53 protein-coding genes (2 of these 53 running past the window's edge) are annotated in these 56,811 nt (G+C 68.8%); 12 read left to right on the top strand and 41 right to left on the bottom strand.

What is annotated here, in order from left to right; all coding sequences use genetic code 11:
- The 6 genes in view from carB to pyrR are tightly spaced (each overlapping or abutting the next) and all read right to left on the bottom strand, a layout consistent with a single transcriptional unit that may run on beyond the window.
- A protein-coding gene (carB, locus tag AB0M15_RS31210; RefSeq protein ID WP_363825844.1) for a carbamoyl-phosphate synthase large subunit crosses the window boundary here: on the bottom strand, positions 1-496 show its start. It extends 2,912 nt beyond the left edge of the window; 496 of the gene's 3,408 nt are visible here — the first part of the coding sequence; its start codon is at positions 494-496; its stop codon lies beyond the left edge, outside the window.
- Positions 496-1,650 carry a glutamine-hydrolyzing carbamoyl-phosphate synthase small subunit gene (gene carA, locus AB0M15_RS31205; RefSeq protein WP_363825841.1) on the bottom strand — a complete coding sequence of 385 codons (1,155 nt, stop codon included), beginning with the start codon at positions 1,648-1,650 and terminating at the stop codon, positions 496-498. Before carA ends, carB begins: the two co-directional genes overlap by 1 nt.
- A complete protein-coding gene (locus tag AB0M15_RS31200) occupies positions 1,647-2,135 on the bottom strand; it encodes a hypothetical protein (protein WP_363825838.1) in 489 nt (162 codons plus the stop codon). The genes carA and AB0M15_RS31200 overlap by 4 nt, the downstream gene beginning before the upstream one ends.
- Complete coding sequence (locus tag AB0M15_RS31195; protein WP_363825835.1) at positions 2,132-3,454, bottom strand: dihydroorotase; 1,323 nt, start codon at positions 3,452-3,454, stop codon at positions 2,132-2,134. The genes AB0M15_RS31200 and AB0M15_RS31195 overlap by 4 nt, the downstream gene beginning before the upstream one ends.
- Positions 3,451-4,392, bottom strand: a complete 942-nt coding sequence (locus tag AB0M15_RS31190; RefSeq protein WP_343965831.1) for an aspartate carbamoyltransferase catalytic subunit — start codon at positions 4,390-4,392, stop codon at positions 3,451-3,453. The genes AB0M15_RS31195 and AB0M15_RS31190 overlap by 4 nt, the downstream gene beginning before the upstream one ends.
- Positions 4,389-5,021: a bifunctional pyr operon transcriptional regulator/uracil phosphoribosyltransferase PyrR gene (pyrR, locus tag AB0M15_RS31185; RefSeq protein WP_363825830.1), complete on the bottom strand. Its 633-nt coding sequence runs from the start codon at positions 5,019-5,021 to the stop codon at positions 4,389-4,391. The genes AB0M15_RS31190 and pyrR overlap by 4 nt, the downstream gene beginning before the upstream one ends.
- Positions 5,022-5,228: 207 nt before the next feature.
- Here pyrR and AB0M15_RS31180 point away from each other — a divergent pair, with 207 nt between their 5' ends.
- Positions 5,229-5,741, top strand: coding sequence for a transcriptional regulator (locus AB0M15_RS31180; RefSeq protein ID WP_026163359.1), 513 nt, complete (start codon positions 5,229-5,231; stop codon positions 5,739-5,741).
- A gap of 235 nt (positions 5,742-5,976) precedes the next feature.
- On the opposite strand, the gene nusB is transcribed toward AB0M15_RS31180, so the two are convergent.
- Both nusB and efp read right to left on the bottom strand, forming a co-directional pair.
- Positions 5,977-6,387 (bottom strand): transcription antitermination factor NusB, encoded by a 411-nt coding sequence (gene nusB / locus AB0M15_RS31175; RefSeq protein WP_363825827.1) that lies wholly within the window; start codon positions 6,385-6,387, stop codon positions 5,977-5,979.
- 25 nt (positions 6,388-6,412) lie between these two features.
- Positions 6,413-6,976, bottom strand: coding sequence for an elongation factor P (gene efp / locus AB0M15_RS31170; RefSeq protein ID WP_363825824.1), 564 nt, complete (start codon positions 6,974-6,976; stop codon positions 6,413-6,415).
- Between the two features lie 148 nt (positions 6,977-7,124).
- Between efp and AB0M15_RS31165 the strand changes: the two genes are divergently transcribed.
- Positions 7,125-7,991, top strand: a complete 867-nt coding sequence (locus tag AB0M15_RS31165) for a hypothetical protein (protein WP_363825821.1) — start codon at positions 7,125-7,127, stop codon at positions 7,989-7,991.
- Here AB0M15_RS31165 and fxlM read toward each other — a convergent pair.
- Positions 7,974-9,185 carry a methyltransferase, FxLD system gene (gene fxlM / locus AB0M15_RS31160; protein WP_363825818.1) on the bottom strand — a complete coding sequence of 404 codons (1,212 nt, stop codon included), beginning with the start codon at positions 9,183-9,185 and terminating at the stop codon, positions 7,974-7,976. The genes AB0M15_RS31165 and fxlM overlap by 18 nt on opposite strands.
- Before the next feature lie 4 nt (positions 9,186-9,189).
- Positions 9,190-9,687, bottom strand: coding sequence for a MarR family transcriptional regulator (locus AB0M15_RS31155; protein WP_363825815.1), 498 nt, complete (start codon positions 9,685-9,687; stop codon positions 9,190-9,192).
- A 79-nt stretch (positions 9,688-9,766) separates the two neighbouring features.
- On the opposite strand from AB0M15_RS31155, the gene AB0M15_RS31150 reads away from it, so the two are divergent.
- The 3 genes from AB0M15_RS31150 (at position 9,767) to AB0M15_RS31140 (ending at position 12,698) form a co-directional block, all read left to right on the top strand.
- A complete protein-coding gene (locus tag AB0M15_RS31150) occupies positions 9,767-10,750 on the top strand; it encodes an EamA family transporter (protein ID WP_363825812.1) in 984 nt (327 codons plus the stop codon).
- Positions 10,635-11,267: an NAD(P)H-binding protein gene (locus AB0M15_RS31145; RefSeq protein ID WP_363826019.1), complete on the top strand. Its 633-nt coding sequence runs from the start codon at positions 10,635-10,637 to the stop codon at positions 11,265-11,267. The genes AB0M15_RS31150 and AB0M15_RS31145 overlap by 116 nt, the downstream gene beginning before the upstream one ends.
- Before the next feature lie 75 nt (positions 11,268-11,342).
- Positions 11,343-12,698 (top strand): hypothetical protein, encoded by a 1,356-nt coding sequence (locus AB0M15_RS31140; RefSeq protein ID WP_363825809.1) that lies wholly within the window; start codon positions 11,343-11,345, stop codon positions 12,696-12,698.
- Positions 12,699-12,754: 56 nt separating this feature from the next.
- Here AB0M15_RS31140 and AB0M15_RS31135 read toward each other — a convergent pair whose 3' ends face one another.
- The 7 genes from AB0M15_RS31135 to AB0M15_RS31105 are packed head-to-tail and all read right to left on the bottom strand — an operon-like array spanning position 12,755 to position 19,591.
- The gene (locus tag AB0M15_RS31135) at positions 12,755-13,840 is read right to left on the bottom strand and encodes a zinc ribbon domain-containing protein (RefSeq protein WP_363825806.1); all 1,086 of its coding nucleotides are present in this window, start codon (positions 13,838-13,840) and stop codon (positions 12,755-12,757) included.
- Positions 13,837-14,370: a phage tail protein gene (locus tag AB0M15_RS31130; protein ID WP_363825803.1), complete on the bottom strand. Its 534-nt coding sequence runs from the start codon at positions 14,368-14,370 to the stop codon at positions 13,837-13,839. The genes AB0M15_RS31135 and AB0M15_RS31130 overlap by 4 nt, the downstream gene beginning before the upstream one ends.
- 2 nt (positions 14,371-14,372) lie before the next feature.
- On the bottom strand, positions 14,373-16,319 hold the full coding sequence (locus tag AB0M15_RS31125; protein ID WP_363825800.1) for a putative baseplate assembly protein: 1,947 nt from the start codon (positions 16,317-16,319) through the stop codon (positions 14,373-14,375).
- Complete coding sequence (locus tag AB0M15_RS31120) at positions 16,316-16,738, bottom strand: GPW/gp25 family protein (RefSeq protein WP_343965855.1); 423 nt, start codon at positions 16,736-16,738, stop codon at positions 16,316-16,318. Before AB0M15_RS31120 ends, AB0M15_RS31125 begins: the two co-directional genes overlap by 4 nt.
- Positions 16,739-16,767: 29 nt before the next feature.
- Positions 16,768-17,043, bottom strand: a complete 276-nt coding sequence (locus AB0M15_RS31115) for a PAAR domain-containing protein (protein WP_343965857.1) — start codon at positions 17,041-17,043, stop codon at positions 16,768-16,770.
- Between the two features lie 15 nt (positions 17,044-17,058).
- On the bottom strand, positions 17,059-18,888 hold the full coding sequence (locus AB0M15_RS31110; RefSeq protein ID WP_363825796.1) for a VgrG-related protein: 1,830 nt from the start codon (positions 18,886-18,888) through the stop codon (positions 17,059-17,061).
- 1 nt (position 18,889) lies between these two features.
- Positions 18,890-19,591, bottom strand: coding sequence for a peptidase M23 (locus AB0M15_RS31105; protein ID WP_363825793.1), 702 nt, complete (start codon positions 19,589-19,591; stop codon positions 18,890-18,892).
- A 162-nt stretch (positions 19,592-19,753) separates the two neighbouring features.
- Between AB0M15_RS31105 and AB0M15_RS31100 the strand changes: the two genes are divergently transcribed.
- Positions 19,754-22,465, top strand: a complete 2,712-nt coding sequence (locus AB0M15_RS31100; RefSeq protein WP_363826015.1) for a BTAD domain-containing putative transcriptional regulator — start codon at positions 19,754-19,756, stop codon at positions 22,463-22,465.
- A 12-nt stretch (positions 22,466-22,477) separates the two neighbouring features.
- Here the strand turns inward: AB0M15_RS31100 and AB0M15_RS31095 are convergent, their stop codons facing one another.
- Together AB0M15_RS31095 and AB0M15_RS31090 are read right to left on the bottom strand one after the other, a co-directional pair.
- Positions 22,478-22,921, bottom strand: coding sequence for a phage tail protein (locus tag AB0M15_RS31095; RefSeq protein WP_363825790.1), 444 nt, complete (start codon positions 22,919-22,921; stop codon positions 22,478-22,480).
- Between the two features lie 1,468 nt (positions 22,922-24,389).
- Positions 24,390-24,548: a hypothetical protein gene (locus AB0M15_RS31090; RefSeq protein WP_363825787.1), complete on the bottom strand. Its 159-nt coding sequence runs from the start codon at positions 24,546-24,548 to the stop codon at positions 24,390-24,392.
- Positions 24,549-25,033: 485 nt separating this feature from the next.
- On the opposite strand from AB0M15_RS31090, the gene AB0M15_RS31085 reads away from it, so the two are divergent.
- Positions 25,034-25,375, top strand: coding sequence for a hypothetical protein (locus AB0M15_RS31085; RefSeq protein ID WP_363825782.1), 342 nt, complete (start codon positions 25,034-25,036; stop codon positions 25,373-25,375).
- A 110-nt stretch (positions 25,376-25,485) separates the two neighbouring features.
- Here the strand turns inward: AB0M15_RS31085 and AB0M15_RS31080 are convergent, their stop codons facing one another.
- The 6 genes from AB0M15_RS31080 to AB0M15_RS31055 form a co-directional block, all read right to left on the bottom strand.
- A complete protein-coding gene (locus tag AB0M15_RS31080; protein ID WP_363826011.1) occupies positions 25,486-25,644 on the bottom strand; it encodes a DUF6760 family protein in 159 nt (52 codons plus the stop codon).
- On the bottom strand, positions 25,641-26,093 hold the full coding sequence (locus AB0M15_RS31075; RefSeq protein ID WP_363825779.1) for a hypothetical protein: 453 nt from the start codon (positions 26,091-26,093) through the stop codon (positions 25,641-25,643). The genes AB0M15_RS31080 and AB0M15_RS31075 overlap by 4 nt, the downstream gene beginning before the upstream one ends.
- Positions 26,093-26,542: a phage tail protein gene (locus tag AB0M15_RS31070; RefSeq protein WP_363825776.1), complete on the bottom strand. Its 450-nt coding sequence runs from the start codon at positions 26,540-26,542 to the stop codon at positions 26,093-26,095. Before AB0M15_RS31070 ends, AB0M15_RS31075 begins: the two co-directional genes overlap by 1 nt.
- A 25-nt stretch (positions 26,543-26,567) precedes the next feature.
- Entirely contained in the window at positions 26,568-28,112 is a 1,545-nt protein-coding gene (locus AB0M15_RS31065; RefSeq protein ID WP_363825773.1) for a phage tail sheath family protein, read from the bottom strand.
- Positions 28,113-28,224: 112 nt separating this feature from the next.
- The gene (locus AB0M15_RS31060; RefSeq protein WP_363825770.1) at positions 28,225-30,255 is read right to left on the bottom strand and encodes an ATP-binding protein; all 2,031 of its coding nucleotides are present in this window, start codon (positions 30,253-30,255) and stop codon (positions 28,225-28,227) included.
- A complete protein-coding gene (locus AB0M15_RS31055; RefSeq protein WP_363825767.1) occupies positions 30,252-30,827 on the bottom strand; it encodes a DUF4255 domain-containing protein in 576 nt (191 codons plus the stop codon). Before AB0M15_RS31055 ends, AB0M15_RS31060 begins: the two co-directional genes overlap by 4 nt.
- Positions 30,828-31,030: 203 nt before the next feature.
- Here AB0M15_RS31055 and AB0M15_RS31050 point away from each other — a divergent pair, with 203 nt between their 5' ends.
- Positions 31,031-36,742: a choice-of-anchor D domain-containing protein gene (locus AB0M15_RS31050; RefSeq protein ID WP_363825763.1), complete on the top strand. Its 5,712-nt coding sequence runs from the start codon at positions 31,031-31,033 to the stop codon at positions 36,740-36,742.
- 77 nt (positions 36,743-36,819) lie between these two features.
- Here AB0M15_RS31050 and AB0M15_RS31045 read toward each other — a convergent pair whose 3' ends face one another.
- The 3 genes from AB0M15_RS31045 to AB0M15_RS31035 form a co-directional block, all read right to left on the bottom strand.
- On the bottom strand, positions 36,820-37,500 hold the full coding sequence (locus tag AB0M15_RS31045) for a response regulator transcription factor (protein ID WP_363825759.1): 681 nt from the start codon (positions 37,498-37,500) through the stop codon (positions 36,820-36,822).
- Between the two features lie 264 nt (positions 37,501-37,764).
- Positions 37,765-38,211, bottom strand: coding sequence for a type II 3-dehydroquinate dehydratase (aroQ, locus tag AB0M15_RS31040; RefSeq protein ID WP_363825757.1), 447 nt, complete (start codon positions 38,209-38,211; stop codon positions 37,765-37,767).
- A gap of 58 nt (positions 38,212-38,269) precedes the next feature.
- Positions 38,270-38,857 (bottom strand): TetR/AcrR family transcriptional regulator, encoded by a 588-nt coding sequence (locus tag AB0M15_RS31035; RefSeq protein ID WP_363825754.1) that lies wholly within the window; start codon positions 38,855-38,857, stop codon positions 38,270-38,272.
- Positions 38,858-38,928: 71 nt separating this feature from the next.
- On the opposite strand from AB0M15_RS31035, the gene AB0M15_RS31030 reads away from it, so the two are divergent.
- Genes AB0M15_RS31030 through AB0M15_RS31020 form a run of 3 tightly spaced genes read left to right on the top strand, consistent with a single transcriptional unit; the run spans position 38,929 to position 42,567 of the window.
- Positions 38,929-40,974 (top strand): AAA family ATPase, encoded by a 2,046-nt coding sequence (locus tag AB0M15_RS31030; protein WP_363825751.1) that lies wholly within the window; start codon positions 38,929-38,931, stop codon positions 40,972-40,974.
- A 19-nt stretch (positions 40,975-40,993) separates the two neighbouring features.
- Entirely contained in the window at positions 40,994-41,623 is a 630-nt protein-coding gene (locus tag AB0M15_RS31025) for an RNA polymerase sigma factor (protein WP_363825748.1), read from the top strand.
- Positions 41,623-42,567 carry a hypothetical protein gene (locus AB0M15_RS31020; RefSeq protein WP_363825746.1) on the top strand — a complete coding sequence of 315 codons (945 nt, stop codon included), beginning with the start codon at positions 41,623-41,625 and terminating at the stop codon, positions 42,565-42,567. Before AB0M15_RS31025 ends, AB0M15_RS31020 begins: the two co-directional genes overlap by 1 nt.
- Here the strand turns inward: AB0M15_RS31020 and aroB are convergent.
- The 5 genes from aroB to AB0M15_RS30995 all read right to left on the bottom strand — a co-directional run bounded on the left by aroB (position 42,560) and on the right by AB0M15_RS30995 (position 46,119).
- Positions 42,560-43,660: a 3-dehydroquinate synthase gene (gene aroB / locus AB0M15_RS31015; RefSeq protein WP_363825743.1), complete on the bottom strand. Its 1,101-nt coding sequence runs from the start codon at positions 43,658-43,660 to the stop codon at positions 42,560-42,562. The two genes, AB0M15_RS31020 and aroB, sit on opposite strands and share 8 nt — an antisense overlap.
- Positions 43,657-44,160, bottom strand: a complete 504-nt coding sequence (locus AB0M15_RS31010; protein WP_363825740.1) for a shikimate kinase — start codon at positions 44,158-44,160, stop codon at positions 43,657-43,659. Before AB0M15_RS31010 ends, aroB begins: the two co-directional genes overlap by 4 nt.
- Positions 44,157-45,362: a chorismate synthase gene (aroC, locus tag AB0M15_RS31005; RefSeq protein ID WP_363825737.1), complete on the bottom strand. Its 1,206-nt coding sequence runs from the start codon at positions 45,360-45,362 to the stop codon at positions 44,157-44,159. Before aroC ends, AB0M15_RS31010 begins: the two co-directional genes overlap by 4 nt.
- Positions 45,363-45,435: 73 nt before the next feature.
- Positions 45,436-45,870, bottom strand: a complete 435-nt coding sequence (locus tag AB0M15_RS31000) for a VOC family protein (RefSeq protein ID WP_363825735.1) — start codon at positions 45,868-45,870, stop codon at positions 45,436-45,438.
- 42 nt (positions 45,871-45,912) lie between these two features.
- Positions 45,913-46,119, bottom strand: coding sequence for a hypothetical protein (locus AB0M15_RS30995; protein WP_363825732.1), 207 nt, complete (start codon positions 46,117-46,119; stop codon positions 45,913-45,915).
- Positions 46,120-46,264: 145 nt separating this feature from the next.
- On the opposite strand from AB0M15_RS30995, the gene AB0M15_RS30990 reads away from it, so the two are divergent.
- Positions 46,265-47,380 carry an ADP-ribosylglycohydrolase family protein gene (locus AB0M15_RS30990; protein ID WP_363825729.1) on the top strand — a complete coding sequence of 372 codons (1,116 nt, stop codon included), beginning with the start codon at positions 46,265-46,267 and terminating at the stop codon, positions 47,378-47,380.
- A 103-nt stretch (positions 47,381-47,483) separates the two neighbouring features.
- Here the strand turns inward: AB0M15_RS30990 and AB0M15_RS30985 are convergent, their stop codons facing one another.
- The 8 genes from AB0M15_RS30985 to alaS form a co-directional block, all read right to left on the bottom strand.
- Positions 47,484-48,203, bottom strand: a complete 720-nt coding sequence (locus AB0M15_RS30985) for an A24 family peptidase (RefSeq protein ID WP_363825727.1) — start codon at positions 48,201-48,203, stop codon at positions 47,484-47,486.
- Between the two features lie 70 nt (positions 48,204-48,273).
- Entirely contained in the window at positions 48,274-48,747 is a 474-nt protein-coding gene (locus tag AB0M15_RS30980) for a hypothetical protein (protein WP_363825724.1), read from the bottom strand.
- Between the two features lie 68 nt (positions 48,748-48,815).
- Positions 48,816-49,853, bottom strand: coding sequence for a DUF2330 domain-containing protein (locus AB0M15_RS30975; RefSeq protein WP_363825721.1), 1,038 nt, complete (start codon positions 49,851-49,853; stop codon positions 48,816-48,818).
- Between the two features lie 30 nt (positions 49,854-49,883).
- Complete coding sequence (locus AB0M15_RS30970; protein ID WP_363825718.1) at positions 49,884-51,353, bottom strand: FAD-binding oxidoreductase; 1,470 nt, start codon at positions 51,351-51,353, stop codon at positions 49,884-49,886.
- Positions 51,340-52,164, bottom strand: coding sequence for a shikimate dehydrogenase (locus AB0M15_RS30965; RefSeq protein WP_363825715.1), 825 nt, complete (start codon positions 52,162-52,164; stop codon positions 51,340-51,342). The genes AB0M15_RS30970 and AB0M15_RS30965 overlap by 14 nt, the downstream gene beginning before the upstream one ends.
- A gap of 4 nt (positions 52,165-52,168) precedes the next feature.
- On the bottom strand, positions 52,169-53,377 hold the full coding sequence (mltG, locus tag AB0M15_RS30960) for an endolytic transglycosylase MltG (RefSeq protein ID WP_363825711.1): 1,209 nt from the start codon (positions 53,375-53,377) through the stop codon (positions 52,169-52,171).
- A complete protein-coding gene (gene ruvX / locus AB0M15_RS30955) occupies positions 53,374-53,832 on the bottom strand; it encodes a Holliday junction resolvase RuvX (RefSeq protein WP_363825704.1) in 459 nt (152 codons plus the stop codon). The genes mltG and ruvX overlap by 4 nt, the downstream gene beginning before the upstream one ends.
- 335 nt (positions 53,833-54,167) lie before the next feature.
- Positions 54,168-56,811, bottom strand: the 3' portion of a protein-coding gene (alaS, locus tag AB0M15_RS30950; protein ID WP_363825699.1) for an alanine--tRNA ligase. It continues 26 nt past the right edge of the window; 2,644 of the gene's 2,670 nt are visible here — the last part of the coding sequence; its start codon lies off the right edge, out of view; it ends in the stop codon at positions 54,168-54,170.

The following is a 56,811-nucleotide window of genomic DNA, read 5'->3' as shown; positions in this document are numbered from 1 at the left end:
GCGGGTAGCCGAGCTCGGCGGCCGCGCCGAGCACGTCGTCGATCGAGTGGCAGATCCGCGAGGTCGCCGTCGAGGCGCCCAGCTTCTCGACGATCTGCTTGAACGATTCGCGGTTCTCACCGCGCTGGATCGCGTCCACGGAGGCGCCGATCAGCTCGACGCCGTACTTCTCCAGTACCCCGTTCTCGTGCAGCGAGATGGCCGCGTTCAGCGCGGTCTGGCCGCCCAGGGTGGCGAGCAGGACGTTCGGGCGCTCCTTCTCGATCACCTTCTCGACGAACTCCGGGGTGATCGGCTCGACGTAGGTCGCGTCGGCGAACTCCGGGTCCGTCATGATCGTGGCCGGGTTGGAGTTGACCAGGATGACCCGGAAGCCCTCCTCCTTCAGCACCCGGCAGGCCTGGGTTCCCGAGTAGTCGAACTCGCAGGCCTGGCCGATCACGATCGGGCCGGAGCCGATCACCAGCACCGAGTCGATGTCTGTACGGCGTGGCATCAGTTGCGACCTTCCATCAGCTCTACGAAACGATCGAAGAGGTAGGCGGAGTCGTGTGGACCCGCCGCCGCCTCTGGGTGGTACTGGACCGAGAAGGCCAGCGGTCTGCCGTCCTTGCCGGTCAGCTTGAGCCCCTCGACCACGTTGTCGTTGAGCGAGACGTGACTGACCTCGGCCGTGCCGTACGGCGTCTCGACCGTGCTGTCGAGCGGCGCGTCGACGGCGAAGCCGTGGTTCTGCGCGGTGATCTCGACCTTGCCGGTGGCCCGGTCGAGCACCGGCTGGTTGATCCCGCGATGCCCGTACTTGAGCTTGAAGGTGCCCAGCCCGAGCGCCCGGCCGAAGACCTGGTTGCCGAAGCAGATCCCGAAGTACGGCTTGCCCCGCTGCAGCAGCTCCTTGAGCAGCTCCGTCGGGTGCTCCGTGGTCTCCGGGTCGCCCGGTCCGTTGCTCATGAAGATGCCGTCCGGGTTGACCGCCAGCACCTCCTCGAGCGACGCGTCGGCCGGCAGTACGTGCACCTCGATGCCACGCTCGGCCATCCGCTTCGGCGTCATCGACTTGATCCCGAGGTCGAGCGCGACGACGGTGAACCGCTTCTCACCTTCGGCCGGTACTACGTACGCCTCGGGGGTGGTGACCTGACCGGCCAGGTCGGCACCGGCCATCGGCGGCTGCTCGAGCACCTTCTGCAGCAGCGTCTCGGCGTCCAGGATCTCGGTGGAGATACCGGCTCGCATCGCGCCGCGCTCGCGTAGGTGGCGGGTCAGGGCGCGGGTGTCGATGCCGGAGATGCCGACGATGCCCTGGCCCTTGAGCTGGTCGTCGAGGGAGCGGGTGGCGCGCCAGTTCGACGGGACGCGGGCAGGGTCGCGGACGACGTACCCGGCGACCCAGATCCGCTGCGACTCGTCGTCCTCGTCGTTGACGCCGGTGTTGCCGATGTGCGGCGCGGTCTGGGTGACGATCTGGCGGTGGTACGACGGGTCGGTCAGCGTCTCCTGGTAGCCGGTCATCCCGGTGGTGAACACCGCCTCGCCGAAGGTCTCGCCGGTGGCCCCGTACGACGTACCGGCGAACGCGCGGCCGTCCTCGAGGACCAGCAGCGCGGGCAGCGCCTGGTGCAGCGTGGGCTGGATGGCAGCCTGGCTCATGACTCGGCTCCGATCAGGGTCGAGATGGATTCGGTCAGCGGGGCGGTGTCGGCCTTGCGCCGGGGGCGGAAGCCGGTGTCGAGTTCGTGGCCGTCGTGCGTCCAGGTGACCACGACCAGCCCGGAGGCCTCGGCGGTGACCTTGCCCGCGATGCCGCGGTCGGTCCGGACGCCGGTCAGGTGGTCGACCGGGATGAACACGTCTGCCGCGCCCTGCCGGTGGAAGATCAGGCCGGCCTCACTGACGGCCAGGTCCGCGGTACTGCGGACCCCGAGTTCGTGCACGGCGATCCGGTCCATCCAGTCGCCGGCGGTCGTCGTGGCGACGTACACGCCCTCGACGCCCTTCGCCTTGCTCTCGGGCACGGCCGGCAGCGGGGCCAGGTCGGCCTGCCGCCGCTGGCGGTTGCGCCAGCCGCGGTACATGCCGAACCAGCCCACGCCGATGATCGCCAGCGTGCCCAGAATGCCTAGGACGGCCCTCATTTACTGATACCGGACTTCGTGAGCTTCCCGTCCAGAACGGTCGGCTCGCCTCGGAGGAAGGTCGCGGTCACCTTGCCGGGCAGCTTCATCCCGGCGAACGGCGTGTTCCGCGACAGCGACGCGGTCTCGGTCGGTACCACGGTCCGCTCGGCGGCCGGATCGACCAGCACGAGGTTCGCGGGGGCACCGACCTCGAGCGGCTGCCCGTGCTCGGTGATCTGGCCGATCGCGGCCGGCCGGTAGCTCATCCGGTCGGCCAGGTCGGCCCAGGTCAGCAGCTTGCTGTCGATCATCGTGTGCTGGACGACGCTCAGCGCGGTCTCCAGCCCGGTCATGCCGAACGCGGCCGCGCTCCACTCGCAGTCCTTGTCCTCGACCGGGTGCGGCGCGTGGTCAGTGGCGACGATGTCGATCGTGCCGTCGGCCAGGCCCTCGCGGACCGCCTCGACGTCGGCCTTGGTCCGCAGCGGCGGGTTGACCTTGTAGACCGGGTTGTACGACGCCGCCAGGTCCTCGGTGAGCAGCAGGTGGTGCGGCGTCACCTCGGCGGTGACCTCGAGGCCGCGCCGCTTGGCCGCCCGGACGATCTCGACCGAGCCCTTGGTGGACAGGTGGCAGATGTGCAGCTTCGAGCCGACGTGCGCGTTGAGCAGGATGTCGCGGGCGATGATCGACTCCTCGGCGACACTCGGCCAGCCGGTCAGGCCCAGTACGCCGGAGAGCGCGCCCTCGTTCATCTGGGCGCCCTTGGTCAGCCGCGGCTCCTGCGCGTGCTGGGCGATCGTGCCGCCGAAGGCCTTCACGTACTCGAGGGCGCGGCGCATCAGGGCCGCGTCCCAGACGCAGTCGCCGTCGTCGGAGAACACCCGGACGCGGGCGGCCGAGTCGGCCATCGCGCCGAGCTCCGCGAGCTGGGTGCCCTGGCGGCCGACCGTGACGGCGCCGATCGGGTAGACATCGGCGTACCCGGCTTCGCGGCCGAGGCGCCAGACCTGCTCGACGACGCCGGCGGTGTCGGCGACCGGGTCGGTGTTGGCCATCGCGAACACCGCGGTGAAGCCGCCGAGCGCCGCGGACCGGGTGCCGGTGAGCACGGTCTCCGCGTCCTCGCGGCCGGGCTCACGCAGGTGGGTGTGCAGGTCGACCAGACCGGGCAGCGCGATCAGGCCGGTGGCGTCGATCGTCTCGGCGCCGGCCGGTGCGTCGAGGCCGGTGCCGACAGCAACGATCTCCCCGTTGTCGATCAGCAGGTCCGCCACGGTGTCTTTTTCAGGACCGCCGACCACGACCTTGGCTCCGGTGATCAGGTACGCGGTCATGCGGTCTGCTCCTCTGACGATTCGTTGCTTCCTGACAACAGCAGATAAAGGACGGCCATCCGGACGGCCACGCCGTTCGTGACCTGTTCGACGATCACCGAGCGGGTCGAGTCGGCGACCTCGGCGCTGATCTCCATGCCGCGGTTCATCGGGCCGGGGTGCAGCACGATCGCCTCGTCGGGCAGCTGGGCCATCCGGTGCACGTCCAGGCCGTAGCGGCGGGTGTACTCCCGGGCGCTGGGGAAGAACGCGTCGCCCATCCGCTCGCGCTGCACGCGCAGCATCATCACGGCGTCGCTCTTGCCGAGCGCGCCGTCCAGGTCGTACGACGTGGCGCACGGCCAGGTGCTCATGTCTACCGGCAGCAGCGTCGGCGGCGCGACCACGGTGACCTCGGCGCCGAGCGTCGAGAGCAGCAGCACGTTCGACCGGGCCACCCGGCTGTGCAGGACGTCGCCGACGATGGTGATCCGGCGGCCGTCCAGCGAGCCGAGGTGGCGGCGCATCGTGAAGGCGTCCAGCAGCGCCTGGGTGGGGTGCTCGTGGGTGCCGTCGCCGGCGTTGACCACCGAGCCGTTGAGCCAGCCCGAGGTGGCCAGCAGGTGCGGGGCGCCGGACGAGCCGTGCCGGCAGACGACGCCGTCGGCACCCATCGCCTGCAGGGTCAGCGCGGTGTCCTTGAGGCTCTCGCCCTTGCTCACGCTGGAGCCCTTGGCGGAGAAGTTGATCACGTCGGCGGACAGCCGCTTGGCGGCCGCCTCGAACGAGATCCGGGTCCGGGTGGAGTCCTCGAAGAAGAGATTCACCACCGTGCGGCCGCGCAGGGCGGGCAGCTTCTTGATCGGCCGGTCGGCCAGCGACCGCATCTCCTCGGCGGTGTCGAGGATCAGGTTGGCCTCATCGCTGGACAGATCGCCAGCACTCAGCAGATGCCTCACTTCGCCACGGCTCCCGTCTTGTCGGCCGGCGTCTTGTCGGCAATGAGTACGGCGTCGGTTCCGTCGTACTCGGTCAGGTGGACCGTGACCCGCTCGACCAGCGAGGTGGGCAGGTTCTTGCCGACGTAGTCGGCGCGGATCGGCAGCTCGCGGTGGCCTCGGTCGACCAGGACGGCCAGCTGGACCGCCTTCGGCCGGCCGATGTCGCCGATCGCGTCCAGCGCCGCGCGGATGGTGCGGCCGGAGAACAGCACGTCGTCGATCAGGACGACGACCTTGCCGTCGATCCCGCCGGGCGGGATGTCGGTGTGCTCGAGCGCGCGGGCCGGTTTGAGGCCGATGTCGTCGCGGTACATCGTCACGTCGAGTGATCCCGTCGGCACGCTCCGCCCTTCGACGGCCGCGATCCGCTCCGAGATGCGGGTCGCCAGACCCACCCCTCGGGTGGGAATGCCGAGCAGGACGACCGGGTCGGCACCTCGGTTGCGCTCGAGGATCTCGTGCGCGATCCGGGTCAGTGCCCGGGAAATATCGGAAGCATCCAGCACTGTGCGGGGCACAGCCTTGTCCTGAGGTGCAGAAACTTGTGCACTTCCGGACTCGGACTGCGGTACCGAGGCAGGGCTCATCGCTACCGTTCCTCCTTTCCCGCCTCTCTGGACGGGTCTTTAAAGGACGTTCGGACCACTTGACATGGTATCGGAAGTGACACGCCGTCTTGACGCTGGCCTCGCGACCAGAATATTGTTACTCTGTGTAACCGTGGGGGGTTTCACCAAACGGCCCACTACCGGGCCACCCGGAGTAACGACCAAAAGTCGGAGGGAAGAACCAGCGTGCCTAGCGAATACGCGAAGACACTAGGCGGCAAGTTGCGCGCCATCCGCCAGCAGCAAGGTCTGTCGCTGCACGGCGTGGAAGAGAAGTCCAAGGGTCGCTGGAAGGCGGTCGTCGTCGGCTCTTACGAGCGTGGCGATCGGGCCGTCACCGTCCAGAAACTCGCGGAGCTCGCCGATTTCTACGGCGTGCCGATCCGTGAGCTGCTTCCTGGATCCGCCAGCGCGGCCGCAGCGGCTGCTGCACCGCCTCGGCTGATTCTGGATCTGGAGGCTCTGCAGCACCTCGACGCGAGCGAGGCCGGTCCGCTCACGCGGTACGCGGCCACGATCCAGGCCCAGCGCGGGGACTACAACGGCAAGGTGCTGTCGATCCGTCAGGACGACATGCGCACCCTCGCCGTGATCTACGACGAGTCGCCGACGACTCTGACCGAGCGTTTCATCTCCTGGGGTGTGCTCAACCCGGAGGCGAAGGGTGACGTCGAGGAGTCCGAGGCAGCCGGCGCCTGAGCGGCGTCCGGTAGACGGCGAGACAAGACGGTCGGGGCTCGTAGCAGCTTGCCCGCGGCCGCCTGCCCGCCTCTCCACACGGAGACGGGCCACCAGCAGGTAGTACAGGCTTTTTCAGTATGAGTAGTCGCAATACCAGGCCGGGGCCGTTCCCCCCGAGCCGACGAACGGGGACGCTGAGAAGGCCCGGCACCGCATCATGGCGGTACCGGGCCCGTTGTGCTTTGTGAGACTTCTAGACGCCCAGCGTGGGCTTGAGCTGCAACAGCCGGGCCAGCAGCCCGTTGACGAAGGCCGGCGACTCGTCGGTCGACAGGTCGCGGGCCATCGAGACGGCCTCGCTGACCGCCACCACGTCCGGCACCTGCTCGTCGAAGAGCAGCTCGTACGCGCCGATCCGCAGGATGTTGCGGTCGACGGCCGGCATCCGGTCCAGCGTCCAACCGACCGAATGCGCGCTGAGCAGTTCATCGATCGCGTCGGAGTGATGCCGGACACCTTCGACCAGCGCCACGGTGAACTCGTTCACCGGCGGGTCGTTGTCAGCCACCCGGTCGGCCAGGGTGCCGCCGACAGGCAGCCCCCGGACCTCCGACTCGAAGAGCACGTCGAGGGCGCGCTTGCGGGCCTTGCTACGGGCAGACATGTTCTGTTGTCCAGACTCTCGGGTGTCAGGAAGTGACGCGGCCGAGGTAGTCACCGGTCCGGGTGTCCACCTTGACCTTCTCGCCAGTGGTCAGGAACAGCGGAACGTTGATCGTGTAGCCGGTCTCCAGCTTGGCGGGCTTGGTGCCACCCGTCGAGCGGTCGCCCTGCAGGCCGGGCTCGGTGTACTCCACGGTCAGCTCGACCGAGGCCGGAAGCTCGACGTAGAGCGGCAGCTCCTCGTGCACCGCGACGATGGCTTCCTGGTTCTCCAGCAGGAAGTGCGAGGCGTCGCCGACGACCTCGGGGGTGATGCTGACCTGCTCGTAGGTGGAGGCGTCCATGAAGACGTAGGAACCACCGTCGTTGTACAGGTACGTCATGTCGCGCTTGTCGACGTTGGCCACCTCGACCTTGACGTCGGCGTTGAAGGTCTTGTCGACGACCTTGCCGCTCAGCACGTTCTTGAGCTTGGTGCGCATCACCGCGCCGCCCTTGCCGGGCTTGTGGTGCTGGAACCAGACGACAGACCACAGCTGCCCATCCAGGTTGAGCACCATGCCGTTCTTGAGGTCGTTCGTCGATGCCACGCGGGAAATCCCCTTTGAGATGTCAATGTGAAGTGATCAGCGGTACGCAAGATTGTAGCGGTCACCACCGGGTTGTACCGACCCGTGGTCTCCGGGGGCTCTACGCTGGCCTTCACGCAGTTCCCAGACCGCGCCCTGGAGGCATCCGATGACGGGCTTCATCATCTTCGTGGTCCTGATGATCATCTTCGGATTCGGGCGCAACGCGGCCAAGAAGCAGCAGAAGTCGGGCCAGCCCAGCGCGCGCGTCCAGGCCCTGATGGCGAAGATCCAGGCACAGCAGGCGGCGAACCAGCCGCCGGTGGTCCAAGGGCAGTACACCCAGCCGGCTTCGGGCCAGCCGCTGCCGGCCGCCCCGCCGCCGGGCCGCGCCCAGACCAGCGCCCAACTGGCCGGCATGCTCCAGTCGCTGCTCCAGGCCGGTCAGCAGGCGGGCCAGCAACCTGGGGTGCCGGTTGCTCAGTACGGTCCGCCGGTTCAGTTCCAGCCGGCGCCTTCGCAGTACCAGCAGGCTGCGCCGGGTCAGTACCAGCCGGCACCGGTTCAGCAGTATCAGCCGACGCCCAGTCAGTACGCCGCGCCCGGACAGTTTCAGCCGCAGTGGCAACCGCAGTACCAGCAGCATCACGCCGAGCACAGCCTGCCTGCGCCGAACAGTCCGCTGGAGCGGCGGGTGCGGGAGCTGATGAAGTCGGGCAACGAGGTGCCGGCGATCCGGCTGCTCTGCGATGAGCAGGACCTCGGCATCATCGAGGCGCAGAAGTACGCGCGCAGTCTGATCGCCCCGGCCGGCAAGCCTCAGGCTGCTACTTCGGACAGCGATCGGCCGGAGCGGGACGAGAACCGCTATGTCGGTTCGGCGGCGTTCGCCGAGTCGGTCTTCGATCTCGACCGGGACGAGAACGTCTGGGCCAGCGGCTGGGTGGAGAAGCCCGAGCCTGACGACCGCTCCGACATGGACGAACTTTGGCAAACCGTCCGCAACGCCGGCCGCCCGTCACCAAACCAGAGTTAGGTGGCTGTGCCTCTTGCGGAGGTGGAAGCCGGGCGGTAGTCGATCCGGCGGTTCGCCTGCTGGGTCGATCCGCAGGGTCGGACCTTTGCCGCCGCGGAGATGCTCGTTCCAGTTGCGCACCTGATCTACGAGTAGCTGGGCGAAGTCTTCTGCTGCTGGGCCGTGGGCGTTGGCGCCGAGTTCGACGTAGTCGGGGTCGGGTGCTGATCGGGAGGTCAGGTAGCCGAGTGAGTTGCCGGACGCCATCGCGGATGCTCCCCAGCGCGGGGCCGGGGCGACCAGGCGTTTCTTCAGTGCGCGTGGCTCGGCGCTGAGTACGCAGTACCCGGGGAGCGTGCTGGCGAGCCAGAGATCGAGGTCGGAGAGCGGTTCCTCGCGGTTCATCAGTACGCCGGACCACGCCGACGCCTTCCGCTGGTCCAGCACCCACTCGGGCGGTACCGGCTCGGACTCCTGGTCCTCGTCGAAGCTCAAGCTGACCAGTTCGCCGTGCAGCGGAACCCAGCGCTCGTACGCCGCGCCCGCCCCCTGCATGTTGACGAACCCACAGATGATCATCGACCTGCTCTCCAGGAACCCGTCGACCAGATCGAACGCGATCGACCGGGTCTGCGCCCGGAACCTCAGCGGTACGACGATCCGCCCGCCCGGCGCCAGCTGATCCACCCAGGCCGGCGCGATGTCCCAGGCGGTGACGGTGACGATGATGCGGTCGTAGGGAGCGCTCTCCGGGCGGCCGAACTCGCCATCGGTCCGCAGTACGCGGACGTCCGGATAGCCGGCTGCATCCAGGGACTCCCGCGCCCGGGTCGTCACGTCCTCGTCGATGTCGATCGTGGTCACCTCACCGGCCGGACCGACCAGCTCGGCCAGCAGGGCCGCGTTGTACCCGCCGGAGCCGATCTCGAGCACCCGATGACCGGGCCGGACGTCGGCCTGCTCGAGCATCAGCGCGACCACGGTCGGCTGGGAGACCGAGCTGATGGCGACGCCTGACTCGTCGCGTTTCATCAGGACGACGTCGTCGGTGTAGGCGATCTCCAGTGGCACCAAGGGCACGAAGAGGTGCCGCGGGACCAGCCGGAAGGCGGTCGCGCTCCGGTCGTCGTGGATCGCGCCCTGTTCGATCAGCAGGTCGGTGAGCGCCGCGCGCAACGTTCCGGCGTACGGGGAATCGTTGCTCTCGGCATCCATTGGATCAGTCTGTCGTGTCGCCGAGCGATTCGAGCAGCTTTCGCAGGGTGTCGGCGAGCGTCTCGCGCTCGGTCGCCGACAGGCCGGCCAGCAGCCGGTTCTCGGTGTCGATGTGGGTCGGCAGGACTTTGTCGACCAGCTCCAGGCCGGCCGGGGTGAGCGCGACCTGGACACCACGGCCGTCGGTCTCGCTGGGGGTGCGCTTGACCAGACCGCGCTCCTCCAGTTTGTCGAGCCGTTGGGTGATGGCGCCGGAGGTGACCATCGAGGAGCGCATCAGGCCGGCCGGAGTGAGGCTGTGCTCCGCGTTGCTGCGGCGGAGGGTGGCGAGCACGTCGAAGGACGCCCGGTCGAGGTGGTGGGTGGCGAAGTTGCGGCGCAGCTCGCCGTCGATCAGCAGGGACAGGCGCTTCACCCGGCCCATCACCGCCATCGGGGACGCGTCCAGATCCGGGCGGCGCACGCGCCACTGGTGGAGCACCTGGTCGACGTGGTCTGCCATCTGGTCAGCGTACTGGAAATCTCTTAGTGGTGAGCTAAAAGACTGGCAAAGTAGCTTAGCGGTGAGATACATTGTCTTAGTGCTAAGCAATCGAGTCTCCCTGATCCTCACCACGGCGATCGCGCCGGCGCTGTGGGGAACCACGTACCTGGTCACAACGGAACTGCTGCCCCCGCAGCGCCCGCTCCTCGCCGCCTTCCTCCGCGCGCTGCCCGCAGGCCTCCTACTGGTCGCCATCACCCGGCGGCTGCCGCACGGGATCTGGTGGTGGCGCGCACTGGTCCTCGGCGCCCTCAACATCGGCGCCTTCAACGCCCTCCTCTTCATCGGCGCCTACCGCCTCCCAGGCGGAGTAGCCGCGACCGTGGGCGCCCTCCAGCCGCTACTCGTCGCCCTGCTGTCCACCGGCCTACTCGGCGAACGCCTGACCCTCAAGACCCTCCTCACGGCCACCGCCGGAGTAGCGGGCGTGAGTCTCCTAGTACTACGCGCAGACGCCCGACTAGACGCGTGGGGCGTCATCGCTGCCCTGGGCGGAGCCGCAGTGATGGCCACGGGCGTAGTACTCAGCAAGCGCTGGGTCTCCCCCGCACCACTGCTAGCCACCACCGGTTGGCAGTTGGTAGCCGGTGGCCTCCTCCTGTTGCCGGTCGCCTGGCTGGTCGAAGGCGCGCTCCCTGCGACCTTCACTGCAGCCAACTTGCTCGGCTACTCCTACCTGGCCCTCTTCGGCTCAGCCCTCGCCTACGCCCTCTGGTTCCGAGGCCTCCGAGCCCTCTCCCCCACCAACGTCACCTTCCTCGGCCTACTCAGCCCTCTGGTCGCCACCACCCTCGGCTGGCTAGTGGTGGACCAACGCCTGACTCCCCTCCAACTACTAGGCGGCCTGATCGTCCTGGCCGCCCTGATCACCGCCCAACTGAAAGGCACCACCCATGCGAATCGCCATCTTCGGAGCAACCGGAGCGGTCGGCAGCCGAGCAGGACAGGAAGCGCTCTCCCGGGGCCACGAGGTGACAGCAGTCGGCCGGAGCATGGAACGTCTGGAGACGCTGCCGCCTGACCGCAACCTCCGGCTCGAACGAGGGGATGCGTCGGATGTGGCTGATGTCGCCCGGCTGAGTCGGGGGCAGGATGTCGTGATCAGTGCCACCCGGCCCGTGCCAGGACAGGAACACGAGTTGGCGATCGCTGCCAAGGGATTGACCGCTGGGCTGGCTGGTTCGGCGGTTCGGTTGGTGGTGGTCGGAGGCGCCGCGAGTTTGACCTTGCCGGGAGATCCGGACACGACCGTAGTCGACGGCCCCGGCTTCCCCCGGGAGCTCCGGCCGATCGCGCTGGCCTGCAACGAGCAGTTCGAGGTGGTTCGGGGCAGCGAGGACGTCGACTGGGTCTACCTGAGTCCGCCGGCTGTGCTCGAGCCCGGCGTACGGACGGGGCAGTACAGGGTAGGGCGCGACGAGTTGCTGGTGGGAGCCGACGGAGCGTCGTACATCTCGATGGAGGACTTCGCCGTCGCGCTGGTCGACGAGATCGAGCGGCCGCGGTACCGGCGGAGCAGGTTCACCGTCGGGTACTGAAGGGCAGCGGGGTTGCCCGATCGGCTGTACTCCGGCTCGATGTGCGATCACGGACAGCACCCGATCCTTGATGCTGTGTCTACTTCAGCGCGACTGGATGTCGAAGAACTCGTCATCGTGCCCGGTACGCCGGCCCAGTGTCAGGTCCAGCTGGCCAACCGCGGCTCGATCGTGGAGGCCTACACCCTGACCCCGGTCGGGGACCTGGCCGGCTACGCCGTGATCGAACCCGCCACGCTCTCCCTCTACCCGGACGCGGAGGGCACGGCGACGATCACCATCACCGTGCCGCGCGAGGCCGTGGTCGAGGCCGGTGATGTCGCGTTCGGCGTACTGGTCCAGCCGCACGAGCACCCGGCCGACACCGCCGTACCGGAGGCCGTGGCGCACGTCCAGGCATTCAGCGACATCACCGCGGAGCTGACCCCGCGGACGTCGCACGGCAGCCGGATCGGCCGGCACACGCTCGCGATCGACAACCGCGGCAACCGCCCGGTCACCGTCGAGCTGACCGGCAAGGACCCGGACGCGGTGATGGAGTTCCGGTTCTCGCCGAGCACCGTCGAGATCGCCCCGGGGACGGCCGCGTTCTCGAAGATCAAGGCGCGGCCGCTGGAACGGATCTGGCGCGGTACGTCGAAGACGCGGCAGTTCAGCGTCATCGTCACGCAGGTCATCACCGGTGGCCCGAACGGGACGAAGGCCGTTCTCACCAGCGTCGACGGGATGATGGTCCAGGACCCGATTCTCCCTGCCTGGACAGGCAAAGCCATCGCCGGCGGACTCGCGGCCGCTGCGCTGCTCGTCGGGTTGTGGTTCGTCGCCTTGCGGCCCGCGATCGACTCCAGCGCCGAGAACGCGGTCGAGAAGCCGCTGAAGCAGATGCAGCAGAAGGTCGACGAGGCCAAGACGGAGGCCGGCGCGGCACAGCAGGCGGCCAACACTGCTCAGAACTCCGCGAAGAACACCGCGAAGGGGCAGACCGAGCAGGAGAAGAACATGTCCGACCGGGAGAAGGAGCTCGCCGCCCAGGCCGCGGCGATGGTCGGTACGCCGTTCTCGCAGCGCTGGCCGTTGAAGGCGAAGCCGGGCAAGTCGGTCGAGGAGTCGTTCGAGGTGCCGAAGGACAAGGTCCTGCGGATCACCGACGTCAACTTCGAGTCGCAGGGAAGTACCGGCTGGCTCGACCTGCGCAAGGGCAAGAACTCGCTCGGCGGGGTCGCGCCGCAGTACTTCCGCAACATCCAGGACTATCGGTACATCTCGCCGCTCGCGGTGCTGGAGGCCGGCGAGAAGGTCGTCGTCAGCCTCGACTGCACGACGCCGGCGCCGGGCGCGACCGACTGCGAGAACGCGGTGATGGTCGGCGGCATCCTCACCGACAAGCCTCCCGCGCCGACCACTCCGCCGACGAGCGCGGCGCCCAACTGACGGTAGTACTTGAAAGTCCCGGACCGATGTCGGTCCGGGACTTTCAGTTTGCTGCCTCAGCGGCTGGCGAAGAACTCGAGTTCGGCGATCGCGGTGAGGGTGGAGCGGGTCGGGGCGATCGCGCGGACGACGGCGACCTGGACGGCGCGGGCGTCGTCGACCTTGAGCTTGAACTCCTGCTTGGCCGGTACGTCCTTCAGGGTGAAGCGCTGGATCACCGGCTCGCCGCCGGTGATCACGGTGACCTCGATCTCCGCGGGCCGCGGACCGGCGACGAACTTCGGCGTCTCCGGGGCGACGCCCGCGTAGATGTTGAACGCGATCAGGTTGATCGGCGACCTGAAACCGGCCGTCACCCACGGAACGGGCTTGGCGGTCTTGCCGGTGCGCGGCGCTCCCCAGTACGTGTTCCTGGCCCCGTCGAAGGCGAGCTGAGCGTTCTGCTTGCCGACGATCCCACTCGCCTTGCTCGCCGTCGGCCGCACCTGCAGCGGATCGGCGAACTGGTCCTGCACCTTGTGCACCCCATTCATCACCAACCCGCGCTGCGGCCCCGCCAGCACACCCCCACCCGCAAGCAACGCCAGCACCACACCGACCCGGGTCGCACCACGAAACTTCCTTCGCCCTGTCCCCGGCCGGATCCTCGTCCCTGCCGCGTAAACCCGCTCCCGCCCGGTAACCCGCCGCCACCAAGGCGCCTTCCGAATCACCTGAGCGTCGACCAGGCTGAACCCACACTTCGCACAAAACCGCCGACTGGCCTCGTTGGGCATCCCACACCCACCACAAACCCGAGACCCGGTAGGCACAATCACCGGCGACTTACTCCGCCGCGCCATCTTCCGCTTGACCACCTGCGGCTGCCGCGAAGCCACCGCCTCGGGTCCGCTCGCACCGCCCTCCCCAACCTCTGGGAGCTCGGCCCTGCTCACACCTCCCCGATCCCGCCGCGAAGCGGCGGGATCGGGTGCAGGAAGAGGAAGTAGTTGGCTCTCCGGAGGAGGTGGGACGAGGGCGGCAGGCTTGGTGGTGGTGATTGGGGTGACGTGTTCGCCTTCCCATTCGAGGAAGACGCCGCAGCGGGTGCAGAAGACGGTGCCTTCCTCGTTCTGTTCGCCGCAGTCGTTGCACAGGATCATCGGTCGGCCTCCAGGACTTCTACCCGGGCCGGCAGGTTGGCCGGCCGTAATGCGTCGACGATTCGATGGACGACCGCTTCGTCCGCTTCCCTCGGAACCCGTACGACGAGCTGCGCCCGCGCCTCACCCGGCGGCTCGGCACCCGCCTGCGCGGACCACGCAGTACCGCCGGACTCGGCGATCTCGGCATCGACCCCACACGCCACCCGCAGCGTCTCGCGCAACGCGTGCGCGGCCCCGCGGCTCCGATGCAACTCAGTCGTCGCAGCCACCAGCAATCGCTGCCGCTCGACCGGGATCCGCGGGTCCGAGAACGCCGCGACCCACGAGCCGAGCAACTCCACGAAGTCCTCAGGCGCCAGCGCCGGATCGAGATACGCCCCGAAGTTGTCCAGCGTCGCCACCACCGGCGCCAACGCCTCGTCGAACACCCCGGTCAGCCGCACCGCCAGGTCGTCCTCGGCATACAACCCAGGCAAGATCTCCAGCAACGGATGCGGATTCAGCAGCCCCTCGACAAGTCCACGCATCGCTACCTCCGCACCATGATCTGGTGCTCGAACGAATACACCAGCTCGGTCCGGCTCATCTCGACCCGATCAACCGGCGTATCGCTCCGAGTCCCCAGCACGGGATCAGCCAGGTAAAGCCGGACATCCTCCACCGACTCCACCCCGCGAACTCGTTGCAAACAAGCATGAATGTCACCGGTCTGCACGGTCCGCCCCAACGGCCACCCATCCTCACGCGGCCCACCAAGCAACGGATGCAGGAACCGATAGAGCGCCTCCAGCGCAGCGGGCCGAACCCGCTCCGCCGACGCATCAGCAGCCGCCGTCAACCGCGCCACCACCGTTACCGCCCGATAGAACGGCGGCTCGATCAGCAATCGCGCCCCAAGCATCCGCCGCGGCTCCAGATGATCAGCCAACCGCTGCAAAACCTCATCCGACGGCCGCAACGCGCCGAAGTCCACCGTCACCTGCGGATCCGCAGACAACCTCGGTACGACGAGAAGCCGCACCACATTCGGCTCACTCTCATCCCCAGGCACACAGTGCACCCGCCCGAGCGAAGGTGCGGCTTCCCGCGCAAGCAACTCGTAGTCCTCGGCAGTCACGGCCCGCGACGCAGTACGCAAAGAGAGCGGCCCTCGAAGCATCGCGTCCGGCACCTGCTCGCCGTCCACTCCCCCGGTCGCCGCGCGCCGGTTGTCGACCTCGCCCACGAACGGCAGCGAGGTCTTCAACACCCGCAACGCATGCGCAGCCACATTGCCCGCTGCACCGCCCCCCGTGCGGTACCGCGCCAATCGCAGTACTGCGCCCTTCGGCGGTACGGCCCCATACGACCGCAGCGTCCCATCCGGTTGACGCACCGCTGGCCCAAGCAACACCTGACCGTTCTGCCGGTCGAGCGCAAAATGCTGGTCCGTCGCCAGTGACTCAGCGAAGCTGTCCACCAACGTCCACTCGACCCAGCCGAAGTCCGTACCAACCTGAAGCACCTCTGGCTCCGGGGCCGGCGTCACCGGCCGCCGCTGCAACTCGAATCGTTGCCCTGCGCTCCCATCGCTCCGCCCGACCTCCTCGGCCAGTACCGGCTCGGCGTGCTCAGCAACCGTCGTACCGCCGATCGTGCACGCCTCGAGGTGGCGGATCTTGGGCGACTCGCTGTAGAACGGCTGGTCGGTGTCCGGCGACACCAGCACGCAACGCAGCCAACCAGCGCGCTGCTGGGCGAGTACCGACTGCACGTGTCCGACCGGGACGTGCAACACGATGTCGCCCGGCCGGTTGAGTCCGCCGGTGCCGTCGCGGTCGACCTCGCAGGCGATCCATTCCTCACCGTTCCACGCCTCCCAGCGCAGCGGCGGATCGAGCGGGTCGACGCCGATGCCTTCGACCTGACAGTCGACCCGGAGCAGTACCGCGCAGGACGGCACGGCCGCGGACAGGCCGACGTACAGGGCATTGTCAGGTGCAGGCGGCGCCGCGAAGCAGTCGAAGCCGACCCCGTCCTGCAGCTCAACGGTCCGGTCCAGGACGACCGTGCCACCGTTGCTGGTGGCAACGTTGAGGAGTGAGCAGGCGAGGATCGCGAGTTCGTCGACAGTGCTGAAGCCGGTCGCCTCGTCATGCTCGGTGCGCAGCGTCGCGACCTCGGTCCCACTGTGTACGGTGATCGTCTCGGGCTGTGCGGCCGACAACCAGAAGGTGATGTCGGCGCGAGCCGCCGCGGGAGCGAAGAGCTTGATGCCGACCAGGTCGAGAAACTTCAGGTAGTGCCGTTCGGGCACCCTGTTCAGCCGGTACATCAGCTGGTCGACCATCGTCGCGAACGCCTCGACCAGCGTGACGCCCGGGTCGGAGACGTTGTGATCGGTCCACTCCGGGCAGCGCTGCTGGATCATCCGCTTCGCGTCGTCCACCAACTGCTGGAACCGGCGGTCGTCGAGGTTCGGGGCGGTCAGGGTCATGCCGCTCCTCCGGTCGTCAGCTCGGCGTGCTCGGGGATCAGGTAGAACGGGAAGACCAGGTTGCGCGGGCTGTTGCTGCCGCTGATCGCGTAGTGCAGGTCGATGTAGAGCGCTCCGGCGTCGATCCGGTCGAAGTGCACGCGCACGTCGAGCAGGTCGATCCGCGGCTCCCAGCGGTCCAGCGCGATCCGGACGTCGGCGATGATCTTGCCGGCCGTGGTCGCGTCGGCCGGCGCGAAGATGTGCTCCTGGATGCCGCAGCCGAACTCGGGCCGCATCGGCCGCTCCCCCGGCGACGTACCGAGGATGAGCCGGATGCTCTCCTCGATCTCGCGTTCCTGCCGGACCAGCGCGATCCGGCCGGTCGCGTCCGTGCGCAACGGAAACGCCCACCCGGCTCCGACGAACTCCGAACTCACCGCGTCCTCCGTTCTGTTCCAGCCATCTGTCAGCCGCCAATCAGGACGGTCATGCAGCCGATCGCGATCGGCGCCCCGCACCCGGTCAGGTCGGTCATCCGGGCGGCGGGCAGGCCACCGATCAGCACGGTCATCGATCCGGGCGGTACGACGGCCGAAGGCGGGTGCAACGGGATCGCGCACACGTGCGGAGTACCAACTGTCGCCGCCGGCATCCCGCCGATCAGCACGGTCGGTACGCCGGGTGGTCCGAGTGCTCCGCCGTGGGCGGTCACGTCGCCGACCCGGGCCGCTGGTCCAGGCATCCTGGTTCCCCCGCCTCAGTTGATCTTCACGAGGGCGGCCTGGATCGCGAGCGTCGCGCCGCCGTTGATCTCGGTACTCGCCTGGCCCGCCACATTGACCTTCGCGGCCGACACCGTCGCTTGCGCAGTGCCCTTCACGTCCACGTTGACACCCTTGAGCTGGACGTCGCCGGTGCCGGCGTCGAGCGTGATGCCGGTCTTCGCGGTCAGCTCGATCTTCTGCCCGGCGGTGATCTTGACCCCGCCGGTGCCCGCGTCGATGTCGACGCCGTCCTTGGCCTCGACGACCACCTTGCCGTCGCTGTGCACGGTGATCACCGGGGCGTTCGTACCGTCCATCGCGACGCTGAGCTTGCCGTCGCCGGTGTGCAGCCAGATGCCGTTCTTCTGCGAGCTTTCGAGCAGTTCGAGCGAGTGCCCGGTGCGGCCGACGAAGGCCCGGCGGTTGATGGCGCCGGTGCCGCTGTCGACGCTCGCGGCCTGACCGGCGTACGGCTTGCGGTTGGCGCTGTAGAGACCGCCGAGCACGAAGGGGGCGCCGATATCGCCTTGTTCGAAGGCGACCAGTACCTCGTCGCCGACCTCGGGCAGCAGCATCGAGCCACGGTCGGCGCCCGCGCCCGCCTGCAGGACGCGCGCCCAGAACGTACCGAAGTCGTCGCGCATCCACGGCAACTGGACCTTCACCTGCCCGGTCTTCCCGGGGTCGTTCACGTCGGTGACCACGGCCGTCGCAACCCCCTGCCTGGCGGGCGATCCAGTCGGTCCGGACAGTCCGAGCATCGACCGATCCTGCTGTCCGGTTACCGAGATATGCGTCGTGTAGTCGCCATCAAACACATGCCTCACCCGACTCAGCGTGTACTTGCCGTCGAAGGGCGCGCCAAGGTTGCCGATAGCAACCGGTACGCCGGCATGCAACTGCGGGTTGCCCCGGCAGACCCCTTCCAGCTCGGCGAACGTACCGGCCACCCGCTCGGCCAACGCCTTCGCCGCAGCCTCCGCGGTTGCCTGAGTCCGATGCGGCACATGCGTCACGACCCACGGCGGAGCGGAGAACTTGTCAGCCAACTCGCTCGGCTGCAGCCCGATCTGCGCACTGGTCGTTGCCGCAGGCACCTTCGCGACGACCGCCCGCTGCTGCGTGTCATCCCACCCGCGTACTTCGACCGACGGCACCTGCCCGGCCGCCGTCACCGCCGATCGGAGTCGCAGCAAGTCCAACCCAAGCTCAAGAGCATGAGCCTGTGTCGCATCGGAACCATCCGGAGCGCCGGCCGCCTTCGTCGGCTTCGTGAATTGGAGCTTCCCCGCCTCGACCCCGAGGTTGTAGCCGACGGCATCGGCCAGCGTGCGGAGGAAGTCCCAGTCGGTCTGGTTCGCCTGGCAGAGGAACTCATGCACGGTGTTGGTCGAGTCCACCTGGCCGAGCGGCAATCCGTTGCGCTGAGCAACCTTCTTGACGACGTCGTCGAAGGTGACCTGCTGGTAGGTCTCACTGCGCGTACCACGCAGGAGCCGGTGCGCAGCGTCGTACCCGCGAACGATCGTGAAGGTGCCACTTCCCTCGACCTCGACCTCCAGCGCTGTCACCTCGCCGGTCATCAGGTCCTGCGGAGCGCCCTCCTGGGCGACGTGGACGGACAGCTTGAGCTTGCTGCCGATGGTGATCCCGGACTTCGCCAGGACCAGCCGGTCGGGGTCGCGGAAACGCAGGCTGAACAGGTCCGGCAGGTGCAGGTTGTCATCCACCCAGGCCCCGGCCAGCAGCGCGATCAGGTCGTCCGGAAGCGCTGCCCCGTCGACTGAGACGGCCAGAGTGCTGGAGAAGCTCGCATTGGCCATCTCAGCCGGCCAGCAGTTCTTCGGCGGACGGCAACAGGACCGTTCGTCCTGGCGTCAGGCGTTGCGGGTCGTCGATGTCGTTGGCCTCGGCCAGTGGTCGCCACATCGCCGGATCGCCGTACTCCGCGTACGCGACGGCGGCCAGCGTCTCGCCCTCGAGCAACACGTGGGTACGCCGGGCGGTCAGGCTGCCCGATGTCGGGTTCTGCTTGGCCGTCAGCGACGGCATCTCCTGCAGGTCGACGGTGCAGGTCGCGCGGACCGGCGTACCTTCCGGCGTGAACAGCGAGTACTTCGCGCTGACCGAGGTGATGAAGCTCGGGAAGAAGTCGAGCGCACCCCAGTGGAAGACCACCAGCGGTGGTACCGGCTTGCTCTTGCCGACGCTCTGGTCGGTCGGGACACAGCACGCGAACAGCGCCTTGACCGCCTTCACGACGCTGTCGTCCATCTTGTCGGTGCCGTCGAAGAACATCTCCAGCGTGAGCTTGCCCGGCTCGGGCCCCTGGAACTCCGGCGGCGCGGCCTTCTTCGACCCGCGGGCCGGCTCGCTGTTCCACTTCGCGGCCTTCTTGACGGTCAGCTCGTTCGGATTGAACTGGAACGCGATCCGGCCCTTGGACGCACCGAGGCTCGCACCGGCGCCCTTGTTCGGCATCGCCTCGTGCAGTTCCAGGTACGCCTTGGCCAGATTGCCGCTCATGCCACGAGGCTAGGCAAGCCGCGCCGCTTCGGGCAGGGGCTGCAGCGCCGTACGGAGGGACCTCCGAACTTCCCTAAAGGGCAGCGTGGGAACATCTCAGTGGTTTGGTGGATCTGGCTGGGGGTGAGGGCTACGAGGCAGGTCGGGGAAGCGTTGTTGGCAGTGCGTCTGCTGGGGGCGGTGGAGATCGCTACCGGGGCCGGGCAGTTGACTGTTCAGCAACCGCTGGCCCGGGCACTGGCAGTGCGGCTCACGCTCGCGCGGGGTGCGGCCGTTGCCGACGAGATCCTGATCCGCGACCTGTGGGGCGACGCCGGCAATGCCCGGCCGACCGCGCGGTTGCGGGTGCTGGCCTCCCGGCTCAGAGGTGCCCTGGGCAACGAAGGCGAGGCGTTACGCCGTACGCCGGCGGGGTTCTCCTTGGACGCGGCGCCTGTCGACCTGGATCTCGTCGAGCATTCGGTCGACTCGATCGACGCGGCTCGCCGGACGGGCGACCAGGCAGCCGTGTTCGACGCGGCAGCCGTCGCGTTGGAGCAGTGGCGAGGCGAGGCGCTGGCTGATCTGCGAGAGATCCCGTTCGTCGCCGCGGAACAATTGCGGCTGGAGTCTGTCCAGCTGGAACTCGAGATCGCCCACGGCGAAGCAGGACTTGCCTTGGGCAAGGATGTCGGCCCGGACCTCGAACGCCTGGTCGCCGCTCATCCACTACACGAGCGGTTGGTTGGTCTGTCCGCGCGGGCACTCGCCAACCGCGGAATGCGCGCCGAGGCAACGGCCCGGCTTGCCCACTTGCGCACCACCTTGGCCGACGAACTCGGCATCGACCCCGGCCCCGAGACGCTCGCGCTCGAGGCCAAGCTGCACGAACAGACCGATCGCGCCATCCGCTCCTCTCTCCCGCCACAGACCAAGAGCTTCATCGGCCGGCAGGACGAGCAGCTCAGCCTCCGGGCGCGAGTCAGCGAGCCATCCGTGGTGACGCTGCGCGGCGGACCGGGCGTCGGGAAGACCCGGCTGGCGCGCGAGATCGCAGAGAGCGCTCACCGGGAAGGCCGTACGGTCGCCTGGCTCGACCTCGCGCCGCTCCAGGCCGGCGACAATCTCCCGTCGGCACTGGCCGCGGCGATCGGTACCGATGGTGGCGGACCCAATCCACTGGCCAACGCGATCGAAGTACTGCCCGGAGCGCTGCTCGTCGTCGACAACGCCGAGCACCTGATCGAGGACACCGCCGCGCTCGTCGACGACCTCCACGCGGCGACCGCCGGTCTGACCGTTCTGGTCACGTCGCAACGCGCGCTGCGGATCAGTGGCGAGTACGTCCACCGCGTCGGCCCGTTGACGGCCGAGGCTGCCGCGGAACTGTTCTGCGCCCGCAGCGGCCTCCCGCCGAGCGACCAGGTCGACGCCATCTGCGCGGCGCTCGACTGCTTCCCGCTCGCGATCGAACTCGCCGCCGGGCTCACTCGCATCCTGTCGATCGACCAGCTGGCCGACCGCATCGACGATCGTCTCCGGTTGTTGATCCGCGGCTTGCGGGACTCGGGTGCGCGACACTCCAGCCTCCGGGCGGCACTCGACTGGAGCCATGAGCTGCTGGCCCCCAAGGCACGGATCGCCTTGCGCCGGGTTTCGGTGTTCGCGGGCGGCTGCACGCTGGCGGCGGCCGAGAAGGTGATCGCCGATGATCGGCTGGCGGTCGAGGAGGTCGGCGGTCTGCTGACCGACCTGGTCGATCGCAGTCTGCTCACGGTCGACAGCACTGGGCGGTACGGCGTACTGCAAAGCATCCGCGACTACGGCCTCGAACAGCTCCGAACCGTCGGCGAGGAAGCCACCATCCGACGGCGACACGTTGCCTGGTGCACCGAAGTGGCTGCCGCCGGAGAACAGTACGGGCGGCTGCATTCCACCCATGGCCTGCAGCGGGACCTGTACAGCTATCTCAATCTCGAAGAACCGAACCTGCTCGGTGCGGTCGATTGGTGCCTGTCCACCGGCGCCGAACCCGCGCTGGTCAACGAGATCGTCGCGCCGCTGACGTGGTACTGGGGCTACCGCGGCATGCTCACGGAGGCCGCCGGCTGGCTGCGCGATTCGCTCACCGCGGTTCCCCCCGACTCGCCCCAGTACGCCGCCGGCCTGAACGCCCTGGCCATCGTCACCCGCAAGCTCGGCCGCTTCGCGGAAGCTCGCGAACTTGGCCTGCACGCGCTCGCGATCATGCGGCGCACCGACGAGGCACGCGGCACGATCCAGGTGCTGCAAAGCCTGACGCTGGCGTACCTTGCGCTGGACGAGATCTATCCAGCGCTTGTCTGCGCCAATGAGGTCGAGGTGTGGACCCGCGCGGTGGACTTCCCGGTACTTCGCGGCGCCGGCCTCAACTGCATCGGTCTGTGCCTGCGGATGCTCGGGTACGCCGACGACGCGGTGAAACTCTTCGAGGAGGCGCAGGCCTGCTGGGACGCGATCCACGACGGGCACGGCTATGTCATCGCGACCGGCAACCTCGGCATCTCGGCGTACCAGGCCGGCGAACTCGATCGCGCTCGCGAGTACGAGTTGGACGCGTTGGAGGTCGCCCGCGACATCACCTACACGGTCGGCCAGCTCGACTCCCTCGAAACGCTCGGCTGCATCGAGGCTGCTGCAGGCCGGTACGAGTTCGCCGCCGAACTGCTCGCGGCCGCGAGCCACGGACGCCAGCTGATCGTCGAGCCGGTCGCCATCCCCGACGAGGTGATGGACCTGGCGGCCACCGACGAGTTCGTCCGAAGCAAACTCGGCGCACGCTTCGACGACATCGCAGCCGCCACCCGCCGCATCCCTCTCGACGAGATAGTCCGCAAGGTCCTCGACCGCGGCTGAACGCGGCTCGGCTCAGGCGCCGGTGTCGATGAAGCCGTGATGGGCTATCTCGATGGTTTCGGTGAGGATGTCGGCCGGCCCCTTGGCGACGCTCGGGCCGGTCCACCGGACGGGGATCACGTCGACGAGCCCCCAGCGCGCGACGACGGTGCCGTCGCTGGTCATCGCGGTGATCTGCCCGGTACGCCGCTTCACACCGCCCGCGAGCCCGGAGATCCAGCGGGCGACCCGCTCGGTCTCCTTCGTCAGCGGCCGGCTCAACTTGATGTTCGGAAACTTCAGCCGGGACGGGATCTGCACGATGTACCCGTTGTTACCACCCTCCGACCGCTGCTCGATCACCACCTCACACCCGAGCCCGTCACAACTCGTAAACATCCCCAGATCCACATCATCGACCTGCACCAGGAACCGAACCCCGATTGCCGGCATCAACTCGGCAGCGCTGGTACTCATCACCACATCCGATCCATCAACGTGCCGGTCCGCTCCCGATCAACCCACAACTCAGCCCGCAACCGCCGAACAATCGGCTCATACAACCGCCGAGCCAACCCATCCACCTCAGCCGCCGACATCCCCGAACCCTCCACTTTCCCCGCCGCCACAGCCGCGGCGGGAGCCCCCTGCGCCCCACTTCCCCCGTGCGGAACAGCCGACATAGCCTCACCGCCCGCCGCCCCAGCACTCTCCACCACATTCCCTTCCACCACCCCGCCATACGCAGGCACCACAGACCCCTCTCCCGCACCACCCGCGCCCGCACCGCCACCACCCGCACTGCCGCCACCCGCACTGCTGGCACCTGCCCCGCCGGCTCCCGCACCGCCACCAGCCCCGCCGTAACCCGCCCAGCCAGCTCCCGCTCCGCCAGCACCTGCCCAACCGCCACCTGCGGCCGCCCCCGCCGATCCCGCTGCCGTCCCAGCCACGGCCGGCGGCCTCGACACCGCAAGACGCTCTCCATCAGCCCCGGCGCTGGAGCCGATCCCGGCCCCGATCCCAGCGCCGCTCGCCGAAGCCGCCACCGACGGCAGCGAGCCGGGCGACCCAGCCGACCCTGCTGAACCAACTGAGCCGGGTGATGCCGATTGGTTCAGATAGACAACTGGTTGCGCCGGCCTCCTCCCCGAAGCAACCGGAGCATTCGGAACCAACTCACCAACCTCCGACGCCAACGCCCGCTCCCCAATCAACGGAACCGCCACCCCCGCGCCACCCACCAACTCCTCAAACCCACCGGCCACCACAGACCCAACACGCCCGCCCGAAGCCGCCACCCCTGCACGCCCCGCAAGCGCCCCAACCCCAGCCCCAGCCGCAAGCCCCGCCCCAAGACCACCAGCGCCGGAGCCTCCGCCAACTGACCGAAGCTCGCCCACCGCCGCACCAAGGCTGCCTAACGCCCCAGCAGCCGCGCCACCGTTGCCGAAGGCACCTGTCGCCACACCGAGACCCCCGAGCGAACCGACCCCTCCGAGGCTGCCGGACCCACCGGCCGCGCCCGCAGCACCGAGGGCCGCACCAAGGCCGCCAGAAGCACCGGCTGCACCGGCTGCTGTACCGAGGCCGCCGGAGCCACCGGTCGCGCCCGCAGCACCGAAGGTCGCACCAAGACCGCCGGAAGCACCAGCTGCACCGGCTGCTGTACCGAGGCCGCCGGGGGCGCCGACGGCTGCGCGGAGGTTGTTGGACGAACCGGCGGCTGCTCGGATGCTGCCGATCGGGCCACTGGCTGCTGATCCGCCGCCGGGGACCTGACCCGCGCCTAGGCCGTCGGCGGTGTCGACCAACGCGCCCACGGACGAGCTTCCCGCTAGCCCGCGCTCAGCCAGGCCAGCGGCGTCCAGCCCGGAGCCCGCGCCAACGGCTACATCTGCCGTGCCGCCGCCGGCAGCGGCGCCAACGCCGTCACCGCTGCCGGTTACTGCACCAACGCCGGCTCCCGTGCCAGTGCTTGCACCAGCACCTCCGCCAGCGCCGGCGTCTGCGGCGCCATCCGCCCCCGCACCTGCTCCAAGGTCAGTTCCTGCGCCTGTACCTGCGCCGAGCCTTGCGCTGGTTGAGGATCCAGCGGTTGCACCCGACCCACCGCCAGCCCCACTGGTGGAGCTCCCGAGGTATCCAGGTGTGGGGTCGGCGCCTAGGAGGGGGCGGGTCTCGGAGGTTAGGGCTTGGGCTGCTTCGGGAGGTATGGGGGCGCCGAGGCCGGCCCGGCGGCGGGAGAGAGCGGCTGGCTGGGGTGCTTGGCCGGCCGACGTCGCCGGGCCGGCCGACTGGGGTGATGACTCGGTGGGAACGCCTGGGCCGAGAGGGTCGGCCGCGCCCAGGTCTGAGGTGAGGTCTGCGAGGGTCGAGCGGGTGAGATCCATGGGAGAAGCTAGGGATGCGAGGGTCACAGCATCTGTACCGGTGGCACCGGATGGCGCGGGCACAACGTTCGTACCGGCTGTGGCGCTCAGTCCGGCGGCAGTCGTACCGGATGAGGGCGCTGATCCGGCTGGCGTGGGGACTGCCGAGGCAGAGACTACGAGGAGCGCACGTCGGGCGAGCGAGGGAGGCGGGGCGATGGTCTGGGCGTTGCCGGGCGCAGATGCAGTTGCTATAGGCAACGAGGTGATGCTGCCGAGCAGGCCAGTGGAGTCGTCCTGGGCCGGCGCGGTACCGGAGATCGCCGGGCCGGGGAGGGAACTGGCCGGAATCGGGGGTAAAGGACTCCCCACTCCACCGGATGACGCGCGGCCGGCTGAGAAGGTGCTGCGGAGCGATTGGAAGGCCCGCGCCAAAGGCGACTGCTCAGCTGCCGGCGGCTGGCGGACTGCCAAGTCAATCGCCGGCTGGAAGGGCTGGGGCGCGCCCGGTGTGACCAGGTTGCCCACCACGCCGGCCGGGGCGGCAGGATCGAGTTGATGCGAGAGCTCGCCGGTGAAAGCAGGTGAGCGCCAGGACGGGATCCAGTCGCCGTTCGCCGGCCGCAGCGTCGACGGGGCGTTGCCGATGGCACCTATCGATGGTGCCATCTAGTCCCCCTCGGTGATGCGGCGGTTGATCTTGGAGATTTCTTCGACGAAGCGGCGGCGGGCCGGGTGTTCGAGGTCGAGGATGTCGTTCAGCGGCCAGTGGAAGTGGTAGGCGAGGTACGCGATCTCCTCCTGCAGCCGGTCGGTCGCGTACGTCAGGATTCCCCCAGGCGGCCGCCGGCGATGTCGACGGCGAAGGCCTGGCTGCAGGACGGGCAGGTGACCGAGGCGCGGGTGTGCCCCTCGGAGTTGATCCGGCGGTACAGGTCCTGCAGAAACGCGACGTCAGAGGCGAACATGTTCTCCACCAGCGACCCGTCGATCCGAGCGACGTCGCCGAGGCGGGTGATGACGCGCGCGAGGAGGACGACAGTGGTGAAGGCCGGGTTCTCCTGGACGCGGGCGTCGTAGAGCGGTAGCAGCTCGTCGCGGGCAGTGGCGAGGCGCATCGTGCCCGACTTGTGCACCCGCCCGTCGGCGTCGACGTAGCCGCGCGGGAGTTCGAAGTCGAACTCGGTGCGCATCCGCTCGGGCTCGGCGACCGCCGCAGTACCAGCAGAGGCAGGCGGTACCACCTCAGCGACCGCCGTGCCGTGCGTCCTGCGCATCAGGCGTACTCCATCTCGTCCCAGCAGACCGTGAACTTCTCGGTCAGCGGCTCGGTCGAGCCGGCCTTGAGCGAACCACCGAGCTCGACGTCCTTGATCCAGACGTTGCGGAAGTTGAGCCGCTTGAGCTGCTGGCCGTCGGAGGTGTAGATGCACACCTCCGCGGTCTTGCGGGCGCCCTTGATGTCGCCCTGCATGACGGACTTCAGCCAGTCGGTGACGGTCTTGGAGTCGGTCAGGCCGCGGGTGACGGTGAACTGGCCGGGCTTCGGCCGGCCCATCACCTGGCGGGCGACGTACTTGCCGTCCTTGGCCTGTTCCTGGTAGCTGACCATGTCGACCTCGGCCTTGAGCCCGGAGACCTCGATGACGTACGGCACCTCGATCCCGTCGACCGAGACACTGAAGGAATACGCGGTCGCCATGTCCATGGCGTCGGCGAGCGGCATGACAATCTCCTTGGATGAAAGAAAACTACTCGTTGACGAGACTGGTGCCGCCGGAGAACTGCGACAGCTGGAAGACGACGAACTCGGCCGGCTTGACCGGCGCGATCCCGATCTGGCAGGTGACCTGGCCGGCGTCGATCGCCTCGGCCGGGTTGGTCTCCCGGTCGCACTTGACGAAGAACGCCTCGTCCGCGGTCAGCCCGAACAGCGCGCCCTTGCGCCACTCGTTGATCAGGAACGAGCTGATCGTGCGCCGGATCCTGGCCCACAGGGCGTCGTCGTTCGGCTCGAAGACGACCCACTGGGTGCCACCGAGGATCGATTCCTCCATGTAGTTGAACAGCCGGCGCACGTTGACGTAGCGCCAGGCTGGGTCGGACGAGAGCGTGCGGGCGCCCCAGATCCGGATCCCGCGGCCGGGGAACGAGCGCAGGCAGTTCACCCCGATCGGGTTCAGCAGGTCGTGCTCGGCCTTGGTGATCTGGGTCTCCAGCGCGATCGCACCCCGTACGACCTCGTTGGCCGGCGCCTTGTGCACGCCGCGGGTCTCGTCGGTCCGAGCCCAGATGCCGGCCGCGTGACCGGACGGCGGGACCAGGATGTTGCGCCCGGACGCCGGGTCGAAGGTCTTCGCCCACGGCCAGTACAGGGCGGCGTACTTCGAGTCGTAGCCGGCCTGGTTCATCCGCCAGTCCTTGATCTGCTGGGCGTTCAGCGCCGGCGGCGGATCGAGGACCGCCATCCGGTTGCCCATCAGTTCGCAGTGCGTAATCACGGCCTGCTGGACCGAGTGCACGGTCTCCAGGTCGATCGCGCCCTGCTGGTACGCGCTCATCAGGTCGGGGACGGCGACGATGGTGACGTCCTCGATCGCCTCCAGCCCGGAGAAGCCGGTGCGCTGGGCAACATCTCCGACGTAGTCGTCGGCGCCGACCCCTTCGACCGCTGCCGGCGCCGGGGCGACCAGCTGCTTCTTGCCGTTGGCAACGGGTTCCAGCGCGGCGGAGGCGGCCAGCTCCTCAACCTTGACGGTCTTCGACTTGGCGTTCACCACGGTGGCGATGTTGACGGCCTTGTCCGCGCGCCGGTCCGGTACGACCGGGTCGTACTCCTCGGGCTGGCGGCCATTGGCCCGGACGGTCAGCTTGACTGCGCCTTCGGGCGGGTTCTCGGCAGCGCTGTCGGACACCTCGATGGAGACGTCGGCGGGCTTGGCGCCGTTGAGCTGGGCGACCACCTTGTAGTGCCCGAGCACCGTCTGCGGCGGTCCGGCCGGCAGCTGCTTGGCAGCGTCGGCCGAGGACGAGTCCCCACCGATCCGGACGATGTACGCCGCCGAGCCGCCGTTCTGGATGTAGCCGAAGACGGCGTGCGCGAGGTAGGAGCCCTCGACGAAGTCACCGAAGGTCTGGGTGAACTGCGTCCAGTTGGTGATCAGGGTCGGGGTGTTCAGCGGGCCCTTCTCGGCGAAGCCGACGAACGCCGCAACCGCCGTGCCGACGCCTTCGATCGGCCGCTGCCCGGCCTCCACCTCCTCGACGTAAACACCGGGCGACAAGTACGTCGGCATGGTCACTCCTTCACGCTGGTCTGGTCTCGGTTCAAGCCTCGCGGTCCACCCGCGCAGCCGGTACGTCCTGCAGGCCCCAGCAGAGGGAAGCAAGGCCTGCACGTAAGGGCAATCAGCGCAGTCCCGGAGAAGGTGGGAGGCGGCCGAGCTTGGTGTATTCGTGATCGACCGCCGTGGTCAGGTCGGCCATCGTGACCGCCCGGCCGGCCGCGGCCGCGTAGTACGCCGCAGTGACCACGGCCGAGCGGATGTCACCGCCGGCGAGATCGAACGCCCCGGCCAGTACGGACAGATCGAGCGACGGATCGCGCGGTACGGCGTTGCCCAGGCAGCGGTCCCAGAGCAGCAGCCGTTGGTCCTCGTCCGGCTGCGGGAAATGCACGACCATGTCGAGCCGCCGGCTGAACGCGTCGTCCAGGTTGGCGCGCAGGTTCGTGGTGAGGATCGCGAGGCCGTCGAAACTCTCCATCCGCTGGAGCAGGTACGCCACCTCGACGTTCGCATAGCGATCGCGCGCGTCCTGGACGTCCGACCGCTTGCCGAAGATCGCGTCCGCCTCGTCGAACAGCAGCACGCCGTTCACCCCGGTCGCCTCGGTGAAGATCCGTTCGAGGTTCTTCTCGGTCTCACCGATGTACTTGTCGATCACGGTCGCCAGGTCGACGACGTACAGATCGACGCCGAGCTCGTGCGCGATCACCTCGGCCGACAACGTCTTGCCCGTGCCGGACTCGCCTGTGAAGAGAGCAGAAACGCCGGCTCCACGGCCCCCGCCCGGACGCATCCCCCAGCCGCGGATCACCTGGTCGCGATGCCTCGCGCGAATCGCGAGTTCGCGCAGCCGATCGAGTTGGTCATCCGGCAGCACGAGGTCGTCCCACGAGACGGCTGGCACGATCCGGCGCGACAACCGCTCCAACCCGGCACCGTTCTGCGACCGCGCTCCGGCCCGCAGGATCTCCCCGTTGACCAGTACGCCGTCCAGCGCCGCGCGAGTGCTCGCCGCCTCGGCGGTCCGGGCGATCTGGTCGACGTCGAGCCGGAAGGTCGAGGTCTCCGCAGCCGCGTCCAGATCCGACGTGGTCGATTCGGGCGGCAGGATCGCCTGCCACAGCGTCGCGCTCTGACTCGCGGTCAGCGCCGGCGCCTCCAGTACGGCCGGCACGACGGCCGACCACGACGGATCCCAGGTCGGTGTGCCGATGAGTACGACGGGGACGGGCGCGACTGTGAGTGCGCGCAGGACGTCGGGCCTGATCGATTCGACCGGGCCGACCAGGATGCCGGCGGAGCTGAGTCGGGCTTGGCGGGCCGTCGTACGGACGAAGGACACCGCGTCGACGTCGGCGGGGAGGCGGGTCAGGTTGAGCGAGAGGACACCGAGGCCGAGTTTGGCGAAGGCGGTTGCGGCCAAGCCTTTCGCGGCGCTTCCCGGCTTCTCACGCAGGTAGACGGGCTGGCCGGGGCGTAGTACGCGGACCAATTGCTCGGTCGAATTCTCGAGTTCGCTGTAGACGACGAGAGGCGGCGGCAGGACGAGGTCATGCAGCGCGGGCTCGGTCGCGTGGCCGCCGAGGAGGTAGGCGGTCACTTGGTCAGGTACGCGGATTCCCCTTGTCAGAAAGGGTCGGGCCGGGTCTTCCAGCTCGACCAGACCGCCCGCGAGCAACGGTGCCGAGGTGTCGAAACGGGCGCGGGCGGCCGCGTCGGCCGAGGGGATGGCGAGCAGGTCGAGGGCGAGCCGCGGGGTCGCGCGGCGCCGGGATACGTCGTCGTTCAGGTAGCCGTACAGCTGCTCGAAGCGTGCGTCGAGGTCGGGCGCGACCGCGATGAGCAGGATCTCGACATCGAGCTCGGTCAGGCCGAACGAGCGGACCAGGCTGCGCAGGCGGGGCGTCGTACCGTCCGCCTCCATCGCGTCGCCGGCCGCCTCGACCTCGGCCAGCTTCCCGGCAACCTCGTCCGGAACCCCGACCGGGCGACCGGTGAGCAGACTGTCGACGGCAGCCGGGGTCAGGAACAGCCCGCGGAACGCGTCGTTCGGGGCCGGATCAGCGGGCTTGCGAAGTGCGACCAGCGCACGGACGCGCTCCTCGACCAGCGCCAGCCGGCCGAGGAGGTAGCTGAGGCCCCTGCCGGTCACTCGACGGCCTGGTCCATGTCGGCGAGGTCCACCTGTAGCGGCTCGACGATCGCCGGACCGGCGGCGGTGAGGCGACCGGCCTCGACCGGCAACGACAGTACGACGTCGATCGACGGACGCAGCTCGCCACCGAGCGCGGACCAGACATCGGCGAAGGACCGGTCGTCCTCGGGTGGCAGGCCGATCGCGAGCCCGACCGGAGAAGGTGCATCAGGCAACAAATCGGCCGGTATCACGTCATGCACCAGCAAGGTGTCGAGTAGCTGGCCGAGCAGCCGGTGCTCGTCCTCAGCCCGCTGCCCCCAGACGCTGAGCAGGTAGAAGAGCCGGAAGATCCGCGGTGGCGTGTGCCGGGCGACGACCCGGCCGCTCTCGTTGAACCGTGGCACCAGGCCGCTCGACCGGCGACGAGTGTCCTCGCGGATGTCGTACAGGAACAAGTTCACGGCCGGTCCGTTGCGCTTGCCGGCCCACTCCTTCGTCGGCGGATCGAACACCACCTGCACCCGCGCGGCGTCGAGCAGCTCACGGCGCAGCAGGGCGGCCAGGGCACCGTCGGCTTCGGAGATCACTGTGCCAAGCTAGGTTCCGGCGGCGATCGCGGGCAGGTGCGCGAGCGCCGTACGAAGGGTCCGCCTGGTTGCCCCATCAGGCAGCGGATGCCGCTGGAACGCCTGCGGTTGCGCACATTGCGCGGTCGGGCAGGCACTGCTGCCCTGCAGGCGGCGCGGCGCGCTCTGCCAGCGAGACCGCCACAAACGGTTTGCTGGTCGGCGTGAGCCGTATACCGCGTGTCCCGACCGCGATCGTCACTGCCGCTGCCCTGCTGACGGCAGGCCTCGCCGCGTTCACCTTCGGCCGGGACGCGTCGGCCGCCCAGGAGAAGCCGGTGATCGACCTGGTCTCGCAGAAGACCACCACCGGTAGCGCCTACCGGTCGGCGATCAGCAGCGACGGCAGGACCGTCGCCTACCAGTCCAACCAGGGCGGCAACCTGCGGATCCTGCTCGGCGACTACACCGAGAAGAACCCGGCCGAGCTGCCCACCGGCGACACCCAGGCCGGTACGCCGTCCCTGTCAGGCGACGCCTCGCTGGTCAGCTTCATCGGTGACGTCGCCGGTGGAACCCAGGAGAACCCGAAGGACCCGGACATCTACGTGGTCGACCGGCGCGACCCGGCCGCCCCGAAGGTCAAGCAGGTCACCGGCGGCGCGAACGACCTGCTGTACCAACGGATGGTCCGCTGCACGATCAACAACGGCGACGCCGACAACGAAGGCTGCGAGCCGAAGCTGTCCCGCGACGGCCGCACGCTGGTCGCGCCGGTCGAGCAGTCCGTCGACGCGCCACGGCTCGGCCTCAGGATCGGTGAACTGGACCTGCACACCGATCGCGGCTACGCGCCGATGATGGACATCTTCTACGGCCCCGCCGGCCGGAAGGAGACCCTCACCGTCACCAACAACGGCCCGGTGCCGATCGTCTACCCCGAGACCGGTCCGACGATCGAAGGACCCGGCTTCACGGTCGCCGCCACCACCTGCGCCAACACCTTGCCGAGCGGCGGCACCTGCACCGTCACGGTCCACTCCACCGGTCTCGGGTGCGACGAAGAATCCCGAGGCGTGCTGCGGCTGCCCGCGACCACCAGCGGCGGTCAGACGGCGATCAGTCTGCTCGACTACGGCGACTGCCCGGCGCTGGAGACACTCCGGCCACAAGCGCGGGCTGTCGCGGCGGACTGCAGCGGGCCGAGCCAGTACAAGTGGGACCTGCCGGTCGGCGACGATCCATGGTCCAGCGAAGGTCACCCCCAGCCCTTCCTCGTCCTCGGCGGGGTACCTGCCGGCGAGCTGGGCATCACGGCGCTGAACATCGGCAACCACACGACGGCCCCGCGGATCCCCTTACTCCAATCCCCCGGCTGTCAGCTCAAGCTCGTCCTGCCCGCCGGCGCGGACCCCGCGACGAGTTGCCACCCGAACGAGCCGATCGCACCCGAGACCAACTGCACCGCGTACGTCGAGTACCAGGTTCCCGAGGTGGGGCCGTTCCTCGGCACCATCGACACCGGAAGCATGAGCTACCGGATCACCGGTCACGCCACCCGGCGAGCAGTTGCCGCCTGGCGCGATCCGGGGGCGGCCGGCAACTTCGGCCCGGCCCAACTCGTCAGCGTCAACGGCAACGTTCCGATGGATGGCACTGGACCCAGTGTCTCGGCGGACGGCCGCTGGATCGGGTTCTCCTCGTCGACGCCGCTCGGCTGGCCGGAGGAGGATCCGGCCAGTACTCCCCGGCACACCCAGGTCTACCTGCACGACACCGATGCCGATGGCAACGGTACGTACAAGCCCGGACAGACCGTACTGTCCTCGCAGCGGCCGGATGGCCAGTTGCCGGCATCCGCGTCGGACGCGTCGGTGTCCGACGACGGCACCCGGGTCGCCTTCGGCACCGACGACGAGATCGGTCAGGTCTACGTCCGCGACCGTGTCGCCGGGCGAACCGTCCTGGCCTCCTCCGGTCCCGACGGCGGGGCCGGAAGCCAGTGGTCGGGCAAACCGCAGCTGTCCGGTGACGGCTACACAGTCGTCTACCTCTCGGGCGCGTCCAACCTCGGCGTGGGTGACCTCGCCGGATCGCGAATCATCGCCCGCGACCTGACCAAGGACTTCGCCGGTGGGAAGGGGACGAACGAGCTGATCTCGGTCCGGCCCGACGGACTCGGCAGCACGAAGGGCGACGGGTACCCGAGCGTCAACCAGGACGGTACGCAGGTGGCCTTCTGGAGCATGGATCTGTTGCACGACGACGATCAGCTCAACGACGACGTACCCGATCCCGACGTGTACCACGCGACTCGTGACAGCAGCGCGACGATCGCCCCGGACCCTCTCGAGTTCGGCTCGGTGCCGGTCGGTACGTCGAGCGGCACCAAGGCGCTCACGGTGACGAACACCGGCCTGACCGCGATCCAGCTGGACAAGCCGGACACCCTGCACAGTGACTTCGTGCTGGCCGGTGACCAGTGCACCGGCAAGGCGCTCCGGCCGGAACAGAGCTGCTCCTACCTGATCGAGTTCCGGCCCAAGTCGGTCGGTCCGCGGTCCGACGACTTCTACGTGTTCGGCAACGGGGTCGTACTCAATCCCCAGCTGACCGGACGCGGTACCAGTGATGCCCGGAGTACCGGTGAGACCTCGCATGTGTCGACGAACGACGGGCGGCACCTCGACCCGGCGATCAGCGACAACGGGCAGTTCGTCGCGTACCGGACGAGCGCCGACAACTCTGAGGCGTACCCGACCGAGATCAACGTCCGGGACCAGGCGACGAAGCAGATCAACGGGTTCGGCCAGCACGATCTGGTCGGGCCACCGTCCAGCTCCGCCGACGGGAGCCGGGTCGCCTACAACGCGGAGGACGACGGGCACGAAGGCGCCGTGGTCTCCACCAAGGCCGGAACGCATCCGGTCACGGGCACCGAGACCGACCTGCGCTACCAGCGGCCGGGGTACTGCGGTCGCCGCGATGTCGACGACAACTCGGACAATTCGCGTGAGCGCCAGTGCCGCCCGGCGTTGTCGGCCGATGGCAAGACGATCGCCGTCTCGGCCAGCCTGGATCCGCACTCGCCCGCACTGAACCTCACGGTCGACGAGCCGGAGCAGCAGAACCCGGTCCAGCTCGACTCGGTGCTTGACTTCGGTCAGCAGTCCGACACGTTGACGGTGACGGTCGGCGCGAATCGCGCTGTCCGGTTCAGCGGGCCGCCGGTGATCGACCCGGAGAGCAACTTCACGATCCCGGCGACCACCTGCACCGGGGCGGTGGCCAAGGACGGGACCTGCACGATCGACGTCCGCTACTCGGCCTGCTCGTTCGGCAAGAACATCGCGGTACTGCGGCTGAACGGCACGACGCCGGACGCCCAGACCGCGATCAACCTGATCGGCAACGGCAGCTGCCTCAAGGTCGCGGCCAAGTCGCCCCGCGCCGCCGCCTGTACGCCGATCCCGGCGCCGGCCACCGAGCCGTACCTGACCTCGCGCGAGACGAATGCGGGCAATCCGCTGGCGAGCTACGACGTATCGGTCGGCGAGGTCACGTACCTCGGCCTCGCGGTCGCCCCGCAGGCGGCCGAGCAGACCATCTACTACGACTCCGGCTGCGACTTCGAGCTGGTGCAGCCGGCCAAGCCCGACCCGGATCGGCCCAAGCCTTGTGTCGCCGGCGAGACGCTGCCCGCGAACACCGGGTGCACCGCCTATGTTGGGTTCCGGCCTGGTGCTGTGGACGTTTCGATCGCTTCGCTGGTGACGTACGGCGATGAAGGCCGGCAGTTCTACCGCTTCTCCGGCACCGGCAACCAGGACGTCGTCGTGACCCGCGCAGACACGGCCGGCGACGCGACGTACGCCGGTCCGCCACAGATCGCCAGCCGCAACGATGCCGGCGATGTCGTCGACGGGATCGAGCCGTCGCTCTCGGCGGACGGCCGGTACCTGGCCTTCTCGTCGGCGGCGGCCATCGATCGGCCCGCCGATGGCTATACCGATCAGATCTATCGGCGGGATCTGCGGGAGGGGAAGACCGTTCTCGTGTCGCAGTTGGCCGATGGCCAGGTCGGGCCGGACTCCGCCTTCGCCGCGTCCTTGTCGGCGGATGGCAGCCGGATTGCCTTCGCCACCGACGGCTACGAGAACGCCGGCTTCGCTGCCCGTTCCGAGTCGGCCGCGCCACAGGAGAGAGCGGTCCCCAAGGCGGCTGCGCTCTATCACCCGAGTGAGGTGTGGGCTCGCGACATCCCGTCGGGCAGGACCGTGCTCGTCTCGGCCGTTGCGGGTAAGCCTTCCACGCCAGGTGAGGGCTGGAGCTGGGATCCGTCGATCTCCGACGACGGAGCAGCGGTGGGCTTCACCTCCGACTCCGACGATCTGGTCACCGACCCGGGCAACCGAGGGAGCGCGATCTTCGTGCGCGAGCTCGGTCCCGATTTCAGCGGCCAGGGCGAACGGTTCAGCGAACGTGTCTCGCTGACGGCCGACGGCGCAGTACCGGAGGAAGGCAGCAGCGAGGCGCCTTCGCTCAGCTCGGACGGCGCCTTCACCGCCTTCGCGTCGAACTCGCAGCTCGTCACCACGGACACCGACGACAACTACGACATCTATGTACGCAGCCGGCCGGCGCAGCTCGTCATCGAGCCGGCGTCGGTGAACTTCGGAGGCGTGCAGGTGGGCAAGACGTCGAGCGCGCGGGAGTTGGTCGTCCGCAACCTCGGGCCCGGCCCGGCGGCTGCTGGTCCGACCAAGGTCGACCCGCCGTTCGCGGCTGGGACCGGTGTCTGCAAGGTGACGTTGCATCGGGGTGACAGCTGCACGGTCGACGCGCGCTTCGTGCCAGTGGTGGCGGGACCGGTCAACGGGCTGCTCACCCTGCCGAGCATGCAGGGGTACTTGCCTGGTCCGTCCGTCTCGGCGGGACTCACCGGGACCGGTACTACGGTGCCGCCGGTCGCGGGGTTCACCGTCGTACCGGGGAAGCTCGCCTTCGGATCGTCAGAGGTCGGTAAGGCCGGACCGGCGTCGAAGGTGACGCTGCGGAACACGGGACAGGTCGCGCTCTCTGTCGCTGCCGGGTTGACCTCGGCCGGTGACTTCGGGGTGGACGACACCGCCTGCACGACATTGATGCCGGGGGCAACCTGTGAGTACCCGGTCAGCTTCGTGGCCCGGAAGGCGGGGACGCGGGTCGGGTCGATCCTGTTCCGGCCGAGGTCGCAGGATCCGCTGGTGAAGAGTCCGGCTGATGTGACGGTGAGGCTGAGCGGCGTCGGGGTGGGCAAGCCTGGAGCGGCTGTCGCCTCGATGACGGTGACGCCGAAGCTGCTGGTCTTCGGTACTCAGATCCTCACGACCGCGAGTGCTCCGCAGGCGGTTGTCGTCACCAACACGGGGAACGTGCCGCTGAACGTCCGTGGGATGACTGCGGCGCGCGACTTCACCGCTGCCACGGCGGTTGCCTGCCGGACGCTGTTGCCTGGGCAGGCGTGCCAGGTCGCTGTGCGGTTCGTGCCGCAGGCAATCGGGACGCAGGCTGGCGCAGTACTGGTGTCTGCGACTGCTACGGGGGCTGTTGCTCCGTTCCCGGCTTTGGTGCGGATGTCGGGGGCTACTGCGGTGCCGACGCTGGTTGTGGAGCCGCCGGTGGTTCGGCCTGGGCAGATCGTGCTGGCCACTGGTACCAACTTCCCGCCGGGGCAGGCCGCGGTACTGGCCTGGAAGAACGGGCTGGGGACGCAGAAGGTGGTTGCTGACCGGACTGGGCGGTTCCAGGACGCAGTATTGGTGTTCCGCCGGGACGTGCTCGGGCAGCGGCTCCTCACGGCGACCATGCCGGCTCAGCCGGTACCGGTGCTGAGTGCTCCGGTCCTGGTGATGCCGCTCGGCCCGCAGCCCCCGAACTTCGTTCTCCGGTGGTGAGGACGATGGTTCGGGTTCGCGGAACAGCAAAGCGCCGGACCGGGCTGAGCCCGGTCCGGCGGTGGTGGGTGGAACTACTAGATGAGGCCCTCGCGCAGTGCGTAGGCGACGGCGTGCGAACGGTTCTTCAGTTGCAGGCGGCTGGTGACGTCGTGCAGGACGTTCTTCACCGTCCGCTCCGAGTAGGACAGCTCCCGGGCGATCTCCTGGGTGTCCTTGCCGTCGGCCACGAGGCGCAGTACCTGCGTCTCCCGGTCGGACAGCCCGGTGTGGGACAGGCCCCGCGGTGCCAGCACGTGCCGCTGCATGCGCGACACCTGGCCGAGCAACCGGCCCAGCAGATCAGGCGGCAGGCTGCCATCGCCGGCAGCCGCAGCCTGGAGCAGGTGCACGATCCGGTCGGCAGTGGCGTCGGTACGCCGGAGCACACCCGACACTCCCAGCTCGACCGCGGTCATCAGCGCCTCGTCGTCGATCGTGCTGCCGATCAGCACGGTCCGGCGACAGCCGCGTTGAGTAGCCGAGCGCAGTACCTGTACCGCACCCCCGTCCAGCGAGTCGACCGCGACCAGAGCCACCACTGGCGGGGTGGTGCGCTGGTCGGCCTTGCCCGGCTGCGACTGCGTCTGCTGCGACTCGGCCAGTTCGGCGTCACCGATCAGCTGGATCTCCGGACGCTGCCGGAGCGCGTGCACCAACCCGAACTGCGAGAGCGGGTCAAGGGCCTTCACCCAGACGGGTATGCGTTGTTGCGTCATGTACGTCACTCCCCCAGAGCGTTTTTGTGGAACGGAACGGATCGAATCCGCAGTCACGGCGAACCCCCAAAGTCGTCAATCCGATCGTGATCCCCGACCTTCAGCCAGCCTTAAATTTCGGCTGCAGGTGGTACCCCGACTCAAACCCAAGGGTGACGCGGGTGCATTTCACCGACGTCTCATGCCGATCTCTTGTCCGCCCGCCCCCATGAAACAGCCCCTCCAGCCCGGTCCACGGACCCCCGGAATCTGCCCCGGGCGGCCTCAGGACAGGCTGGTCAGGGCGCGCAGAGCCAGCCGGTAGGAGTCCAGGCCGAAGCCGGCGATGGTGCCGGTGGCGACTGCCGCCACGACGCTGGTGTGGCGGAACTCCTCGCGGGTCGCGGGGTTGGTGATGTGGATCTCGATCAGCGGGGCGGTCCGCTGCGCGCAGGCGTCGCGGAGGGCGTAGGAGTAGTGGGTGAAGGCCGCCGGGTTGAGGACCACCGGCGTCTTGGTGTCCGCGGCCTCGTGCAGCCAGCCGACCAGTTCCGCCTCGTCGTCGGTCTGGCGGACCTCTACCTCCAGGCCCAGCTCGGCGCCGGTCTTCTCGCATTCGGAGACCAGGTCGGCGAATTTCGTCGCGCCGTAGACGTCGGGCTCCCGGGAACCCAGGCGGCCCAGGTTCGGACCGTTCAGTACCAGTACGCGGCGTCCGTCTGCATCAGTCACGGGACTCAGCGTAGTGCGCAGGGCCCGCCGGGCCGCGAAAGAACTCCGGACTTGGGCACTATCGGCGGAGCAGCCGGCCGTAGGCCTGTTTCGCCTCGGCGACGGCCGTTCGGTACAGGGTGTCCGCGGTGATGCCGCCGGTAAGTGCGACCCAGTTGCGGCGCGAGAGGACCTGCTGGGTCGAGATCAGGTCGGCAGCCGCCAGCTCGTTGGTCAGGCCGCCGCCCAGCGCCTCAGCGAGCGCTGCCTGGTCGGCCGCGACGAACTGGTGCACCCGAGTCGCCAGGGCCGGCGTGTGGAGGATCAGCCGGTAGTACGCGAGCACTGTCGGGTTGTCGTTGAGGCCGGTGACCGGATCCCGCTGCTTCAGGCCGTCGACGAAGTGGTCGCGGAGGGCCTCGACCGGGTCGGTCGTCGACGCGGTCACGACGCGGGCCGCCTCGCCGGCGTGATCGGCGATCCGGTGCAGGGCCAGGTCCTGCTTGGTGGCGAAGTACTTGAACAGGGTCGGCTTGGAGACGTCCGCTGCCGCCGCGATGTCGGCCACCGACACCTCGTCGAAGCCGTGCTCGAGGAACAGCTCGATCGCCGCCTGGGAGAGCGCGTCGTGCGTCTGCTGCTTCTTACGGTCCCGCAGTCCGGCCATGCCCTGACGATAGCAAAGTGTTAACCTGGTCAAAACATTAACCGAGTTAACTTTTCTGAATTGGTGGGCAGATGCGAGGACTGGACGGGGAACGGGAGTACGCCGAGCGCTGCCGCGCCGCACTCCAGGCGATGATCGCCGGGGCACGGGAGAACGTGGTCGTCGGCGAGCTGACTTGGGGCGATCGGTATACGGCCGAGCGGCTCGGCTACTACCTGAGGAGCCTGGCGCAGGAGCTCGGCGACGAGGGCACGGGACCACCGTTCTTCGGCCTGATCGGCTACGGCGGCGATGACACAGCGGGCGAGCATCGCAACCAGACCTACTATCTCGGCCGCCGGCACATCTCGGACGCCATCGGCCGTCCGCCCCTGGTGATCGACTGGCGAGCCCCCGTCTCGACCTCCTTCTACCGCGCCAGCCCCACCGACCCCCGCGGCATCACCACCCGCCGCCGCTTCGGCTGGTCCACCAACACCCTCACCGGCTACGAAGACGAACACCTCACCCGCCGTCGGCGCGGAGCTGACGTCGGCAGCGATGCGGCGGCAGCCGGCGGGGCGGTTTCGGGGATCTTGCGGGCGGAGATCGAGCGGCCTCGGGTGGGGCCGATGCGGGACATCGTGGCGACCATCCAGCCTGAGCAGGATCTGCTCGTGCGGGCCGAGCTGGATGAATCGCTGTGTGTGCAAGGGGCTCCGGGGACCGGCAAGACAGCAGTCGGCCTGCATCGAGCGGCCTACCTGCTCTATGTGCACCGGGCCCGATTGCAACGCAACGGGGTCCTCGTGCTCGGGCCCAACCGGGCGTTCCTGCATTACATCTCAGCGGTGCTGCCGACACTTGGCGAGGTGGACGTCGAGCAGACGACGATCGAGGAGCTGCTGACCGACGAGCAGCACCCGATCCGCAGTACGGACGAGCCCATGGCCGCACGGACCAAACACGACCCGCGGATGGCCGAGGTACTGCGGAGAGCGCTCTACAGTCGGATCCGCCCACCCGAGGACGCAGTGGTCGTGCCGGACTCGTCGTACCGGTGGCGGGTGAACCAGTACGAGTTCGAGCAGATGGTCGACGACGCGCGGCAGGAGGCAACGGCGTACTTGCTCGGCCGGGAGCGTGTGATCTCCCGCCTGGTCGCCGCACTCCAGCGACAGGCCGAGGGCCGCGGCCAGAACTGCAACGGCAACTGGCTGCGCAAGATGGGCCGCGCGGTAACTCCAGCCGTCGATGCAGTCTGGCCCGCCGTCAAAGCCGACGAACTGCTCGCGGAACTACTCAGCGACAGCGCCACGCTAGCAACGGCAGCCGAGGGCATCCTCACCGACGACGAGCAGGCATCGATCACCTGGAAACGCGCCCGCAAACCGAAGAGCGCTCTCTGGACCACCGCCGACGCCGTACTGCTGGACGAAGCGAGCGCTCTCCTCGAGCGCGGCCAGACCTACGGCCACGTCATCATCGACGAGGCCCAGGACCTCTCCCCCATGCAGTGCCGCGCGATCGCCCGCCGCAGCGAACACGGCTCGATCACCGTGCTCGGTGACCTCGCCCAAGGCACGACGCCGTGGGCCACCCGCGACTGGCCCGAGCAACTCGCCCATCTCGGCAAGCCCGACAGTCAGGTCGTCGCCCTCACCACCGGCTACCGCGTCCCCGCCGCCGTCGTCGAACTGGCCAACCACCTCCTCCGCCACCTCGGCATCGACGTGCCTCCGACCAGATCGTTCCGCTCCGACGGCCGCCTGACGATCCAGCGGACGAGCGACCTCGCCAAGTCGTGCACTGAGGCAGTACGGGCTGCTTTGAAGGAGGAGGGCTCGATCGGCGTGATCGCCGCCGACGACTCGATCGACCACCTGAGAACCACGCTGCACGAGGACGGCATCGACACGATCGCGGCCGACGGCGACGGCCGGGTCGCTCTGGTCCCGGCCGCGCTGGCCAAGGGCCTGGAGTACGACCACGTCATCGTGATCGAGCCCGCCGCGATCGTCGAGGCCGAGCCACGTGGCCTGAACCGGCTCTATGTTGTGCTCACCCGGGCGGTATCCCGGCTGGACGTCCTGCACTCCCGCGCCCTCCCGCCGGAGCTGGACGGAACCAGCGCCTGACTGCCGGACTCTTCCGGGTATGAGTACACCGATAGCGGGGGTGCTGATGGGAGAGGGTACGGGGCAGGCGGTCAGTTCGGATCTGGAGCTGTGGGAGCGGCTGCGGTCGGCTGACGAATTCGCCCTGACCGAGCTCTTCCATCGGTACAGCGATGCCGTCTACAACTTCGCGTTCCGCCGGACGAGTTCCTGGTCGCTCGCGGAGGACATCGTCCAGGCGACCTTCACCGCGGTGTGGCGGCGGGCCAGCGAGAGCCGGCTCGACGAACTGACCTTCGGCACCGCACGCCCGTTGCTGCTGACCGTCGCCAGGTTCGAATGTGCCAACGCGGCCAGGTCGAGCCGGCGGCTGAGCGCCCTGCGCCAGCGGCTCGGCACCCTAGGCGGCTCCACCGAGACCCCGGACCACTCCGCCCTGGCCGCGGCGAAGGTCGACGACGAGCGGGCGATGAGCGCACTGCGCCGGGCGCTCGCGAAGGTACCGGCCGATCAGCGCGAGATCGTCGAACTGGTCGCGTGGTCCGGATGCTCGATGGCCGAGGCGGCGCAGGTCCTCGGCGTACCCGAAGGCACCGTGAAGTCCCGGCTGGCGCGAGCGCGCCGCCGACTCGCCGGCCTGATCGATCTCGACACGACGGAGGGCCAGTGATGACCCCGACCAAGCCCCCCACCGAGCGCCCCCTGCCGAACAAACAGGCCATCCTCGACCGAGTCCTGGCGACGCCGACCGAACGCTCAGCCCCGAAGCGGACACGCCCCAGCTGGGCCGTTCCAGCAATCGCCTGCGCAGCGGTAGCCGCGCTAGTCGGCGCAATCCTGATCGTCCCCCAAACCCTGAAGTCCGGCGACCCGACCATCACCCCAGCAACCAAGCCGGCCCCGACCGAGATCTCCCTCGACCTCGGCCCACTGTCGGAGGCCGAGATCGCGCAGGCACTCCGCGAGTGTCCCTTCATGAACGGCACTCCCGAGCGGGTGCTGCACACCCGGAAGGTTCGCTCCGGCTGGGGAGACGGCATCGAGTGGACCATCGTTCGCGAGGGCCGTACGCCCGCGAAGGGCTACTTCATCGCCCCGGGCGGTGGCCACCTGACGGCCTGCGTCGGCCGGCCGGGCACTGATCCCGCCCACGACTTCCGGATGGTGGACTTCACGACCACCTTCGGCCCCGCTCCGACCGCTGAGGAGCTCGCCAAGCTGCCCAAGGGCGAGAGTTTCTCCAGCTGGCACTACGACGACGGCTTCCGCCCGAAGGAAGGCATCATGCTGGAGGCCCTGCCGGGCAAGATGTGGACCACCGCTTTGTGGCTGCGAGTCCCGGCGACGGTGCACCGGGTCCGTCAGCGGATCGTCGTCGACGGCAAGCCGCAGGCGTGGTTCAGCAGCGCGGCGGTCGACGGCATCAGCTTCACCCAGGCCTGGATGCAGGCACCGATCCGTCAGTCCGCCGTCTACACCTTCGACGTCCAGTTCCTCGACAGCTCGGCCCGGCCGGTCGAGATCCCGGGTTCCACCGGCGCCACGACGGTCGTGCGGAGCGGTGGAATGTCGTTCAACCGGACGTACAAGAACAGCGACTACCTGGTCAACTGACCTCGGCGTACGCGGCGATGAGGAGGCTTGGGTCGGGGGCTTCGAGGATCGTGGGCTTGGCGAGGGCGTCGAGGATCACGAAGCGGAGGCGGTCGGCTCTGGTCTTCTTGTCCAGTTTCATGGCGTCCTGCAGGTGCGGCCACGCGTCGGCCCGGTACTTCACCGGCAACCCGAGCGATTCCAGTACGACGCGATGCCGATCAGCCGTCGCGTCGTCGAGCTTGCCCGCCGCCCGGGCGAGCTCAGCCACGAACACCATCCCAATGCTGATCGCGGCGCCGTGACGCCACTTGTACCGCTCGACCCGCTCGATCGCGTGCCCGAGGGTGTGCCCGTAGTTGAGCGCCTCGCGCCCGATCTGCCCACCGGCGGTCGTCGTCTTCTCGCGCAGATCCGCGCCGACCGTGTCGGCCTTCACCTGGATCGCGCGGGCGATCAGCTCCTCGGTGTGCTTGTACGCCGGTGACGAAGCCTCCTCCGGATCCGCCTCCACCAACTCGAGGATCACCGGATCGGCGATGAAGCCACACTTCACCACCTCGGCCAGGCCGCTCACGTAATCGTTGCGGGGCAGCGTCTCCAGCGCGGCCAGGTCGCACAGCACTCCGGCCGGCTCCCAGAACGCACCGACCAGGTTCTTGCCCTCGGCCGTGTTGATCCCGGTCTTGCCGCCGACGGCCGCGTCGACCATGCCGAGCAGCGTCGTCGGGATGTGCACCACCTTCACGCCACGCAACCAGGTCGCCGCGACGAAGCCGGCCAGGTCGGTCGTCGTCCCGCCGCCGATCGACACGATCGCGTCGGACCGGGTGAAGCCCGCCTGGCCGAGCACCGACCAGCAGTACGCGAGCACCTCGGCCGACTTGGCCTCCTCGGCGTCCGGGATCTCGATCGCGTGCGCCGTGTACCCGCCTGCGACCAGGTCGTCGCGGATCGCGTCACCGCTGGTTCGCAGTGCGCGGGGGTGGATGACGGCGACCCGGCGGACGTCGTCGCCCAGCAGGCCGGGCAGTTCGCCGAGCAGATTGTTGCCGATGACAACGTCGTACGGCGACGCCGCGGCAACCCGGATTCGCTGGGTCTGGCCGGTCATCCGAGGTGCTCCAGGATCTCGTCGGCGATCTCCTCGGGCGCCCGGCCGTCGGTGCTCACCGTGTGCTTGGCCACCTCGGCGTACAGCGGCCGGCGGGCGTCCATCAGGTTCTTCAGCTGCGTCCGCACATTGCCCAGCAGCAACGGCCGCGCGACACCGAGACCGACCCGCTTGGCCGCCTCGCCGACGGAGACGTCGAGGAAGACGACGTTGTGCCCGGCCAGATCAGCCCGCGTCTCGGGGTCGAGGATCGCACCGCCGCCCAGCGACAGGACGACGTCGTCGGCAGTCAGCGCGGTGACGATCGCCGCCCGCTCCATCGCCCGGAACGCAGGCTCACCGGAGTCCACGAAAATATCGGAGATCGGCTTGCCCGCTGTGTTCTCGACGTCCAGGTCGGTGTCGCGATGCTGCTTGCCGAGCTTCGCGGCGATCAGCTCGGCGATCGTCGACTTCCCTGACCCGGGTGGCCCGACCAAGACGACTACAGGACCGCTCACTCGGCGCTCCACTCGCGTGGGGTGATGGTGGTGGGGAGGCCGGCCAGGTAGGTCTTGTGGTTGCGGGAGGTTTCGGTGACCGAGTCGCCGCCGAACTTTTCGACTGATACGTCGGCCAGGACGAGGGCGACCATCGCCTCGGCGACGATGCCGGCGGCCGGTACGGCGCAGACGTCGGAGCGCTGGTGGTGGGCCGCGGCCGCCTCGCCGGTGACCGTGTCGATCGTGCGCAACGCCCTCGGCACGGTCGCGATCGGCTTCATCGCCGCGCGCACCCGCAGGGTCTCCCCCGTGCTCATGCCGCCCTCGGTACCACCCGAGCGGCCGCTGGTACGCCGCACCGAGCCACCCTCCGCGACGATCTCGTCGTGCGCCTTCGAACCCGGCGTCCGGGCCAGCTCGAAGCCGTCACCGAGCTCGACGCCCTTGATCGCCTGGATGCCCATCAGCGCGCCGGCCAGCTTGGAGTCCAGCCGGCGGTCCCAGTGCACGTAGCTGCCGAGGCCCGGCGGGAGTCCGTCGACGATCACCTCGACGACGCCGCCGAGGGTGTCACCGGCCTTCTGCGCCTGGTCGATCTCGGCGACCATCTGCTTGCTCGCGTCCGGGTCGAGGCAGCGGACCGGGTCTTCGTCGAGCCGCGCGACATCGTCGTACGACGGAATCACGCCGTACGGCGCCTTCACGGTGCCGAGCTCGACCACATGGCTGACGATCGTCACGCCGTACGCCTGCTTGAGGAACCTGGCCGCGACCTCACCGAGCGCCACCCGGGCGGCGGTCTCCCGCGCACTGGCCCGCTCGAGAACCGGCCGGGCCTCCTCGAACCCGTACTTCTGCATGCCGGCCAGATCCGCATGGCCGGGCCGAGGGCGGGTGAGCGGCGCGTTGCGGGCCAGGTCGGCCAGTACGTCCGGGTCGACCGGGTCGGCCGCCATCACCTGCTCCCACTTCGGCCACTCGGTGTTGCCGACCTGGATCGCGACCGGGCTGCCGAGTGACAGTCCGTGCCGGAACCCACCGAGAAAGGTCACCTCGTCCCGCTCGAACTTCATCCGGGCGCCACGGCCGTAGCCGAGACGACGACGGGCCAGGGCGTCGGCCACGTCATCCGTGGTGACCTGGACGCCTGCGGGAAGACCTTCGAGTACGGCGACGAGCGCTTGTCCGTGCGACTCGCCGGCGGTGAGCCAGCGCAACATGCCGCAATCCTCCCACGAGCCCACCCACCGGCCGGGAGCGGTCTCACGCTACCTAGTCACTTCGAGACAGCGTTCAGTCGAGGCAGAACTCGTTGCCCTCGACGTCCATCATCGTGATGCACGACTCGTTGAAGCCGTCGGCGACCTGTTCCTGGAACACCGTCGCACCGAGCGCGATCAGCCGCTCGGCCTCGGCCCTCAGAGTGGCCAGCCGCTCCTCACCCACCAGTCCGGTACCGGCCCGGACATCGAGATGCACCCTGTTCTTGACCACCTTGCCCTCGGGGACGCGCTGGAAGAACAGCCGCGGGCCCTCCCCGGCCGGGTCGACGCAGGCGAACGCCGACCCCTGGTGCTCGGCGGGTAGCGAGCGGTCGAACTCGTCCCAGTCGGCGAATCCCTCGGGCGGCGGCGGGACGACGTACCCCAGCACCTCGCACCAGAAGCGGGCGACCCGCTCCGGGTCCGCACAGTCGAAGGTGACCTGGAACTTCTTGACCGATGCCATGCGGCCCACCCTAAAGCCGGAAAGTGGCACCTGTGCAGCTAATTAACAGGTGGTGGCGCGCTCCGGGTCGAGGGCGCTGCGGACGGAGAGCGCTACGTCCAGTGCCTTGGTCACCGGGTTCGTCCCACAGGCGTTGTGGCTCTGTGGCGCTGCTGCGGAAGCGCCCGCGACCGCGGCTCCGCCCAGTACGACGGTGGCCAGGCCTGCGGCGGCCGCCCGGGCGACGGTACGGCGCAGTTTGCTGGTCATGGCGTCCTCCTCGTTGGTCCGTGCTTCGGTAGTACCAAGCTATGAGCCGGCGAGGCGGAACGAACTGGCCTTGAGACCCGTCTAGAGGTAGTGCTAGCGCCACCATGGCTACTCACTTGCGGCCATCCGACGACTGGGAGACACGATGAAGCGGGCCGATGAAGAGGCTTATCGGGCCCGGGTCCGGGGTTGCCTGCTCGGTGGGGCGATCGGCGACGCGCTCGGCGGACCGGTGGAGTTCAGCGACGGGCGGTCGATCGTCGCCGAGCACCCCGACGGCGTCCGGGAGTTCGTTGCCAAGGGCCCGCACTGGCCGGCCGGTACGGTGACCGACGACACCCAGATGACGTTGTTCACGGTCGAGGGGCTGATCCGGGCCGGCGTACGGACCGATCGTGGGATCGGGTTCACGCTCGGGGTCGTGCATCACGCCTACGACAGGTGGCTGGACACGCAGCAGTTGCTGATACCGAGTGGCGACCGCGACGGCTGGTTGCAGGGCGTGCGGTGGCTGTACGCACGCCGGGCGCCTGGCAACACCTGTCTGGAGGCGTTGACTGAGGCGCGCAAGGGTGGCGACCGCATCCAGCGCTTCGGGGAGCAGAGCGTCAACGACTCGAAGGGTTGCGGCGGCGTGATGCGGGTGGCGCCTGTCGGTCTGCTTCCCTGGGGCGACGCGGACTGGATCTTCGACGCTGCGGCCAAGCTCGCCGGGTACACCCACGGCCACGTGACCGGCAAGCTCGCCTCGGGTGCGCTGGCCGTGATCATCCGCGAACTCAACCAGGGCGCCGGCCTCGACGATGCACTCGACGCAGCCCAGGCCCTGCTGGCGACGAAGCCGGGCCACGAGGAGACCAGCGGCGCACTCACCGCCGCGCGAGAGCTCGCGGCGAAGGACCTCCCGCGCAGTCCGGAGACGGTCGAGCAGTTGGGCGGCGGCTGGATCGCTGAGGAAGCGCTCTCTATCGCGGTGTACTGCGCTCTCGCCTACCCCGAACCCGACCAGTTCCTCGACGCGCTCGCGCTCGCGGTCACCCACTCCGGCGACAGCGACTCCACCGGCGCCATCTGCGGCAACATCCTCGGCACCCTGCACGGAGAGACCGCTCTCCCACCCCAACTCGTCTTCCCACTCGAAGGCCGCGGCACGATCCTCCAACTGGCCGACGACTTCGCCCTGGAGTTCACCCGCGCCAACCACCTACACGGCGACTACGGCCCCCACACCACCTGGACCACCCGCTACCCCGGTTGGTGACGCTCCCGCCGCAAAGGGAGCGGCCGGGACGTCCGGCCCGTCCCCCGAGGATCAGGCCCGGCGTCCCGGCCGGTCCGGATACATTACGCGGAACCTGGGTCGCTCAGCCCAGATAGAGCCGCTCCAACGGCTGCCCCGCCAGTACGCCGACGAGGGCGCCGACCAGCATGAAGGGGCCGAAGGGGAAGAGTTGTTTGCGTTTGAGCACCTTCGCGGCGGTCAGCGCGATGCCGATCACCGCGCCGAGGAAGAAGCCGCCGTACAGGCCGACCACCAGCTCGCCCCAGCCGAGCCAGCCCAGTGCGATGCTCAGCAGGCCGGACAGCCGTACGTCACCGAAGCCGACGCCGCGCGGGAACACGAACCAGAGCAGGTAGAACACGCCGAATCCGACGACACCGGCGATCGCGGAACGCAGCAGCGAGTCCCAGTCCCCCGTTTGCAGGGCTGCGATCAGCAGCGCCAGACCGACGAGCAGGTACGCGGGCCAGATGATCGCCGATGGGAGGTATCTCGTCCGGGCGTCGATGTACCCGAGCACGGCCCCCGCCACGGCGAGCACCAGCCAGGCGGCTAGTCCCGCGGTCGTGCCCAGCGTCCAGCCGAGCAGCCCGCCGGCGACGGCTGCCGTGGCTCCGCACCAGTACGCCGCCTTCGTGGCGAGGCCTTGGCCGGCCAGTTCGGCGTACGGGATCTTGGTGTCGCCGTCCTCGAGGATGGGCTCGGGGATCCGGCGCATGATCAGCGGGCCGAGCCTGAACGCAGCAGCGCCGCAGAGGACCACACCGGCCCCTGCGGCGAGCAACGCATTGTCAGCCGGCACGATCCAGGAGCCTAGACGATCGACGACCGCCCAGGCTCCCTGACCGAGCCGTGCCTGTGGACGGAGCGGCTCAGTGGCCGAAGTCCGCCGGGTCGCAGTTCGTGCTGAGCCACTCGACGTACTTGAGGCTCGCCGCGGCCGCCTTCTTCTGGTCCTCGACCGGCAACGTCCCGCCCTTGGCCTTGTCGTACAGCGGCAGCATCGCCTCCAGGGTCGGCTTGAGCTCGGCCGGCGCGTCCCCGGCGAGGTCCTCGATGGTCTCCTTGACCTTCTGCAACTGGTCTTCGCTCAGCTCCGACGCCTGCTTGCCGACGCCCATGTCCTCCGCCTTCGAGGCGAGCTTCTTGCAGAACGCCTTCGCGTCCCCCGGCGCCGCGGCCGGCTTGCTCTCCTCCGACTCCGGCCCGGTGGTCTCCGGCTGGCTGGTCGCCGTGGTCGGCGCCGGCGGCGGCGCGACCGCCTTCGAGGTGTCCTTGTCGCCACAGCCGGTCAGCAGCGTCAGCCCACCGAGAACCAGCACGGCGAGCGTTACCCGGATCTTCATTCTGGTCGTCCCCCAAGAGAAATAGCAGTCGAGGTTCAACCATCACCGGGCGGCGTCTCACCGAGATCTCACGAGCGCTTCACGAGCCTGCGCCCGACGAACGCGGCGCCTCCGCCGATCAGCAGGACGCCGCCGAGCAGCACCGCGATCGTGCTCCACAGCCCGTCGTTCACGGTCACGTACGTCACTCGCTCGAACCCGTCGTCGTTCGCCGCCTGGGTGAACCCGAAGTCGGCGGTGATCCGGCCCGGCTCGCGATACGTCACCGAGTACGCCGTCAGGAACGAAGCCGGCGAAGCGAGTTGCGGAGCGTCCTCCCCCACCAGCCGCCCGGCGTACAGCAACTCAGGCTTCACGTCCGGATCCGGCAACGTCGACGCGTCCACGCGGTACGGCGCCGCGACGTACACGGTCACCGTCTGTGCCGTCGTCGCCCCTTTGCTGAGTCGCATCGGGTAGACGATCCGCGACGAGGCGAAGCTCAACCGCAACGGCGGCGTCGAGCCCGTCATCGGACTGCCGTCGTCCTTCGGGGCCAGCTTGACCGCCACGATCTCCCACTTCTCGGCCAGGTACGGCGTGAGGTTGGCAGCCAGGCTCGCGGGAGCGGCGTACCCGTTCGTGTGCAGCCAGTCGGTCACCGCGGTGCCACTGGATCCGCTGAGCCGGGCGATCTGGAACGGGCCGAGTCGCATCTGCTGGCGCACATCCACGCCGCCGCCGGCTCCCGGCGCACCGGCGGTGTCGCCGCGACTGCCCATGATCCCCAGATCGCGGAACGGCCAGTACGTCTTGCGGGTAACGACCTTCGGGCGGGTGATCGACTGCAACCGGTAGAAGAGGTCGTTGTCGCCCAGCTCCACCTTCGCGGACGCCGGTACCGGCATGATCCAAGCGGCCTTCTTCGACTGGCCCTGGACGGACATCGACAGGACGATCTCCTCCTGGCCGCCGTCGTACCGGACCAGGGCGTTCTCGCCGAAGACCCGGGCGCGCGACTCCGCGTCGGGCAGGTACCCACCACAGGCACACGCCCAGGCGGGTGCGACGCCGCCTCCGAGGAGCGCCAGCCCGACCACGCCCGCCACCAACCGCCACAGCTTCATGGCCGAAGGCTAGTGGCGGGTGGGGCCGGATCAGGCGATCGTGTAGGCGTTCTTGAAGAAGTTGGTGGGGTCGTACTTCTTCTTGACTGCTTGGAGGCGGGCGTAGTTGGCGCCGTAGTAGGTGCTGACCGAGCGGCCGGTCTCCACGTAGTTGACGTAGCCGCCGGCCGAGGACGGTTTGACGGCGCGGTGGCCGTTGGTGATGAAGGTCTGAGCGGCCTTGATCTGGGCGGCGGTCGGGTGGGCTGCGAGTCCGGAGTACCACTGCACGACGCCGACGGCGGAGCGGTGGCCCCAGGAAGAGCCGCCGGACGGGATCTTCGCCGACTGACCGCCCAGCGGGTCGAGGATCGCGGCGGCCGGGAGCTTCGCCCGGGCGGCTGTCTTGACCGCGCCGAGCAGGGCGGCGATGGTGTTGGCGGACATCGGCTTCAGGACGTCGGAGCCGGCCAGCCAGCCCTGACGCGCGCTGGTCGTGCCGCCGCCGAGGTACTTGACCGCCTCCATGTGCGTCCGGACCGCGAAGGTCCGGGTGGTCGCCTTGGATCCGACGTACGACTCCAGCTGAGCGGCCGCCGCGGCGCCGTTGCCGGTGGTCGAGCAGCCGAGCACGTGGATCTGCAGCGTTCCGTTGCTCTTGGCATCGATGTGCACGTTGCCCCAGGCGGTGATCGGCGCCACCTGAGCGAACGTCTGCCAGCCCTTGATGACGGCCGCGGCCTTCGACTCCGGCCAGGTCAGCCGGAAGAAGCCGAGCTTCGCCGCCGGGATCGTGATCAGCTTGAACGACGTCACGATGCCGAGGTTGCCCCCGCCGCCACCACGCAGCGCCCAGAACAGGTCCGGATCCACCGTCGCGCTCACGTTGCGGGCGACGCCGTCGGCGGTGATCACACCCATCGACTGGATCCGGTCGCAGGTCAGGCCGAAGGCCCGGGTGTGCACGCCCATCCCGCCACCGAGGGTGAGCCCGGCGATACCGACGGTCGGGCAGGTCCCGGTCGGCAGGGATTTGCCGTACTTGTCCAGGAACGCGTGGACGTCGTAGAGCTTCGCGCCCGCGCCGACGGTGAGCACGTTGCCCGAGTAGCTCATCGAGCGCATCGCACTGACGTCCACCACCAGGCCGTTGCTGACCGTCGAGGCACCGACGTACGAATGCCCGCCGCTCTTCGGCACTGAGACCAGCTTGTTCTTGCGGGCGAACTGGATCGCCGTGCGGACGTCGGTCGCGTTGGCAGTACGGATCACGGCGGCCGGTGAGACGGTGTCCCAGCGCGGGTTGAAGAGCTGGCGCACGGTCGCGTACCCGGGCTTGCCCGGCCGGTACACGGTGCCCTTGACGCTCTTCTGGAATGCCGTCCAGTCCGGCGCGGCGGCCGTCAGGTTCGCCCCGGTGGGACCGGCATGGGCCGGCTTCACCTCGGAACAGCTGGTCAGGGCGACCGCGGCAAGGGCCCCGCCTGCCTTCAGTACGGTACGGCGGTCAACTGGGCTCACGAACGTTCAGCTCCTCACGCGCGGCGGCTCTCATAGCCGCCAGGGGCGCGGGCGACATACCAGTCATCATCTCCACCTGGAGGGTCGCCTGATGCACAAGCAGGTCAAGGCCGTTCAACAGCTCTGTACCGATCCGGTGCGCCGCGATCGCGAGCTGCGTCGGCCACGGGTGGTAGGCCACGTCGAAGACCACCGGCGCGACCTGCGCGAAGTGGTCCGCCCACGGGTCCACGACACCGCCGGGCAGGGTCGAGATGCACAGGTCGAAGCCACCGATCTGCTCGACCTGGTTGAAGTCCGTCGCCGAGACCTTCAGCCCCAGCTCGGCCGCGAGATCCCTCAGTCGCTCGACCTTCGCCAGATCGCGCACGACCAACGTCACCTCGCTGACCTTCAACCCACGCAGGGCCGCCAGCGTCGAAGCAGCAGTCGCTCCCCCACCCAGTACTACGGCAGTGTCGGCGCCGGTGATCCCCCGCTCCGCAAAGGCAGCCACCAACCCCGGTACGTCGGTGTTGTGGACCGACCGTGATCCGTCCGCCTCGAACAGCATCGTGTTCGCCGCGCCGATCAACTCGGCGACCGGATCGACCCGGTCGGCGAGATCGAGCGCGACCCGCTTCAACGGCATCGTCAAGGACAGTCCGCGAACGTCGTCGCCCAGCGTGCTCAAGAAGGCTGCCAGTTCGTCCTCGCCGACCTCGTACGCGTCGTACCGCCAGTCGAGTCCGAGTTCGGCGTACGCCGCTCTGTGCATGGCCGGCGACAACGAGTGCGCGATCGGTTGACCGAGCACCGCACAGCGGGTCATCGGGTCAGCACCTACCGGTGTGGGCCTTGCACCACGCCGTCAGCATGTCGACGTTCTTCTGGTGCTCGTCCCCGGTCGTCGCGAACCGCGTCTCGCCGGTGTCGAGGTTGACCAGGGTGAAGTACTTCCAGGTGCCGGTCGCCGGGTTCACCGCTGCTCGCAGCATGTCCTTGTCCGGCGAGTTGATCGGCGTCGGCGGCAGTCCGTCGTGCAGGTACGTGTTGTACGGCGACTCCGTCTCGCGCTGCTCCTTGGACGTGTAGACGCCACCGGTGCGGCCGACGATGTAGTGGATCGTCGAGTCCATCTGGAGCTTCTGCCCGACCCGCAGCCGGTTGTAGATGACCCGGGCGACCTTGGCGTAGTCCTCCTTGCGGTTGGTCTCGGCGCCGATGATGCTGGCCACGATCACCGCCTGGTAGGGGTCGACGTTCTTGCGCTGGGCCTTCTGGATGAACTGCAGATCGGTCATGGCCTTGGTGAAGCCGGCTGTCGACAACCGCAGGACGGTGTAGGCGTTCGCGTCCTTGGGGATGTCGTAGGTGCCCGGGAGCAGGAAGCCCTCCGGGTTGTTCTTCGCCCAGGACGGGAGTCGGAGCTGGGCCGGCTTGTTCATCGCGGCCTGCGCGGCGCCGGGCGGAAGCTTGGCCGCCTTGCTCTTCTGCAGCAGGTTGACGATCTCGGCCTTGGTGCGCGCGGGCGGGATGGTGAACCGGGTGACGAGCACCGACTTCGCGGTGTCGAGCAGCAGCTCCAGCGCGGCCTTGGACGACATCTGCTTGTGCAGGGTGTACAGGTTCGCCTGGATCTTCTTGGAGCGCGGGTCGTCGCGGGCGACCCGCTCGAAGGCCTTGGCGCTCTTCACCACGCCCTTCTTCTCCAGGGTGTCGGCGATCGACTGGGAGCTCTGGCCGGCGGCGATCTCCACGGTGACGGTCTCGCTGCTGCCGGCGCCCTCGTAGTCGGGGGCGGCGAAGACCTTCTCGATCGCGTCGCGGCCCTTGCCGAAACCGACCGCGATGCCGGCCAGCAGCGCGCCGACGACGAGCAGCGAGAGCAGGCCGGCGAAACAGCCGAAGCCGCGCCGGGCGCGGGTCTTGCGCCGGTTGGCCCGGCGTTCGACCCGGGACTCCGGGCGCAGGCCGAGGTTGTCCCGGAAGTCGGTCTGGTCGCCTGGATTGTCGCGGTCTTCGTTCACCGATGTTCCGTTCACAGGGGCCTCCCGGGTGGGTTGCCGGTCTCGCGCTCGAAGTCGAGCGCATGTTGCAGAATCACGACCGCCGCGGCCTGGTCGACCACAGCCCGCCGCTTGGAACCCTTCTTACCCCGTTCGCGCAACATCCGTTCGGCGGTGACGGTGGTGAACCGCTCGTCCACCAGCCGGACCTCCGCCTCGACATTCGCCTTTTGCAGCAGCTCCCCGAGCTGCGCCGACGTACCGCGCACCTTCACCGCCGCCGGCCCCTCACCCCCGGACAACGACCGAGGCAACCCGACAACCACCTCGAACGCCTCCAGTTCCACCACCAGCCCGACAATCCGCTCCAGCGCCCCAACCCCAGCCCGAACCGTCTCCACCGGCGTAGCCAAAATCCCATGCGGATCCGAACTCGCCACGCCGATCCTCGCATCCCCGATATCCAGGGCTATCCGAACCCCGCGGCGCACTAGTGTCCCCCGCCCAGGGTCCACCCACACGACCCAGCACCGCCGTCTGCCACCACTCCACCGCGAACGCGCTGCCCGCGGCTGCGCCGCGCGCAGCGCTGAACGGCGAGGCCAAGGCGAAGGTCGCCCGTGGGCCCGCCACTCGCTCGAGCGCCTTCGGCGCTCTCGGTGCCGCCCCGGAGCCCGCGCTGCTCAGCAGCGCGGGTGATGATGCTGCAGCCGACAGCAGCTGCTGCGCACCGCCCGCTCTCGCTGGCTGGGGTGGGTGCGCTTAGCGCGACGCCGCGCTGCGGAGCAGCGCGGCGTCGCGGGGGTTGAGGGCGGGTGGGCACGTGTCAGCCGGTTACTAGTTGGCCGATGGCGTGTTCTACGGCTGCTAGGGCCTTGTCGGCGCCTGCTGGGTCGGTGCCGCCGCCTTGGGCTACGTCGTCCTTGCCGCCGCCTCGGCCGCCTAGCTGCTCCGCTGCGATGCGGACCAGGTCGCCGGCCTTGAGGCGCCATTCGCGGGCTACGTCGTTGAGGGCGATGACTACGCCGGGCTTGCCGTCGTTGACGCTCAGTACTGCGACAACCGCCGGCTTGTCGGCGGGCATCCGGCCGCGGACGTCGAGCGCCAGCTTGCGCAGGTCGCCGCCGTTGACGCCATCAGGCGCCCGGTGACCGACATACGCGACACCGAAGACATCCTTGGGAGCCTTCGCCAGCTCAGCACCGGCCGCCAGCACCTGGCCGGCGTGGATCTTCTCCAGCTCCTTCTCGGCGACCCGCAACCGCTCCGCCAGATCGGCCACCTTCGCGGGCAGCTCCTCCGGACGCGTCTTCAGGTTCTCCGACAGCAGCCGCACCAGCGCCCGCTCGCGACCCAGGTAATGCAGCGCGTCCATCCCGACGAACGCCTCGAGCCGCCGCACCCCGGCACCGACAGACGACTCACTCGTCACCGTCAGCGCACCGACCTGCGACGAGTGCTTCACGTGCGTACCACCGCAGAGCTCACGCGACCACGGCCCGCCGATCTCCACCACCCGCACGGAGTCGTCGTACGTCTCGCCGAACAGCGCCAGCGCACCCCACTCCCGAGCCTCCGGCAGCGTCATGTACTGCGCCGAGACCTGCAGATCCTGCCGCACGGCAAGGTTCGCGACCTCTTCGATCTCACTCCGGGTCGCCTGGTCCAGCGCCGACGACCAGGCGAAGTCGAGCCGCAGATACCCAGGCTTGTTGTACGACCCGCTCTGCAACGCGGTCGGCCCAAGCACCTGACGCAACGCAGCGTGGACGACGTGAGTCCCCGAGTGCGCCTGGCAAGCGGAGATCCGCCACTCCTTGTCGACCTGCGCGTGCACATCGAGCCCAGCCTGCACAGCACCCTCGACGACCTCGACGCGGTGCACGATCAGACCCTTGACCGGCCGCTGGACGTCCAGCACCTTCAGCTTGAACCCGTCACCGACGATCAGACCCTCGTCCGCGATCTGGCCACCGGACTCCGCGTAGAACGGAGTCTTCTCCAGCACCACCTCGACGGTCTCACCCTGCTCGGCGGCACCCGCGATCGCGCCGTCCCGCAGCACACCACGGACCTGCGAGTCGGTCGCGAGCTCGTCGTACCCGGTGAACTCGGTGACGCCCTTCTCCCGCAGCTCCCGGTACGCCGAGGTGTCCGCGTGGCCGGCCTTCTTGGCCCGCGCGTCCGCCTTGGCCCGCTCGCGCTGCTCCTTCATCAACGACCGGAAGCCGTCGGTGTCCACCTGCAGGCCCTGCTCGGCGGCCATCTCGACGGTCAGGTCGATCGGGAACCCGTACGTGTCGTGCAACTGGAAGGCCTGGTTGCCGGCCAACTGCGCCTCACCGGAGGCCTTCACGTTCTTCACGGCCAGGTCGAAGATCGTCGTACCCGCGGTGAGAGTGCGCCGGAACGCCTCCTCCTCCGCGTAGGCGATCTGGCTGATCCGTGGGAAGTCGGCCTCCAGCTCGGGGTACGACTTCTTCATCTGCTCGAGGCTGGTCGGCAGCAGCTCCACCAGGCTCGGGTCCTCGTAGCCGAGCAGGCGCATCGACCGGATCGAACGCCGCAGCAGGCGGCGCAGGACGTAGCCGCCCTGCTCGTTGCCCGGGGTGACGCCGTCGCCGATCAGCATCAGCGCGCTGCGGACGTGGTCCGCGATCACCCGGAACCGGACGTCGTCGACGTGGTCCGCGCCGTACTTGCGGCCGCTCAGCTCCGACGCCTTCTCGATCACCGGGAAGATCTCGTCGATCTCGTACATGTTGTCGACGCCCTGCAGCAGGTACGCGACCCGCTCCAGCCCGAGGCCGGTGTCGATGTTCTTCTTCGGCAGCTCGCCGAGGATCGGGTAGCCCTCCTTGCCGCCACCCTCACCACGGATGTTCTGCATGAAGACCAGGTTCCAGAACTCCAGGTAGCGGTCGCCCGCCTCCCAGTCCCGGTCGGCGCCGAACTCCGGGCCACGGTCGATCAGGATCTCCGAGCACGGGCCGCACGGACCCGGGATGCCCATCGACCAGAAGTTGTCCTTCATGCCCAGCCGGACGATCCGGTCGTCGGGCAGCCCGGCGACCCGCTTCCAGATGTCGATCGCCTCGTCGTCCTCGTAGTACACCGAGGCGTACAGGATCGACTCGTCGAAGCCGTAGCCGCCCTCGCTCTGCGGCTTGGTGACCAGTTCCCAGGCGTACTGGACGGCCTGTTCCTTGAAGTAGTCGCCGAAGGAGAAGTTGCCGTTCATCTGGAAGAACGTGCCGTGCCGGGTGGTCTTGCCGACCTCCTCGATGTCGAGGGTCCGGACACACTTCTGCACGCTGGTGGCGCGCGGGTACGGCGGCGTCTGCTGGCCGACGAAGTACGGCACGAACTGGGCCATGCCGGCCACGTTGAACAGCAGGTTCGGGTCCGGCGACGGCAGGGGCGCGCTGGGCACCACCGTGTGGCCGCGGTCCTCGAAATAGCTCAGGAAC

The sequence above is a fragment of the Kribbella sp. NPDC051718 genome (genome assembly GCF_040681515.1).
Lineage (GTDB): Bacteria > Actinomycetota > Actinomycetes > Propionibacteriales > Kribbellaceae > Kribbella.
This window is presented reverse-complemented; position numbering and strand designations above follow the sequence as displayed.

What these genes read in the sequence shown, in the direction of transcription:
- carA (WP_363825841.1), bottom strand. Translation starts at nt 1,650, where the DNA reads ATGAGCCAGGCTGCCATCCAGCCCACGCTGCACCAGGCGCTGCCCGCG.
- AB0M15_RS31200 (WP_363825838.1), bottom strand. Translation starts at nt 2,135, where the DNA reads ATGAGGGCCGTCCTAGGCATTCTGGGCACGCTGGCGATCATCGGCGTG.
- AB0M15_RS31195 (WP_363825835.1), bottom strand. Translation starts at nt 3,454, where the DNA reads ATGACCGCGTACCTGATCACCGGAGCCAAGGTCGTGGTCGGCGGTCCT.
- pyrR (WP_363825830.1), bottom strand. Translation starts at nt 5,021, where the DNA reads ATGAGCCCTGCCTCGGTACCGCAGTCCGAGTCCGGAAGTGCACAAGTT.
- nusB (WP_363825827.1), bottom strand. Translation starts at nt 6,387, where the DNA reads ATGTCTGCCCGTAGCAAGGCCCGCAAGCGCGCCCTCGACGTGCTCTTC.
- AB0M15_RS31165 (WP_363825821.1), top strand. Translation starts at nt 7,125, where the DNA reads ATGACGGGCTTCATCATCTTCGTGGTCCTGATGATCATCTTCGGATTC.
- fxlM (WP_363825818.1), bottom strand. Translation starts at nt 9,185, where the DNA reads ATGGATGCCGAGAGCAACGATTCCCCGTACGCCGGAACGTTGCGCGCG.
- AB0M15_RS31155 (WP_363825815.1), bottom strand. Translation starts at nt 9,687, where the DNA reads ATGGCAGACCACGTCGACCAGGTGCTCCACCAGTGGCGCGTGCGCCGC.
- AB0M15_RS31135 (WP_363825806.1), bottom strand. Translation starts at nt 13,840, where the DNA reads ATGATCCTGTGCAACGACTGCGGCGAACAGAACGAGGAAGGCACCGTC.
- AB0M15_RS31130 (WP_363825803.1), bottom strand. Translation starts at nt 14,370, where the DNA reads ATGCGTGGACTTGTCGAGGGGCTGCTGAATCCGCATCCGTTGCTGGAG.
- AB0M15_RS31125 (WP_363825800.1), bottom strand. Translation starts at nt 16,319, where the DNA reads ATGACCCTGACCGCCCCGAACCTCGACGACCGCCGGTTCCAGCAGTTG.
- AB0M15_RS31115 (WP_343965857.1), bottom strand. Translation starts at nt 17,043, where the DNA reads ATGCCTGGACCAGCGGCCCGGGTCGGCGACGTGACCGCCCACGGCGGA.
- AB0M15_RS31110 (WP_363825796.1), bottom strand. Translation starts at nt 18,888, where the DNA reads ATGGCCAATGCGAGCTTCTCCAGCACTCTGGCCGTCTCAGTCGACGGG.
- AB0M15_RS31105 (WP_363825793.1), bottom strand. Translation starts at nt 19,591, where the DNA reads ATGAGCGGCAATCTGGCCAAGGCGTACCTGGAACTGCACGAGGCGATG.
- AB0M15_RS31095 (WP_363825790.1), bottom strand. Translation starts at nt 22,921, where the DNA reads ATGAGTACCAGCGCTGCCGAGTTGATGCCGGCAATCGGGGTTCGGTTC.
- AB0M15_RS31085 (WP_363825782.1), top strand. Translation starts at nt 25,034, where the DNA reads ATGGTCTGGGCGTTGCCGGGCGCAGATGCAGTTGCTATAGGCAACGAG.
- AB0M15_RS31075 (WP_363825779.1), bottom strand. Translation starts at nt 26,093, where the DNA reads ATGCGCAGGACGCACGGCACGGCGGTCGCTGAGGTGGTACCGCCTGCC.
- AB0M15_RS31070 (WP_363825776.1), bottom strand. Translation starts at nt 26,542, where the DNA reads ATGCCGCTCGCCGACGCCATGGACATGGCGACCGCGTATTCCTTCAGT.
- AB0M15_RS31065 (WP_363825773.1), bottom strand. Translation starts at nt 28,112, where the DNA reads ATGCCGACGTACTTGTCGCCCGGTGTTTACGTCGAGGAGGTGGAGGCC.
- AB0M15_RS31045 (WP_363825759.1), bottom strand. Translation starts at nt 37,500, where the DNA reads ATGACGCAACAACGCATACCCGTCTGGGTGAAGGCCCTTGACCCGCTC.
- AB0M15_RS31035 (WP_363825754.1), bottom strand. Translation starts at nt 38,857, where the DNA reads ATGGCCGGACTGCGGGACCGTAAGAAGCAGCAGACGCACGACGCGCTC.
- AB0M15_RS31030 (WP_363825751.1), top strand. Translation starts at nt 38,929, where the DNA reads ATGCGAGGACTGGACGGGGAACGGGAGTACGCCGAGCGCTGCCGCGCC.
- AB0M15_RS31025 (WP_363825748.1), top strand. Translation starts at nt 40,994, where the DNA reads ATGAGTACACCGATAGCGGGGGTGCTGATGGGAGAGGGTACGGGGCAG.
- AB0M15_RS31020 (WP_363825746.1), top strand. Translation starts at nt 41,623, where the DNA reads ATGACCCCGACCAAGCCCCCCACCGAGCGCCCCCTGCCGAACAAACAG.
- aroB (WP_363825743.1), bottom strand. Translation starts at nt 43,660, where the DNA reads ATGACCGGCCAGACCCAGCGAATCCGGGTTGCCGCGGCGTCGCCGTAC.
- aroC (WP_363825737.1), bottom strand. Translation starts at nt 45,362, where the DNA reads ATGTTGCGCTGGCTCACCGCCGGCGAGTCGCACGGACAAGCGCTCGTC.
- AB0M15_RS31000 (WP_363825735.1), bottom strand. Translation starts at nt 45,870, where the DNA reads ATGGCATCGGTCAAGAAGTTCCAGGTCACCTTCGACTGTGCGGACCCG.
- AB0M15_RS30995 (WP_363825732.1), bottom strand. Translation starts at nt 46,119, where the DNA reads ATGACCAGCAAACTGCGCCGTACCGTCGCCCGGGCGGCCGCCGCAGGC.
- AB0M15_RS30990 (WP_363825729.1), top strand. Translation starts at nt 46,265, where the DNA reads ATGAAGCGGGCCGATGAAGAGGCTTATCGGGCCCGGGTCCGGGGTTGC.
- AB0M15_RS30980 (WP_363825724.1), bottom strand. Translation starts at nt 48,747, where the DNA reads ATGAAGATCCGGGTAACGCTCGCCGTGCTGGTTCTCGGTGGGCTGACG.
- AB0M15_RS30975 (WP_363825721.1), bottom strand. Translation starts at nt 49,853, where the DNA reads ATGAAGCTGTGGCGGTTGGTGGCGGGCGTGGTCGGGCTGGCGCTCCTC.
- AB0M15_RS30965 (WP_363825715.1), bottom strand. Translation starts at nt 52,164, where the DNA reads ATGACCCGCTGTGCGGTGCTCGGTCAACCGATCGCGCACTCGTTGTCG.